General features: G+C 63.1%; 47 protein-coding genes and 1 tRNA gene (1 of these 48 only partly in view). 34 read left to right on the forward strand and 14 right to left on the reverse strand.

The window, feature by feature from the left end:
• Positions 1-357: 357 nt before the first annotated feature.
• Positions 358-1,257: an IS1595 family transposase gene (locus tag VKS22_10655; GenBank protein ID HLW71068.1), complete on the reverse strand. Its 900-nt coding sequence runs from the start codon at positions 1,255-1,257 to the stop codon at positions 358-360.
• Between the two features lie 584 nt (positions 1,258-1,841).
• Positions 1,842-2,003: a hypothetical protein gene (locus VKS22_10660; protein HLW71069.1), complete on the reverse strand. Its 162-nt coding sequence runs from the start codon at positions 2,001-2,003 to the stop codon at positions 1,842-1,844.
• Between the two features lie 107 nt (positions 2,004-2,110).
• Between VKS22_10660 and VKS22_10665 the strand changes: the two genes are divergently transcribed.
• Both VKS22_10665 and VKS22_10670 read left to right on the forward strand, forming a co-directional pair.
• The gene (locus tag VKS22_10665; GenBank protein ID HLW71070.1) at positions 2,111-2,755 is read left to right on the forward strand and encodes a site-specific integrase; all 645 of its coding nucleotides are present in this window, start codon (positions 2,111-2,113) and stop codon (positions 2,753-2,755) included.
• A complete protein-coding gene (locus tag VKS22_10670; protein HLW71071.1) occupies positions 2,737-3,279 on the forward strand; it encodes a hypothetical protein in 543 nt (180 codons plus the stop codon). The genes VKS22_10665 and VKS22_10670 overlap by 19 nt, the downstream gene beginning before the upstream one ends.
• 86 nt (positions 3,280-3,365) lie before the next feature.
• Here the strand turns inward: VKS22_10670 and VKS22_10675 are convergent.
• The 6 genes from VKS22_10675 to pstS all read right to left on the reverse strand — a co-directional run bounded on the left by VKS22_10675 (position 3,366) and on the right by pstS (position 7,873).
• Positions 3,366-3,446, reverse strand: a tRNA-Leu gene (locus tag VKS22_10675).
• Between the two features lie 106 nt (positions 3,447-3,552).
• The gene (locus VKS22_10680) at positions 3,553-3,969 is read right to left on the reverse strand and encodes a nitroreductase family deazaflavin-dependent oxidoreductase (GenBank protein ID HLW71072.1); all 417 of its coding nucleotides are present in this window, start codon (positions 3,967-3,969) and stop codon (positions 3,553-3,555) included.
• A 37-nt stretch (positions 3,970-4,006) separates the two neighbouring features.
• Positions 4,007-4,816 carry a phosphate ABC transporter ATP-binding protein PstB gene (gene pstB, locus VKS22_10685; GenBank protein HLW71073.1) on the reverse strand — a complete coding sequence of 270 codons (810 nt, stop codon included), beginning with the start codon at positions 4,814-4,816 and terminating at the stop codon, positions 4,007-4,009.
• A gap of 23 nt (positions 4,817-4,839) precedes the next feature.
• Positions 4,840-5,766 (reverse strand): phosphate ABC transporter permease PstA, encoded by a 927-nt coding sequence (gene pstA, locus VKS22_10690; protein HLW71074.1) that lies wholly within the window; start codon positions 5,764-5,766, stop codon positions 4,840-4,842.
• Positions 5,766-6,821: a phosphate ABC transporter permease subunit PstC gene (gene pstC / locus VKS22_10695; protein HLW71075.1), complete on the reverse strand. Its 1,056-nt coding sequence runs from the start codon at positions 6,819-6,821 to the stop codon at positions 5,766-5,768. The genes pstA and pstC overlap by 1 nt, the downstream gene beginning before the upstream one ends.
• Entirely contained in the window at positions 6,818-7,873 is a 1,056-nt protein-coding gene (gene pstS, locus VKS22_10700) for a phosphate ABC transporter substrate-binding protein PstS (protein ID HLW71076.1), read from the reverse strand. The genes pstC and pstS overlap by 4 nt, the downstream gene beginning before the upstream one ends.
• Positions 7,874-8,228: 355 nt before the next feature.
• Between pstS and VKS22_10705 the strand changes: the two genes are divergently transcribed.
• The 17 genes from VKS22_10705 to VKS22_10785 all read left to right on the forward strand — a co-directional run bounded on the left by VKS22_10705 (position 8,229) and on the right by VKS22_10785 (position 31,300).
• Positions 8,229-8,726, forward strand: a complete 498-nt coding sequence (locus VKS22_10705; protein HLW71077.1) for a metallophosphoesterase — start codon at positions 8,229-8,231, stop codon at positions 8,724-8,726.
• A 635-nt stretch (positions 8,727-9,361) separates the two neighbouring features.
• Positions 9,362-11,995, forward strand: coding sequence for an amino acid adenylation domain-containing protein (locus VKS22_10710; protein ID HLW71078.1), 2,634 nt, complete (start codon positions 9,362-9,364; stop codon positions 11,993-11,995).
• 324 nt (positions 11,996-12,319) lie between these two features.
• Positions 12,320-12,568, forward strand: coding sequence for a hypothetical protein (locus tag VKS22_10715; protein HLW71079.1), 249 nt, complete (start codon positions 12,320-12,322; stop codon positions 12,566-12,568).
• Between the two features lie 193 nt (positions 12,569-12,761).
• Complete coding sequence (locus VKS22_10720) at positions 12,762-13,820, forward strand: thioredoxin domain-containing protein (protein HLW71080.1); 1,059 nt, start codon at positions 12,762-12,764, stop codon at positions 13,818-13,820.
• 8 nt (positions 13,821-13,828) lie between these two features.
• Positions 13,829-15,187 carry a glutathione-disulfide reductase gene (gene gor, locus VKS22_10725; GenBank protein ID HLW71081.1) on the forward strand — a complete coding sequence of 453 codons (1,359 nt, stop codon included), beginning with the start codon at positions 13,829-13,831 and terminating at the stop codon, positions 15,185-15,187.
• A gap of 91 nt (positions 15,188-15,278) precedes the next feature.
• The gene (locus VKS22_10730) at positions 15,279-16,340 is read left to right on the forward strand and encodes an Mrp/NBP35 family ATP-binding protein (protein ID HLW71082.1); all 1,062 of its coding nucleotides are present in this window, start codon (positions 15,279-15,281) and stop codon (positions 16,338-16,340) included.
• Between the two features lie 53 nt (positions 16,341-16,393).
• Positions 16,394-17,593 (forward strand): hypothetical protein, encoded by a 1,200-nt coding sequence (locus VKS22_10735; GenBank protein ID HLW71083.1) that lies wholly within the window; start codon positions 16,394-16,396, stop codon positions 17,591-17,593.
• Positions 17,594-17,831: 238 nt separating this feature from the next.
• Positions 17,832-19,022: an IS256 family transposase gene (locus VKS22_10740; GenBank protein HLW71084.1), complete on the forward strand. Its 1,191-nt coding sequence runs from the start codon at positions 17,832-17,834 to the stop codon at positions 19,020-19,022.
• Between the two features lie 59 nt (positions 19,023-19,081).
• The gene (locus tag VKS22_10745; GenBank protein HLW71085.1) at positions 19,082-19,246 is read left to right on the forward strand and encodes a hypothetical protein; all 165 of its coding nucleotides are present in this window, start codon (positions 19,082-19,084) and stop codon (positions 19,244-19,246) included.
• Between the two features lie 5 nt (positions 19,247-19,251).
• Entirely contained in the window at positions 19,252-20,016 is a 765-nt protein-coding gene (locus tag VKS22_10750; GenBank protein ID HLW71086.1) for a glycosyltransferase family 2 protein, read from the forward strand.
• Between the two features lie 85 nt (positions 20,017-20,101).
• Entirely contained in the window at positions 20,102-21,211 is a 1,110-nt protein-coding gene (locus VKS22_10755; GenBank protein HLW71087.1) for a polysaccharide biosynthesis/export family protein, read from the forward strand.
• Complete coding sequence (locus VKS22_10760; protein HLW71088.1) at positions 21,211-23,541, forward strand: polysaccharide biosynthesis tyrosine autokinase; 2,331 nt, start codon at positions 21,211-21,213, stop codon at positions 23,539-23,541. Before VKS22_10755 ends, VKS22_10760 begins: the two co-directional genes overlap by 1 nt.
• A gap of 24 nt (positions 23,542-23,565) precedes the next feature.
• Positions 23,566-26,385, forward strand: a complete 2,820-nt coding sequence (locus VKS22_10765) for an O-antigen ligase family protein (protein HLW71089.1) — start codon at positions 23,566-23,568, stop codon at positions 26,383-26,385.
• Complete coding sequence (locus tag VKS22_10770) at positions 26,382-27,632, forward strand: glycosyltransferase (GenBank protein ID HLW71090.1); 1,251 nt, start codon at positions 26,382-26,384, stop codon at positions 27,630-27,632. The genes VKS22_10765 and VKS22_10770 overlap by 4 nt, the downstream gene beginning before the upstream one ends.
• Complete coding sequence (locus VKS22_10775; protein HLW71091.1) at positions 27,610-28,746, forward strand: glycosyltransferase; 1,137 nt, start codon at positions 27,610-27,612, stop codon at positions 28,744-28,746. Before VKS22_10770 ends, VKS22_10775 begins: the two co-directional genes overlap by 23 nt.
• Positions 28,746-30,107, forward strand: a complete 1,362-nt coding sequence (locus VKS22_10780; GenBank protein ID HLW71092.1) for an O-antigen ligase family protein — start codon at positions 28,746-28,748, stop codon at positions 30,105-30,107. The genes VKS22_10775 and VKS22_10780 overlap by 1 nt, the downstream gene beginning before the upstream one ends.
• Positions 30,107-31,300, forward strand: a complete 1,194-nt coding sequence (locus VKS22_10785; GenBank protein ID HLW71093.1) for a glycosyltransferase family 4 protein — start codon at positions 30,107-30,109, stop codon at positions 31,298-31,300. The genes VKS22_10780 and VKS22_10785 overlap by 1 nt, the downstream gene beginning before the upstream one ends.
• 6 nt (positions 31,301-31,306) lie before the next feature.
• Here the strand turns inward: VKS22_10785 and VKS22_10790 are convergent, their stop codons facing one another.
• Positions 31,307-33,466: an HAD-IIIC family phosphatase gene (locus tag VKS22_10790; GenBank protein ID HLW71094.1), complete on the reverse strand. Its 2,160-nt coding sequence runs from the start codon at positions 33,464-33,466 to the stop codon at positions 31,307-31,309.
• Positions 33,467-33,667: 201 nt separating this feature from the next.
• Here VKS22_10790 and VKS22_10795 point away from each other — a divergent pair, with 201 nt between their 5' ends.
• Genes VKS22_10795 through VKS22_10825 form a run of 7 tightly spaced genes read left to right on the forward strand, consistent with a single transcriptional unit; the run spans position 33,668 to position 41,559 of the window.
• On the forward strand, positions 33,668-34,582 hold the full coding sequence (locus VKS22_10795) for an ABC transporter permease (GenBank protein ID HLW71095.1): 915 nt from the start codon (positions 33,668-33,670) through the stop codon (positions 34,580-34,582).
• A 22-nt stretch (positions 34,583-34,604) separates the two neighbouring features.
• Complete coding sequence (locus VKS22_10800) at positions 34,605-35,876, forward strand: ABC transporter ATP-binding protein (protein HLW71096.1); 1,272 nt, start codon at positions 34,605-34,607, stop codon at positions 35,874-35,876.
• Positions 35,873-37,018 carry a glycosyltransferase family 4 protein gene (locus tag VKS22_10805; protein ID HLW71097.1) on the forward strand — a complete coding sequence of 382 codons (1,146 nt, stop codon included), beginning with the start codon at positions 35,873-35,875 and terminating at the stop codon, positions 37,016-37,018. Before VKS22_10800 ends, VKS22_10805 begins: the two co-directional genes overlap by 4 nt.
• On the forward strand, positions 37,015-38,034 hold the full coding sequence (locus VKS22_10810; GenBank protein ID HLW71098.1) for a glycosyltransferase family 2 protein: 1,020 nt from the start codon (positions 37,015-37,017) through the stop codon (positions 38,032-38,034). The genes VKS22_10805 and VKS22_10810 overlap by 4 nt, the downstream gene beginning before the upstream one ends.
• The gene (locus VKS22_10815) at positions 38,025-39,257 is read left to right on the forward strand and encodes a glycosyltransferase (protein ID HLW71099.1); all 1,233 of its coding nucleotides are present in this window, start codon (positions 38,025-38,027) and stop codon (positions 39,255-39,257) included. Before VKS22_10810 ends, VKS22_10815 begins: the two co-directional genes overlap by 10 nt.
• Positions 39,258-39,273: 16 nt before the next feature.
• On the forward strand, positions 39,274-40,431 hold the full coding sequence (locus tag VKS22_10820; GenBank protein HLW71100.1) for a glycosyltransferase family 1 protein: 1,158 nt from the start codon (positions 39,274-39,276) through the stop codon (positions 40,429-40,431).
• Between the two features lie 6 nt (positions 40,432-40,437).
• Complete coding sequence (locus VKS22_10825) at positions 40,438-41,559, forward strand: glycosyltransferase (protein HLW71101.1); 1,122 nt, start codon at positions 40,438-40,440, stop codon at positions 41,557-41,559.
• Here VKS22_10825 and VKS22_10830 read toward each other — a convergent pair.
• Positions 41,553-42,743, reverse strand: coding sequence for an SGNH/GDSL hydrolase family protein (locus VKS22_10830; protein ID HLW71102.1), 1,191 nt, complete (start codon positions 42,741-42,743; stop codon positions 41,553-41,555). The genes VKS22_10825 and VKS22_10830 overlap by 7 nt on opposite strands.
• Before the next feature lie 151 nt (positions 42,744-42,894).
• On the opposite strand from VKS22_10830, the gene VKS22_10835 reads away from it, so the two are divergent.
• The 5 genes from VKS22_10835 (at position 42,895) to VKS22_10855 (ending at position 48,322) form a co-directional block, all read left to right on the forward strand.
• A complete protein-coding gene (locus VKS22_10835; protein ID HLW71103.1) occupies positions 42,895-43,941 on the forward strand; it encodes an LLM class flavin-dependent oxidoreductase in 1,047 nt (348 codons plus the stop codon).
• A gap of 54 nt (positions 43,942-43,995) precedes the next feature.
• Positions 43,996-44,811, forward strand: a complete 816-nt coding sequence (locus VKS22_10840) for an enoyl-CoA hydratase-related protein (protein ID HLW71104.1) — start codon at positions 43,996-43,998, stop codon at positions 44,809-44,811.
• 114 nt (positions 44,812-44,925) lie between these two features.
• Positions 44,926-46,092 (forward strand): cobalamin-independent methionine synthase II family protein, encoded by a 1,167-nt coding sequence (locus VKS22_10845; protein HLW71105.1) that lies wholly within the window; start codon positions 44,926-44,928, stop codon positions 46,090-46,092.
• 153 nt (positions 46,093-46,245) lie between these two features.
• Positions 46,246-46,392 carry a hypothetical protein gene (locus tag VKS22_10850; GenBank protein ID HLW71106.1) on the forward strand — a complete coding sequence of 49 codons (147 nt, stop codon included), beginning with the start codon at positions 46,246-46,248 and terminating at the stop codon, positions 46,390-46,392.
• 301 nt (positions 46,393-46,693) lie between these two features.
• Positions 46,694-48,322, forward strand: coding sequence for a sialidase family protein (locus tag VKS22_10855; GenBank protein ID HLW71107.1), 1,629 nt, complete (start codon positions 46,694-46,696; stop codon positions 48,320-48,322).
• Positions 48,323-48,346: 24 nt separating this feature from the next.
• On the opposite strand, the gene VKS22_10860 is transcribed toward VKS22_10855, so the two are convergent.
• Together VKS22_10860 and VKS22_10865 are read right to left on the reverse strand one after the other, a co-directional pair.
• Complete coding sequence (locus tag VKS22_10860) at positions 48,347-49,714, reverse strand: pitrilysin family protein (GenBank protein ID HLW71108.1); 1,368 nt, start codon at positions 49,712-49,714, stop codon at positions 48,347-48,349.
• Positions 49,711-51,129 carry a pitrilysin family protein gene (locus VKS22_10865; protein HLW71109.1) on the reverse strand — a complete coding sequence of 473 codons (1,419 nt, stop codon included), beginning with the start codon at positions 51,127-51,129 and terminating at the stop codon, positions 49,711-49,713. The genes VKS22_10860 and VKS22_10865 overlap by 4 nt, the downstream gene beginning before the upstream one ends.
• 105 nt (positions 51,130-51,234) lie before the next feature.
• On the opposite strand from VKS22_10865, the gene VKS22_10870 reads away from it, so the two are divergent.
• Positions 51,235-53,319, forward strand: a complete 2,085-nt coding sequence (locus VKS22_10870; protein HLW71110.1) for a VWA domain-containing protein — start codon at positions 51,235-51,237, stop codon at positions 53,317-53,319.
• A 56-nt stretch (positions 53,320-53,375) separates the two neighbouring features.
• A complete protein-coding gene (locus tag VKS22_10875) occupies positions 53,376-54,242 on the forward strand; it encodes a 3-keto-5-aminohexanoate cleavage protein (GenBank protein ID HLW71111.1) in 867 nt (288 codons plus the stop codon).
• 4 nt (positions 54,243-54,246) lie between these two features.
• On the opposite strand, the gene VKS22_10880 is transcribed toward VKS22_10875, so the two are convergent.
• Positions 54,247-55,236 (reverse strand): SDR family oxidoreductase, encoded by a 990-nt coding sequence (locus VKS22_10880; protein HLW71112.1) that lies wholly within the window; start codon positions 55,234-55,236, stop codon positions 54,247-54,249.
• Between the two features lie 121 nt (positions 55,237-55,357).
• On the opposite strand from VKS22_10880, the gene VKS22_10885 reads away from it, so the two are divergent.
• Positions 55,358-56,464, forward strand: a complete 1,107-nt coding sequence (locus VKS22_10885) for an aminopeptidase (GenBank protein HLW71113.1) — start codon at positions 55,358-55,360, stop codon at positions 56,462-56,464.
• A gap of 531 nt (positions 56,465-56,995) precedes the next feature.
• On the opposite strand, the gene VKS22_10890 is transcribed toward VKS22_10885, so the two are convergent.
• On the reverse strand, positions 56,996-57,671 hold the 3' portion of the coding sequence (locus VKS22_10890) for a crotonase/enoyl-CoA hydratase family protein (protein HLW71114.1). Its footprint extends 86 nt past the window's final position; the window shows 676 of its 762 coding nt (coding positions 87-762); its start codon lies beyond the right edge, outside the window; its stop codon occupies positions 56,996-56,998.

The following is a 57,671-nucleotide window of genomic DNA, read 5'->3' on the forward strand; positions in this document are numbered from 1 at the left end:
GCTTGCGGCTAGCGCTGTAGTGATGGGCGCTGGTTTGGTTCTGAGGTTCTTTGTTGCTTCTGCTTGCAGCGCTTAGGAGCAGGGCTGTTGTGATCAGGATCGGCAGATATTGCGATTTCACTTCGCCGCTTCTGCTTTGGCCTTTTCGGCCTTACGCCGTCGCGCGAAGCGCGCTTTCTGGCTCCGGTAGTGCGGACTTGTTTTCAATTCGTAGTCCTTACAGGTGTAGCAATAGAAGAAAATGATTTTCTGCGCATGCTTCGTCTTAGACATGGCGTCTTGCCCTCGGAAATTTTAGGTTCAGTTGAACCTGCTTTCTGGCCGCGTGATGCAGAAGCATCCGCCAGTTCGGACGCTTCAGCATCCTGCTATAGCTTCGCCGAAAATGTCGGGATTCTTCCGGTTGTTGTGCCGGAACTGAAACTCATTCAGGTACAGCGGCAGATACTTCTTGCTGACGTTGTGGTAAGTGCCGATGACGCCGCGCTTGAACAACGCCCAGAAGCTTTCGATGTTGTTGGTATGGACTTCGCCGCGAACGTACTCATTCTCGGAATGCTTGACGGCTTTCGTGCGGCAATCCACCCGCCGCTTGCAGATAGTCATAGCCGCGATGTCTTCGGTCGCTACGAGGCTTACGCGGTCGCTGACGGTCTTGTGGACGAAACGGTTGAGGGTTTTGGCGTCTGTGTTCTCGATGATCTGGCAAACCACGTTACCCTTCCGGCTGATGGCTCCGATGACGCCCACCTTGCCGGAGCCGATCCCGCCAGTGACGTGCGATTTCTTGTCCCAATGGCGGTTCTTATCCTTGCCGCCGATGAAAGTCTCATCGACCTCGACGATACCCATAAGCTTTTTGAAATCTTCGTCCTTCATGCCAGCGCGGAGCCGGTGGCCGACATACCAAGCGGTATACAGAGAGGAACGCTCACCGAAAAACGTCCGGCGAAGCTGACGGGACGAAACGCCCTTTTTGCTCTGCAATATGGTGTAGAGAACCTTGAACCAGGTTACGAGCGGGACGTTAGTGTTCTCGAAAACAGTTCCGACCGTAACCGAGAACCGATAGGGCGTTCGCTTGGCCGGTCCGCACTTCATACACTGCCAATGGAAGGGCCGTGTCGGTCCGCATTCGTAAACTTTGGTATTGTCGCAGCGCGGGCAGCGCGGGCCGTCCGGCCAGCGACGCATCGTCAAATATGTCCGGCAAGCCGCTTCATCGAGGAAGGTCGCCATAAATTCTTGGAAGGTCATCATGCATAAAAAGATAGCTCACCACGGTGATGTTAGTCAAGAGCCGTAACATTTCCAAAATTGGCTCACGCCGGACTATCGGGACGCGACTGCTGTGCTCGGAAAAAGGCCTCCGCCGATGGTTGGAACGGCAGAAGGTATAAGATACAGCTTGACGGCAAGCCAGCATTACGGCTATTCTCGAATCGCATGAGAACCAAACCGCGGGGGGGACAGCCGATGTTCAAATTGACGGTACGCTTGCCTAATAGCCTGATCGAAAAGGCCAAAATTCGGGCAGTCAAAGACCGACGCACGTTGCAGGACCTTGTGAGTGACGCGCTCGAAGCCTACCTGAAAAGCCCGGCAAGCGGATAGGGAAAGCGATGAAACGGACGCGAGGCTTAGGCGGAACCTATCAGCGCGGCGACGTGTGGTGGATCCAATTCTATCTCCGCGGCAAGCGCTATCGGGAATCGACCGAAGCAACCAATCGGGCTGATGCGATCAAACTTCTCAAGAAGCGTATCGCCGAGGGGCAACAGTCCGGCCGGCCAATCGGTAATCAAGTCGAAAAGACTACGCTCGCCGACCTCACCGAAATGCTACTGAACAATTACCGCGCCAATGACCGACACAGTATCGACCGGATTGAATTCGCGATCCCTCACCTCAAGGAATTTTTCGGGGCCGAGTGCCGCGCCACGGAGCTTACCTCCGATCGGATGGCCGCGTTTCAGGCTTATCGCCAAGGGCAGAAGCGCCATGGCCGGAGCACTGCGAACGCGACGATCAATTATGAGCTGGCCATGCCGCGTCGCGCGTTTCAGCTCGCCACACGCGCCGGCAAGGTGGCGTTCGGCCCGAATTGGAGATGCTACACGTCGAGAATGCCCGGAAGGGGTTTTTCGAAGCCGATCAGTATCGCGCGATTATCGAACAGCTCCCGGAGTATCTCAAGCCGGTCGCGATGGCCGCATACATCACCGGCTGGCGGACGAAGAGCGAGCTGCTCAGCCGGCAATGGCGCCACGTCGATCTCGACGCCGGCTGGCTCCGGCTCGATCCAGGCGAAGGCAAGACCGCCGAAGGACGGATGTTCCCGCTCACGCCCGAGCTAAGCGCTTTGTTGGAAGGGCAGCGCGAGCGCGTTCGCGACCTCGAACGAGCAACCGGGCAAATCATACCGTGGATATTCGTTCACCCTGACGGCACGCCCATCAAGAACTTCCGCTATGCGTGGACGAAGGCTTGCAAGGATGCCGGAGTTCCTGGGCGGCTTGTGCATGACTTCCGCCGAACAGCGGTTCGCCACCTAGAACGCGCCGGCGTGTCGCGCTCAGCCGCGATGAAGATCACCGGCCACAAGACCGAGACGGTCTATCGCCGCTATGCGATCGTGGACGAGGGCATGATGCGCGAAGCGGCCGAGAAGCTCTCAGCGCTAAATCGAGTTGATACCGGCAAAAGGTCAATGCCGATAGTTGTGGGGAGGTCCCGATGGGACACGGAATCATAGCGCTCTTCGCGTTGATTGTCGGAGCGATACTTGGCGGTGTCGGACAGATCTATACGTCTTTTCGAGAAGGGTCGGGCCTCGCCGATGCGCTCAAAGCCGAAATCGAGTCCTTGGTTATCCTTGTTGAGATGCGGGGTTATCTAACCTCTTTGGAAGGGCTTACTACGTTGCTAGAGGCTGGTGCGCACCCCGACGTACCGTACTTGCGCGTCGAGCGTTCCTACTTCGGAATTTTCGAAGCGTCGAGATCCAAAATCGGGCTTTTAGGTGCGGCTGCTGCACCTGTCGTCGAGTCATATGCTTTCGCAAATGCCTTTTTAGAGGACATGCGAACCCTCGCGGACTTCTCGGAGAAAGGCCAGATCGGGAACGTCGCTATGAAACCAGGAGAGTTGGAGCTTCGGGTAAGGTCTGCCCGCGAAGTGCTAAAGAAAGCGCTCGATAGGGGCAAAGTAGCGGCTGAGGAATTAAAGGCCAGATCGAACCAATGGTTCTTGAGGGAACTCCTATGCCTGAGAATATGAGAACAGCCACACTTCAGCCACAATTTCGACATACGGCTTCAACGAATCGCCTCACTGAGCCTCGTAAGTCCCTGATTTTATTGGAATGCGAGAGAGGGGACTTGAACCCCTACGCCTTGCGGCACTGGATCCTAAGTCCAGCGCGTCTGCCATTCCGCCACTCTCGCACCGATTCAGCCGGACTGTGCCGATTGTACGATGCCGCAGGCGACGGGGTCATAATCGGCAAGAGCGCGAGGAAGCCGGCAGCGTCACCCACGGCGCGAGCAAGCCTCAGTCGACGCGGGTGAGGAGCACTACCGGAATCTGGCGCGCGGTCTTTTTCTGATAGTCGGCGAAAATCGGCATCTGCTGCGCCTGCTGATCATAGAGCCGCTGGCGCTCGCTTGCAGGCGCGACCGTCGCGCGGACCTTGTAGCTGTCAGCGCCGAGTTCGACCGTTGCAACCGGATTCGCGACCAGATTGTGATACCACGGCGGACTATGCGGCGCGCCCGCAAAAGAGGCGATCACCACGATGCGATCGCCATCGCGCGTGTAGCACAGGGGCCGCGTCAGCGAGCGGCCGCTCTTGGCGCCAATGGTCGTGAGGAGCAGCACCGGCATCCCGGCCATCTGACCGCCGACCTTGCCTTGATTGGCGCGGAATTCCTTGATGACGCCCTGGTTGAACTCATCGAGTTGTGACATCTCTGGCTCCTCAATGAAAGCGCGTTGAATCGAAGGCTCAGCTGAATTCACCGCGAATGTAGGCCTGAGTTTCGGGCGCCGCCGGGCTCTCGAAAATCTGCGCGGTCTCGCCGTATTCGACCATATAGCCGGTGCGCCCGCCGCCTGACGTATCGACGTAGAGAAACGCGGTCCTATCGGCGACGCGTTTGGCCTGCTGCAAATTATGCGTGACGATCGCGATCGTGTACTTTTGCTTGAGTTCCTGCATCAGCTCCTCGATCCGATGGGTCGCGATCGGATCCAGCGCCGAGCACGGCTCGTCCATCAGCAGCACCGCAGGTTCGGTTGCGATCGCGCGTGCGATGCAGAGCCGCTGCTGTTGCCCGCCCGAGAGCGCGAGCGCACTAGTATGCAGCTTGTCCTTGACCTCTTCCCACAACGCCGCGCCGCGCAGCGCGCGCTCGACCCGATCATCAAAGCTGCCGCGGTAGCGGTTGAGCCGCAGTCCGAATGCGACGTTGCGATAGATCGTCATCGCAAACGGATTCGGCTGCTGGAAGACCATCCCGATATGCCGCCGCACGGCGACCGGGTCGATCCGGCCTCCATAAATATCCTGCCCGCGAAAAAAGATATGTCCCTTGAAGCGGAAGCCGCGCACCAGATCATTCATCCGATTGAGGCAGCGCAGAGCAGTGCTTTTGCCGCATCCCGAGGGCCCGATAAAAGCCGTTATCGTTCCACGTCTGATTTGCAGCGCGACGTCGCGCAGCGCTTTGAACTTGCCGTAATGCAGCTCCGAGATATTGCAATCGATCAAGGTGCTAGTGTCCGCACCATTCGCCATTGCCGGTAAGGCAGCCATCGAGTCACCGTACTTGCTGTCGGTTATTTGTTGTAGCGCTTGGCCAGACTTTGTCCGGCCAAGTTGACCGCGAGGACCATCATTACTAGCACTAACGCCGCCGACCACGCTAGCGCGATCTGGTTGTCAAAGGGTGAACCGGAGAAGTTGTAGATGAGTACCGCCAATGATGCGATGGGTTTCATTAAATCGCTCACGCCCTTCGGCCACATATGGGGAGTCGTTCGGCTAATCCAAAACTCACTAAAAAGCGCGGTGAAGAGCAACGGCGCGGTCTCGCCTGCCGCGCGCGCGATTGCAAGCATCACGCCCGTTAATATTCCCGGCACTGCGGTCGGTAATACCACGCGCGTGACGGTTTGGGTTTGCGTCGCGCCCATCCCGATCGCGGCTTCGCGCATCCGACGGGGAACCCGCTGGATCGCATCCTCGGCCGTGAGCAATACCGTCGGGATCATCAGCAACGCCAGGGCGACGCCGCCGGCCGGCGCCGAGAAACCACCCGTCACGAGCACCACCGTGGCGAAAGCGAATACTCCGGCCAGGATCGAAGGTAGCCCGGTCAGAACCTTGGCGGCGAAACGTACCGCCTGAGTGGTCCTTGTCTCGGGTCCGAATTCCGACGTGTAGATCGCTGCGAGAATACCGATCGGAACACTGATCATAGTTGCGATCAGCACAATCACGACCGTGCCGACGATCGCGTTGCCGAAACCGCCACCGACGGTCATCGCGGCCGGAGGTAATTCGGTTATTGCGGCCCAACCCAGGCTGGCGCTACCGCGAATGATCAACAGATACAAAACCGAAAACAGTGGGAACAATGCGGCGATTGTCGCTGCGCCGGTCAGGAAGCTCATCACGACGCTGAACAACTGTCGCGGTTGGCGCAACGAGCGTTCAAGGGCATTCAGATCGACTTCCGGGGGTTTACCTGCCGCCGGCGTCATCAGCGCAGCCCCATCAATGCAGCGTTGGCGCGCTGCAGGATCAGCGTGCCGATAATATTCACGATCAGTGTGATGCCAAGCAGGACCAGCGCCGCATACATCAAGGCGCCGACTTCGGCCGTGCCGGCTTCGGGAAAATGATTCGCCAGCAGCGCCGCCAGCGTATTGGCCGGCGAAAACATCGACCAGCTAAGGACGTTCGCGTTGCCCGCGAGCATCGCCAGCGCCATGGTCTCGCCGAGCGCGCGTCCGAAGCCGAGGATGATCCCGCCGAAGATGCCGGTGGCGGCAGTCGGCAGAAAGATCGCGAGGATCGCTTCCCAGCGCGTCGCGCCGATCCCGAAGGCGGCCTCGCGAATCTTCGGCGGCACGGCCACCAGCGCGTCGCGCGAGATTGCGGAAATCGTCGGCAGCACCATGATCGCCAGCACGATCGCCGCCGGAAACAGCCCCGGACCGCTCAGATTAGTACTGAAAAAAGGAATCCAACCCAGATGGCCGTTCAGCCAATTCGCCATCGGGCGGATCATCGGGATAACTACGAAGATGCCCCATAAGCCATAAACGACGCTCGGAATTGCCGCCAGCAATTCGATCGTGATGCGGAGAAAATTTTCAACCCGATCCGGCAGGGTGGCCAAGAAACGTACTTCCTCAAGACCCATAAACTTGAGGACCTGTTCGAGCGCGACAGAAAGAAAACGCTCGCTGAGAAAAATCGCTATCGCCAGGCCAAAAACTGTTCCGCCCGCCACTCCCAGAATCGAGCTGTAAAGCGTCCCGGCGATGGCCGGCAGCACGCCAAACGTCCCGCGATTCGAGTCCCAGGTCGTGCCCGTCAGAAAGCTCCAGCCATAATCGTGGATCGCCGGCATCGCGACGCGCGCGATACTGATGACCACATACACAGTCAGGAGCACCGTAAACGCGGCGATAGCGAAGGTGAATTGCCGGAAGGCTCGGTCCCACGCCACCTCGCCTCGGGACGGGGGCCGCGAAACCTCGCGTTCCGGCGGGGTGGCCGCGGTGCTCAGCGCGGAGGAGCCATCGCTCATGAAATCTCTGGGAGCGCTTTTTTGTCGGCCTCGATCACGGTTGCCGGCAGGGGAATGTAGCCTAATTCCTCACTGAAACTCTGGCCTTGGCCGAGGCCGAATTCGACCAGCGATTTCACGACCGCCGCAGTTTTCGGGTCGCCGTACTTTTTGTAGCAAAGCATCCAGGTGTAAGTGACGATCGGGTACGAGCTCTCGCCCGCCGGATCGGGAATCCACGCGCGCCGGTTGCCCGGCAGCGTCATACTCGCAAGCGCACGCTGGCCGGCCTGTAAATCGGGTTTAATGAACTTACCGGCCTTGTTTTCGAGCAGCGCCATCGGCATGGACGTTTGCTTCGCATAACCATATTCGACGTAGCCGATTGCACCGGGAGTCTGCTTGATCAAGGCGGCCACACCGGTGTTGCCCTTACCTGCGACACCTACCGGAAAGTTTACAGACGTGCCGACGCCGGGCCCGCTTTTCCACGCCTCGCTGATAGCGCTCAGATGGGTGGTGAAGGCGAAGGTTGTGCCACTGCCGTCCGAACGGCTCACTACGGTAATTTTTGTGTCAGGCAGCTTTGCCCCGGGATTGGCCTGGGCGATCGCCGGATCGTTCCACTGAGTAATCTTACCGAGAAAAATCTCGGCGTAGGCTTCGCGCGTTAGTCTCACTTCCGATGGCGCCTCGGGGAGGTTGTAGGCCAGCACGATGCTGCCTGCCGTCATGGGCAGCAGCACGGCGCCGTTCTTGACCGCAGCCATCTGCGCATCGGTCATAGCGGCATCGCTCGCGCCGAAATCGACGAGGTTCTGTTGAAATTGCTTGATTCCGGCGCCGCTGCCCAGCGCCTGGTAATTGATCTGCACGTTCGGATGCAGCTTGTTGTATTCGGCAAACCAGCGCTCGTAGAGGGGAGCGGGAAAAGTCGCCCCGGTGCCCTGCAGAGTGACGGCGTCGTCGCTGTAGGCTACGCCGTCCATGAGATGAGCACCCACGATCGCGAGAAAAAAACCGCTGAGCACCAGCCGGATTAACTTCGTTACTATCTTCTTCTCGAATCGCATAGACCTCACCTGAAAGTTTTGCTTGATGTAGCATGACGCTGCTTAGAATCCGCCGATTTAATGCACGAACCAACCAATTGCTGTTAAGGAAATATGAAGAGCATGTGACGTATTCAAACCTTTCGCAGGCGACTCAACTCTGACCAGTACGAAATTTACTTTTGTGATCTGCGCCTATGTGTGTGATCTGCGCCTATGTGTGTGATCTGCGCCTATGGTAGCTAATAGTCAGAAGTTAACCCGCCGATAGTCAGAAATTAAAAGTAGCGCCTTACGTTCGTGCGCATGAAAGCGGAAAATCCTCTGCAGATGGTGGCAGCAGATTTTGCGGTGCGGCGGATGTGCAGGTGATGACTTGCCCGGCTCGAAGCGCGAACGCGTGATCGGCGCCGGCGACAGCTCGGAGAAACCCCGCCTTGGTGGCATCAAGTCTTACCGCTCAATCTGGATCTCAGACCTGCATCTGGGCGCGCGTCAATCGCGAGCCGCGGCGCTGCTCGATTTTCTCCGTAGTCACGAGGCGGAGAATCTGTTTTTGGTCGGCGACGTCATCGAGGACGGAAACGCTGGCGCGCAATGGTGCTGGAGCGCCAATCAGCAGGCGGTGATTGAGGAGTTGCGCGCCTGGTCGCGGCGGGGTTCACGCGTTGAGCTGCTGCCGGGTGATCACGATCGCGACCCGACTCTCGCCGCGCGCTTGCTCGGCCTACGGGTGCGAGCCTCGGAGCTGGTCCACCGCACCGGGGAAGGGCGCATCATGCTCGTGGACCCATGGTCATCAGTTCGAGCGGGCGCCGGCCGCGGTTCTGCGCCGGCCGAACCGCGCCAGCGCGCTTACGCTCCGCCTCGATGATTGGCGCGGAATCAACGACGCACGCGAACACCCGCAGCGTGCACTCGCGCGCTTTCTTTTCAGGCGTTTCCGTCGGAGTGCGCATTCTCTTGGCGCTTTCGACGAACGTGCAATCTACGACGCGGTGCGCGCGCGACGGAGGTCTACCTTCTGAGTCTGCCGAGGTTTACCCTCAGAGGCATCTTCAATCGGCCCGAAACCGCATCAGCGTGATTGAACCGCGTTTGGGTCGAGCCGCGGACTGGCTCATCCACCATTTAGTCCGTCAGCCTTCGCGCATTTAGGAGAATCGCTCGAAATCCGCGCGTGTGGGCGCGATTTGCGATTACGCATGCACCCAGAGAGCGTCTCCGGCGGCGTCACTATGAGGAATCCAGCAAAATCTATCCGCGCGTTTCTGCTACGTCCATCTCCAAGATTGCTCGATTGCAAGTCCAGCGCATACTTCACGAGCCGGCCACCGCCTGAGCGTTGATGAGCCTGTTTCTGGAGAGAACATTGAAATCGCGTTAACATTGGTAGTAAGTTGTCATCTTTACCAAGAAACGCTTGTTCCATGTTAAGAAAGCTCAAACTGGCCGTACACGCCCTCGGCTTGCGGCACCTCGTTCATCTCGACCACGACCGGTAGGTCCATGGAAATCCGGCCGAGCGGCCTGATTTACGAAGTTATCGAGCGTCAGGCTCGTCGCACACCGGAGCGGACGGCGGCGATTTTCCGCGGTCGCGAGTTGACTTACCGGCAGTTAATCGAAGAGGTCAAACAGCTATCAGCGCGACTGCTCCGACAAGGGGTGGGTGCGGAGAGCGTCGTGGCTATTTGTCTGGAGCGGTCTTCTGAGATGCTGATCGCGATGCTCGCGGTGTTGCAGGCGGGTGGCGCCTATCTGCCCTTGGATCCCGGATTTCCGGCCGAGCGGCTGGCCTTCATGATCACCGACAGCTCCACTGGGCTGGTTATTACGCGATCCGCCATGGCGTCGCGGTTTTCGCCGTCACGGCTTTCGGAGAGCCCAGTCCGGACGTTGGTGATCGACCAGCCGGGAGACGTACGTGACGAAGATGGCTCTGTGAAAACCGCCCAGCCGGGACCGGCCAATCTGGCATATCTGATGTACACCTCCGGGTCGACCGGAACGCCCAAGGGCGTAATGATCGAGCATCGCAATGTCGTCAATTTCTTCGCCGGTATGGATGAACTCCTAGGCACCGAGCCGGGCGTCTGGCTCGCCGTCACCAGCATCTCGTTCGACATTTCGGTTTTAGAGCTGCTCTGGACACTGGCGCGCGGCTACACCGTGGTGATCCAGAGCGACGAGGAAAAATTCTCCGCGACCGGCGAATACGGAATCGGCGCGCAGCTGAAGCGTTATGGCGTAACACATTTTCAATGCACACCGACGATGGCCGAATTGTTAGTGCAGCGGCCACTGGTGATGGAGGGGCTGAAAGGGCTGCGCAAACTACTGCTGGGTGGTGAAGTGCTGCCGCCCGCATTGGCGGATTACCTCTCACGTAACATCGCGGGCGATCTTCACAACATGTACGGGCCCACTGAAACCACGATCTGGTCAACCAGCGCTCGGATCCGGCCGGGCGAGGCGATTACGATCGGATGGCCAATCGTGAACACGCAGGTCCGTGTTATCGCCGAGGACGGTCGCGAATGTTCCGGTGACGAAGTTGGCGAGATTTATATTAGCGGCGCTGGAGTCGCGCGAGGCTATTGGCGGCGGCCCGAACTCACTGCGCAGCGCTTTGTCACGTCCACGTTCGGCGCGGACGCGCCGGTACGGCTGTACAAGACCGGCGATCGCGGATGCTGGCGCGCAGATGGAGCGCTGGAGTTTCGGGGACGCGCTGACGATCAGATCAAAATTCGTGGCTATCGGGTCGAGCCAGGCGAGGTTGAAGCCGTCGTGCGGGAGCATCCGGCGGTCCTGCAATCAGCTGTAGTTGCGTACGCGCAGGGCAGCGTCGCGCGACTCGCGGCCTATGTGGTGGCGAAAGCGGGCTGCGGAATCACACCGGAAGAATTGCGCGTCGCCGCCAGTCGTAAATTGCCCGAGTACATGGTTCCTGCCGCCTTTGTTTTTATCCCCAGTCTGCCCACCACGCCCAACGGTAAGATTGATCGGAATGCGTTGCCACCACCGGAGGAGCTCCAGCGCTCGGAGGCGGTCGAGGGGATCGGGGCGACGCCCGACGAAATTGAGAGCACGCTCGAGCGATGGTGTCGGGAGGAAATGCCCGGCGATGAGCCGCTCGATTCGCAAACTGACTTCTTTCAGATGGGCGGGCAGTCGCTTAGTCTGGTGCGGCTTTTCGCGCGAATCAACCAGACTTACCGGGTGCAACTAAGTGCGGCGACGATCTTCGAGGCCCCGACCATTGAAAAATTGGCGCAACGGATCCGCAATGGCGCTGCCGCTGCCACAAAATCGTCACTGATTTCGATTCGTCCCGCCGGTTCGAAACCGCCGCTTTATCTTTTTCCGGACATCAACGGCAGCGTTATCGGCTTTGATATGCTGGTTCGGAGCCTGCCGGAGGAATTGCCAGTCTATGGGGTTGAGTCCACATGGCTGCATTCCGAGGCTGCGCCGCCGCTGCGTCTCGAAGAGATAGCAGCGCGGCACGTCGAAGACATCCGTTCGATCCAGCCACATGGCCCGTTTTATCTGCTCGGCTACTCGTTCGGCGGTCTGGTGGCGTTTGAGGCAGCCCAACAATTGGTAGAAGCCGGCGAAACCGTCGGGATGCTGGGCATGCTTGACACCTGGCAAACCGAGCGCATTCGTCAACTCGATGCGGTGCATTCTCGCCGTCAGAAGCTTGCGCGCCGCGCACATAAGGCGCTGATGCACGCACGAATGCTGTGGGCCGGACCCAATCGCCTCAAGTATTTTGAGAATCATTTGTTTGGGAGGTTCCGCGAAGCGCTGGGCGCATTAATCTGGCACGCCCCTCTGCAATGGTATACCCGCCCCGGCAAGCTGCTTCCGCAGTTCTTGCGTCAACCGCGCCGTATCAATCGGTTCGTAGCACGGCGGTACGTCGCTCGGCTTTATCCAGGGCGTATTACGGTGTTTCGTGCCGCCGAAGGAATAGCGGCGGACGACGAGCGTTATGATGACTCGCTGGGATGGCGGGATATCGCAGTCATGGGAGTCGAGATGCACGAAGTTCCTGGATGCCATCGCGACATTCTACAAGAAGCGCAAGTCTGGCGGCGGGTTCGGCAATGTCTCGAAATCCACATGGAATGACCGCCGCGTCTCGAGCATTATGCGAATGAACAGCGCGAGAACTGCAAATCGAAGTGCGCGGCGCGCTCGGTCATGAAATCGAGAGCGTCCGTTTCATCTCGTCCGGCGAAAGCAAGGTTTGTACTTAGTGGATCCCGAAATTTAGACCGCTGGTGAAGGTGGGGATCCTGCCCCCTAAGAAGCCGGCCAAGACGGCTCGGCCTAGGAAGCAGAGGATGTCGCCGAATTGACGCTCGTTTCATGCCTGCCTTCCTTTTCCGGCAAACACTAGCTCATCTCTGGGTAACCTCCACCGGGTAAGGCCGCTATAACACGGATTCGATTTTGCAAAACCGCATGGGCGTGGTGATCAAATCGTTCAGCGAGATAGATAGCGCAGTGGCGATGATGCTCGATACCCTGCAAATCGACGCCTTTCGCCGAAAGATCGCTGCGATGGAGAATCGCGCGCTCTACGAAATTCCGCGATGCTCGAACAGTTGCTGCTACCCAAGCCAGGTCAAAAGCCTCGATGCTAAGATTCGGCGCGTAATCGTCGCGGCCGACGGCGCCGAGCCGGGTCAGGCTGAATAGACCGCCATCGCCACAAGTCCGAGATAGGTGATATTCTGGCGTCGCCCTTTGCGGGGGCTATTGAGAGGTTATGATGCCTTTTACTGTGAACGCAGTTCGCATACTCACCCGCGCGACTCGGCGCCGAGGCCCACGTTTCGCCGGGTGTTATGAGGCTTGGCCGGGCCGCGCGCGGATTTCGCCGAAGGGAGCGATGGGCTTGGCGCTTGTCGCGATTCTGCTGCTCGGCGGTGTCCGCGCCGGTTTCGCGGCCGATCAGAGTGACCGCGGCGCGGTCTTACAGAGTGACGACGGCGCGGTGTTGGCGACCGTCGGGAATCATCGAATTACTCGCCGGCAGGTGGATGATCAGGTACTGCGGGGCGTAAGTCCGTCGCAACTTTATGATCTGCGCAAGCAGGCGATGGACAAGTTGATCGACGACTATCTACTCGAACAGGCGGCGAAAAAGGCCGGTGTCACGCCGGATCAATATCTCGCGAAGGAAACTAATAAGGCGCCGGTGAGCGATAGCGATGCACGCAAGTTCTATGACGACCATCGCGCGGCGATTGACCAGCAGGTAAAAGGGCAATCGTTCGATCAGATCAAAGGCCGGATCATTCTAGCGCTCGAGCATCAGAACGCGCGGGAAAGCAGTGAGGCTTTGATCGCCAAGCTGCGCGCCAAGAGTGGGGTCAAGATCGCGTTGCAGGCGCCGCACGTGAACATCGCCAGCGCCGGCCATCCGTGGGCAGGAGGTAAGGATGCCCCGGTAACCGTGGTCGAATTCTCGGATTTCCAATGTCCATATTGCCGTGCGGCGGAAACTCCGATTAAACAGTTGCAGGCCAAATACGGCGACAAGATCAAGCTGGTCTATCTCGATTTTCCGCTAGGCTTTCACGAACATGCGATGGATGCGGCGCGTGCCGGGCAATGCGCCGCGGCGCAGGGTAAATTTTGGCAGTATCACGACGCACTGTTCGCCGATCAGTCGAAACTGGCGCCGGTTGATTTGAAGGCGACCGCGGCAAAAATCGGACTTAACAGCACGCAGTTCGCTGCCTGCTACGACAAAGGGACGCCCGACGCCGCGATCCGCAGCACTCAGGCGCAAGGGCAGTCGCTGGGGGTAACCGGCACGCCGACGTTCTTTATCAACGGTCGCGAGATAACCGGCGCACAACCGCTCGACAAATTCAGCGCGATCATCGATGAGGAGTTGGCCGCGGCGAAAGCGCCGGTAGCGCAGCAGGCGAGGGTGGATTAAGCGCCGCGATGACGCGCCGGTACGAGCTCGATCTTTTCGTCATCGGCGCGGGCTCCGGCGGCGTTCGCGCGAGCCGGATCGCAGCCGGGCATGGGGCCAAGGTTGCAGTCGCCGAAGAGCGTTATCTGGGCGGCACCTGTGTAAACGTCGGCTGTATCCCGAAAAAGCTGCTGGTCTATGCCTCAGAGTTTGGCGAGGTCTTCGAGGATGCAGTCGGTTTCGGCTGGGAAGCGTCGCGGCCGGCGTTCGACTGGCAGAAGCTGATCGCTAACAAAAACTCAGAGATTTCCAGGCTCAACGGCGTTTACGAAAAACTCCTGACCGGCGCGGGCGTCGAAATCATTCGCGATCGCGCAGAGATCGTTGATCCGCATACGGTGGCGATCGGCGACCGGCGCATCACCGCCGAATACATTCTGGCGGCGACCGGCAGTTGGCCGACTAAGCCCGGACTTCCGGGCGCCGAGTTGGCGATCACCTCAAACGAAGCTTTTTTTCTTGAGCGAATGCCGCGCCGGGTCGCGATCGTCGGCGGCGGCTATATCGCGGTCGAGTTCGCCGGCATTTTTCACGGCCTCGGCGCTGCGGTCAGCTTGATTCATCGCGGCAGCCAGTTACTGCGCGGTTTCGACGACGACCTGCGCGTAGCTTTGGCTGAAGAATTGCGTAAGCGCAAATTTGATTTGCATCTCGGCGTGCTCGTCGGGGTGCTCGAACGGCGCGGCAAGGGGCTGCGGGCGCGGCTCAGCAACGGTACCGTGATCGAAGCCGACCTGATGATGTTCGCCACCGGGCGGCATCCGAATTCGCGCGGCCTCGGTCTCGAAGAGGCCGGCGTCGAGCTGGACGTTGGCGGCGCAGTGATAGTCGATGAATACTCGCGCAGCTCGGTCCCTAGCATCTATGCGATCGGCGACCTGACGAATCGAAAGAATCTGACGCCGGTGGCGATCGCCGAGGGTCACGCATTGGCGGATTCGTTGTTTGGCGGGCGGCGCCGCGCGATCGATTTCGATAATGTGCCCTCCGCAGTCTTCAGCCAGCCGCCGATTGCGACTGTGGGGCTGACCGAAACCGAGGCGCGGGCGCGCTTCGGCGCGGTCGATATTTACAAATCTTCGTTCAAGCCGCTCAAGCATACGCTCAGCGGGCGCGACGAACGCACGCTGATGAAGCTGGTGGTCGAGCGGGCAGGCGGGCGAGTGCTCGGTGCGCATATGATGGGCTCCGATGCGGGTGAGATCATCCAGGGCCTCGCGATCGCGCTCAAGTGCGGCGCGACCAAGGCGCAATTCGACGCCACCATTGGAATTCATCCAACCGCAGCCGAAGAGTTCGTGACGATGCGCACCAAAGTTAGCACCTGATAAAAAGTCCGGTGCCTGATAAGATTGCGCGGTCGCTTGCCGCGCTGGCGTCTTGAACTTTCACCGCTCGCCGCGCGGCGCGGAGAGATGAATGCCGAGCCCGCAGGAAATTCAGAACGAACTCAGGAAAATCCGCTACCCGGGTTTCAGCCGCGACATCGTCTCGTTCGGGATGGTCAAGGACATCGAGGTCGCGGATGGTGGCGTGACGGTGATTCTGACTGCGGCGTCCGCGAAGCCGGAGGTAATCGCCGAGATCTCGAGCGCGGTCGAACAGACGGTCGCCGCGATGCCTGGCGTAGGCAAAATCAAGATCGAGGTCGAGCAGGCGCCACCGCCGCGCATGGTCGCGGGCGCCGCTCAGCGCCGTCCGATCGGCGGCGTCCGCCACGTCGTCGCGGTGGCCAGCGGCAAGGGCGGCGTCGGCAAATCGACGGTCGCGGTCAATCTCGCGCTGGCGATGGCGTCACTCGGTTGGCGCATCGGCCTGATGGACGCCGACGTGTACGGACCGAGTGTCGCGATGATGGTCGGGGCGGGTGAGCAGGTGCGGGTCAGCGGCGATCGGCGGATCGTGCCACTCGAACGCTTCGGTATCCGTTATGTCTCGATGGCGCTGTTCATCAATGACCAGACGCCGGTTATCTGGCGCGGCCCGATGGTCACCAAGCTCGAAAGCGAGTTTCTGTTTAATGTCGAATGGGGTGAGCTGGATTGTCTCGTTTTGGATTTACCGCCGGGCACCGGCGACGCGCAATTGACTATTACCCAGCGGGTGACGCTCGCGGGCGGCGTGATCGTCACGACGCCGCAGGCGATCGCGCTGCTCGACGTGAAACGCGGCGTCGCGATGTTTCAGGAGGTAGATGTGCCGGTTCTCGGCGTCGTCGAAAACATGAGCTATCACCTCTGCCGCAAGTGCGGCAGCCGCCATGAAATCTTCGCGCATGGCGGCGGCGCGCGCTTGGCCGAATCCCTCGGCGTGCCTTTTCTCGGTGAGCTGCCGTTGCTGCGCGAACTCAGAGAGGGCGGCGATACCGCGGCGCCGATTGTCGCCGCCCATCCGGAACATCCGGTAACCGCGACCTTCCGCGCGATCGCGGGCGCGATTCAAACGCGGCTCGATCAAGGCGACGCGCGCAGGCCCGCCTAACACCGATGATCCCGCGTTCCCCTGCGACGGGCTAAAAGGAGGATTCCACTACTATGAGCACGACGACCGATCCCACCACCAGAACGATGTTGGCGCTCTCCGCGATTAGCTACCGCGGGTACAATCTCGTGGGCGACCAGGCGCTCAAGCGGGCGCTGTTGAAGCGCCTGTTGGACCAATGCCTTACCCAGCTCCAGCCCACGATAGGCTATTGGTCGATTGTGTGGGGGCCATGCGACTTCAGCCCGACCGTGGTCGGCTTCGACGACGCGATGATGTACGTCGCGGAGAAGGTCAATGATCCCACGACACTCGCGATAGTAATTCGCGGAACCAATCCAATTTCGACCACCGATTTTTTCTACGAGGACTCACTGATCGAAGTTCAACAGCCATGGCCGGCTTCCGCCGGCGCGAAGATCTCGACGAGCACCGCGCTCGGGCTTGCCGTACTTCTCAACCTGAGTTGGGACAAAGCGGTGTTGGACAAGCCCGTCTTGTTATCCGCAACGCCCAGCTTGAGAGAAAGATTAAGGGCAGAGCCGCGGAAAATTACATTCACGGCGAGCGAAGGAGAACTCTCGCGCGCCCGCACGAGAATCGCCGACATGGTGACCGCTCATTTCAAGACTGCGGAGCTGTTGACTGCTCGTTCCGGAGCTGCGGAACTGTTGACTGCTGTCTCGGGGGCTGGCGCACAACCTCCCGACGGAATCACCCTCGAGGCTTTTCTGCGCGCGCGCCTGCGTCCGGGCTCGTCCACTAACCTCTACGTGACCGGCCACAGCAAGGGCGGCGCGCAAAGTTCGACGCTGGCGCTCCGGCTGGCGGAGATCCTGTCCGATTGCGTCGTTTACAACTATTCCTTTGCCGGTCCGACGGCCGGCAATAAGGCCTTCGCCGACTACTCAGATCGGATTCTGGCGGCGTGTTGTCATCGGGTATGGAATCAGCGCGACGTTGTTCCGCGCACCTTCGTGCCCAGCCTGATGAAAGAAATCCCCGACGTCTACGAGTTGACCGCCGTGGACCGAGTCACGGTTGCAGCCGGGATCGCTTCGTCAATCGCGGCTTTGTCGAAGGTCGTTTACATTCAAGTCGCGGGCGACGGAACCTCCTTCCCATCCGACCTCGCGCCGAACCTGGACATGACCAGCCAGATCGGCCATCAGCACGTCGACGCCTATCTCGGCTGGGCTGACTTGCTGGGCCAGATCAGCGCCAAGACCCTGTTTGCGCCGGTATTTGGCTAACGCCTCGTCGTCGAAAACATGAGCTATCAACTGTGTCGCAAGTGCGGCAGCCGTCATGAGATCTTCGCGCACGGCGGCGGCGCCCGCTTGGCCGAATCCCTCGGCGTGCCTTTTCTCGGTGAGCTGCCGGTGCTTGGTAGTGTCGCGAAGTTGGTGGAAAAAGTGAAAAGGCGTCAAGATCCGGCGAGTTGAGCCACAACTCACACCCGCTGGGCGGCGGGTGTCGGAGGATGACGCCATGGAGACGGATAGCAGGAGTTCGGGGGGCGGAGAAGGGACGCTCGCGGAGCTGATGCGGGAGCGGATTCGGGCCATGATCGAAGCCCTCGTCGGTGAAGAACTGGAGGCCGCGCTGGGAGCGGCCCGCTCACAACGCGTGGGGCCGGTTCGAACCGGCTATCGACACGGCCAGCGCGCCCGCACGTTGACGACCAGCTTGGGCGCGACGACGATCCCGCTGCCGCGGGCGCGGATCGAAGAGGCGCAGGGCCAGCGCCGCGAGTGGCACAGCCGGATGATTCCGCGCTATCAGCGCCGCACCGCGCGGGTCGACGAAGCGATTGTTGGGGTTTATCTGAGCGGCGCCAATACCCGGCGGCTGCGCGGCGCGCTTGCGCCGCGGCTGCGTGGCGCGCCGTTGTCGAAGGATGGCGTGTCGCGTCTGGTGGGGCGCTTGCGCGAAGACTTTGAGGCCTGGGCCCAGCGGGATCTCGGCGAGCTGAAGATTCGTTACCTGTTTCTGGATGGCTGGTATCCGCGGGTCCGGATCGGAAAGAAGCGCGTCCGGGTGCCGGTGCTGGTCACGCTGGGCGTGTGCGCCAACGGCCAACGCGTGGTGCTCGAGCTGCGGCTGGCCGGGGGCGCGAGTGAGCCAGCGTGGCTGGACGCGCTACGCTCGCTGGCCGCGCGCAATCTCGGCGCTCCGCGGTTGGCTGTGATTGATGGCAATCCGGGGCTGGCCGCGGCGCTTAAAGTGCAATGGCCCACGCTCGCGATCCAGCGCTGCACCAACCACAAGCTATGGACTTTGCTGGCCACGGCGCCGGCCCATCTGCGCGAGGAACTGGCCGAGGATTATCGGCGCATGATTTACGCCGAGAGCCGCGACGCGGTGGAGCATACGCGCGTCGGCTTTGCGCGCAAGTGGAAGCTGCGCTGCAAAGCGGTCAGCGCCAGCTTCGAGGAGGCGGGCGACGAGCTCTTCACCTGCACTGCGTTTCCCGCCTCGCAGTGGAAGGCGTTGCGGACCACCAACGCGCTGGAACGGATCACCGAGGAGTTTCGCCGGCGGACCAAAACCCAGGCTTCGCTGCCCAATCAGGAGGCCGTGCTGTTCTTGCTCTTCGGCCTCCTGCGCAGCGGTCAAGTGCGGCTGCGTCGTCTGGTCGGCTGGCAGGATCTGATTAGTTCACAAATGGAGGCGGCGTAAGCAACGACTCAGTCAACTGCTCGCTCGTCGACGGCTGATGCCAATTACTTTTCTACCAATTGACCGACACCACCCCGTTGCTGCGCGAACTCAGAGAGGGCGGCGATACCGCGGCGCCGATTGTCGCGGCCCATCCGGAACATCCGGTGACCGCGACCTTCCGCGCGATCGCGGGCGCGATTCAGACGCGGCTCGATCAAGGCGACGCGCGCAAGCCCGCCTAATCCCGATGGCGCCGCGTCCCACCGTCTCACTGATCGTAATTACGCGCGACGAGGAACAACTGATCGGACAGTGCCTCGGCAGTGCGAAATCGTTCTGCGACGAGTTGATCGTGGTCGATTCGTTGTCGACGGATAGAACTGTGGCAATCGCCCGTGACCTCGGTGCGCGGGTCTTCGAGCAGGAATTCACCGACTACGTCCGCCAGAAGCAGGCCGCGCTCGATCACGCGACGTCGGAATGGGTGCTGCTGCTTGACGCCGACGAGCAGGCGACGAGCGCTCTCGGCCGCGAAATCGAGACGGCGATAGCTGCGCCCGATGCCGCCGACGGCTATCGCATCCAGCGCGTCCTCTACCATCTGCGGCACTACTATACACGCCCCATCTATCGTGATTACCCGGTGCGGCTCTTCCGCCGCGAGCGCGGCTATATCGGCGGAATCGACCCGCACGACAAGGTTGTCGTGCAGGGACAGGTGAGCCGCTTGCGCGCGCCGATTCTGCACTTCAGTTATCGCGATGTCGCCGATCACGTCGCGACCATGAATCGCTTTAGCACGCGCGGGGCGGCGCAGGCCGCGCCCTCGCGGCTGGCGGCCGTCCGGATGTTCACCCATCCGCTGTGGCGGTTCTTTAACTTCTATGTCGTGCGCGGCGGATTTCTGGAGGGCGGCGCGGGGCTCTATGCGTCGATGAGCGCAGCATTTTACGTATTTCTGAAGTACGCAAAGCTTTATGAGCAGCGGCTTCAGAGCATCCGTCCACGCTAACGTAGAGTGAATTAGAGTACATTGTTTCTTCTTGACAAGACAATACCTATTTAGAGTAGGCTGTGACATCAGGCTATTTCGAGTGATGAAGAGTGGTGATTTTTCGGGCATCCTGGCGCGGATCGTCGCAGGCTGCCTGATGGTAGGCTGTGCGTCCAGCACGATGCGTACGACCCCAGGTAGTTCAACGCTGGCAGATCCTCCGGCGGCGAGCGCGGAAACGTCATCGGCGAATACCGCCGACCCGCGTCTGGCCGCACTCTGGGCTCGTCGGACGAGTGCGGCAGGCTCAGGTCACGAAGACTATCCGATCGGCCCGGGCGATGTGCTGACCGTCTCGGTGCCGGAGATTGATGAAATCAAGGATCGGAAAGTGCGGGTGTCGACGCAGGGGACGATCGAACTGCCGCTAATTGGTGTAGTTTCGGCGGGCGGTTTGAGCGAGGACGGGTTGGCGCGCGAATTGGACCTCAAGCTGCAAAAATATATGTTCAACCCGCAGGCGACGGTCTTCGTCGATGAGTATCGAAATCGGGAGGCGGCGGTCGTTGGCGCGGTCAACAAACCCGGGCTGCTTGTGCTGACGAGTCCGGCCGAAACGATTCTCGATGTGCTGACGCAAGCCGGCGGCGTCGCGCCAACCGCCGCGGACGAGCTGGTGCTGATTCCCGGCGACGAACGGAGCGCCGCCAATCCGCAGCTTCCGGGGGGCGGAGCCAACGAGCAGGACGCGGTCGGAACGCTCGCGATGGCGAACTCGGCGCACGCCGTCTCGATTGGCTTGCGCAGCGGGTCACTTAGCGGCAGCGGAAAATATCTAAGTTTGCCGGTGCGCCCGGGCGACGTCATCGTGGTGCCGGGCGGCGGTCAGGTAATGGTCGTGGGCTGGGTGCATAATCCGGGGCATTTTGAAGTCGGTTCGGGACTGACGGTGCTGGGCGCGATCGGCGAAGCCGGCGGCCCGATGTATGCCGCGGCGACCAAAGAGATCGCGCTTATCCGCAGCGAGAAGGACGGCGCCAAGAGCACCGTGGCGGTGAATCTCGACAAGATTGCTCACGGCGAGCAGCCTGATATTCCGGTCAAGGCCAACGACGTGATCGACGTGCCCTATTCCGACCTGCGGATCGGCCCCTACATCTTTTATTCGGTCGTCGAACGGATCGGGCTCATGGCCCCCGCGATACCCTACTAATGGACCGCTCTAAGCCAACCTCCCATCGCCTGCCGGCGGTGCACGAGATCGAGGCCGAAGCGTGGGAAATTCGGGACGGCGCTAACGAGCCGCTGCTCGAGGTGTGGCGCTACTGGCGCACGATACGGAGGCATCTGCGGGTAGTGATCGGAGCGACGCTCGCGGCCCTGGTGCTGACGGCGATTCACCTGATTGGCGCGAGGCCGATCTACACGGCCGAGACCACGATCATGATCGAGCCTAACGCCGAGCAGGGTTCGAGTACTCTCGAGAGTCTAATCGAGATCGAAGCCGCGGCGGCCAACTCGGATCAGTACTACAAAACGCAATGCGCGATCCTGGAGAGCCGCCAGCTCGCCGCCGACGTCGTCGGCGAGCTGGCGTTGGACCGAAATCCGATTTTTCTCGGCCAGGCTGCGGACAAAGAGAATGTCCTGGCGCAGTGGTGGAGCGGACTCTTCTCCGGGTCGCAGAGCGCCGGAGTGACGACGCGCGCGCCGACGACAATCCCGCCCGACGCGCAAGGGGAACCAGCGCTCGCGAGCGCGCCGCCGGCCGCCGTGCGCGCCTATCTCGAAATGCTCAAGGTCACGCCGGTCGCTGACACCAACCTGGTCCGAATCAGCTTTGCGACTCCCGACGCGGCGCTCTCGGCGCAACTCGCCAACGCCCACGTGCAGGCCTACGAACGCCAGCAACTGCAACGGCAGGGTACGCAAACGGAAACGGCGCAGCGCTTTCTGCGCGACAAACTGGTCGGAATCAAAGACGAGCTGCAAAAGTCTGAGGCCGCGCTCAATGACTATCGCCGCGCCAAGGGAATTATTCCGGGCCTGATCTCGCTCGACGGCAAGGACGCCGTGGTGCTGGATCGGCTCGCCGATCTCAGCAAGGACCTGACCCAGGCGCAGGTGGCGCGGATCGCGCTCGAGGCGCAGGTGCAATCAATCGACAAACACGACTATGCGTCGATTCCCGAAGTGACGCAGAACGTGACGATTCAGGATTTGCAGAAACAGCTCGATGAACTATATGGCGAGGCCGCGGCGCTCGCGAGCCAGTTCAAGCCGGACTATCCGCCGCTGGCGAAACTGCGCGCGCAGATCGCCGCAGTCGAGCTGCGGCTCAAGGCTGCGATCGGCGAGGTTGTCAACGGAATTCAGTCTCAATACCGCGAAGCCGCGGAAAAGGAAAATGAGCTCCAGGCCGAGATGGGGCGGCAGCGCGTCGAAACCCTCAACCTCAACGACGCCGCGGCCCAGTACGCGATCCTGCAGCGCGAGGTCGATACGAATCGCGAACTCTACAACGCGGTCTTGACGCGCATGAAAGACGTCGCGGTGCAGAGCGGCGCCGATCAGACCAACGTCTCGGTGATCAACTCGGCCGAGGCGCCGACCGTCGCGACCAGTCCGCGGAAGGCGCGCGACCTGATCCTGGCGCTGGTCACTGGGCTGAGCGGCGGCATGGCACTCGCTTTCATCCTCGAGTTTCTCGACAGCACGCTCAAGAATCCGGAAGAAGCCGAGAGTTACCTCAAGCTGCCGACCCTCGGGATCGTTCCCGATATCGCGCAGGTCCAGGGCAAGCCGCAAGCCTATGGCTCGAATGCGCTGCCCGCGGCGCGCGCGCCCGCGGCTTTGCCGCACACCAACGATCTGGTGCTCGCGCATGGTTCCTACTCGCAGCTTGGCGAAGCCTATCGCAACCTGCGCACGGCGCTGCTGTTGTCGCGCGCCGGCGGACCGCCGGGCACGATCCTGATCACCAGCGCGACCAGCCGCGAAGGCAAGACCGTAACGGCGGTAAACTTGTCAGTGATGCTGGCGCAGCTTGGCGGCACGATCCTGATCGACGCGGACCTGCGGCGCGCGCGCTGTCATCGGGTGCTCGGGCTCGACAATCGCGCTGGACTGACCGAGGTGCTGACCGGCGCACTCGAGGCGGCCGCGGTGATCGCGCCGACCGGAATCGAGCACTTTGATCTGCTCGGCGCCGGTTCGGCGCCGCCCAATCCGACCGAGCTGCTGGGTTCCCTCAAGATGGCTGAGCTGATTCAGGATTTACGCGGACGTTACCAGTACATCGTGATCGATTCATCGCCGGTACTGCCGGTGAGCGACGCTCTGCTGCTGGCGCATGCGGTCGACGGCGTGGTGGTAGTGGCCAACGGTGCGACGACGCCGCGCCAGCAGGTGCGTGCGGCCTGCGCGCGGCTGGGCTACGCGCGCGGCAAGATTCTGGGCTTGGTGCTGAATCGGGTGCAGTCGCAGACGGCGGACTATTACGGCTACTATCGCGAGGATTACTACTCGATCCGGGAGCGCTAGCGAGCGAGCTGCAGGACGACCGCTGTGGGACGACGCCGGCTCGATCGCGCTGTGATTGCGGGTCTGGTCTTCCTGATCGGATTCCCACCGCTTGCCTTCGGCGCAGTCCATCGTGGTCCCCTCATTGTCGTCGAGGCGGTCAGCTTTGCGCTGCTCGTGCTCTGGATGGCCAACATTTATCTCGATGGCGTCTGGCGGGTAAGCGTTTCCGCAGCGGCAGTTGCGAGACCGGATGAAGTTCGGCGGATCGCGCTGCCGGCGCTGGCGTTGACGCTGCTCCTGGCCGGCGAACTCGCACCGCTCCCGCCGCCGCTGATGAGGCTGGCCGCGCCGGCGACCTATCAGCTCTATCGAGTCAGTCTTCCCGGGTGGCCGAGTGTTTCCTTGTTGCCGATCGTGGCGCCGGACCGGGAGTTGGCAGCGGCCGGGCAAAAGGCGCCGGACGTTGCGTCATCCCTGGCGCTGGCCGGGGCGCGCGCGGCCTTTCCTCCAGGCGTCATCGGAGAGCGCTGGCGTGCGCTCGCGATCTCACCGGCCGCGGCCGCGAGCGCCCTGCTCGAATGGCTCGCGCTGGCCTCGACGTTCTTTGTGGTCGTGCTCTATCCGTTCGGCTTCGTGGGCGAGCGCAACGCCGAAGTGCGCTTCTATCGCTCGATGATTGTCAGTCTCTTGCTCACGGCTACTGCAGTCGCGTTGATCGGACTGGGCGAGCGGGCCTGGTGGAACGGAAAACTGCTGTGGTTTTATGTACCCAGTGATTGGGGCGGGGCGAGCGTTACGAATCCGCGCGCCAGCGGCCCTTTCGTCGACCCGGATCATTTCGCCAACTATCTCGCGATGGTGCTGCCGCTCGCGGTGGTCGGCGCGATCTATCCGTTCAAGATTTTCCCACGGCCCGATCGCGGCAATCTGCAACTATTCGCCGCGCTCGGCACCCTTGTGATCGCGGGGGCGATCCTGTTGAGCCTTTCGCGCGCGGGCTGGGTCGCTGCAATCGCCGGAGTCGGTATTGGGCTGGCGCTCTGCGTGCGCCACGCCTGGAGCCTGACGCCGATCGCGATCCGCAAACTAGGCCCTCGCGCCGCCGGGGTCCTGACGCTGCTGGCGGTGATTAGCCTCGTGGTCCTGCTGCTGGCGGCCGGGCCGGCGACGCGAATGGCGGCCGCCAACCGCGTCGGCAGTGTAATCGCCGCGGGCGACGACGTGCGCTACCGGCCGGCCGTCTGGCGCGACACCCTCGGCATTCTCTGCGACTTTTCGTGGTTCGGCGTTGGCTTGGCCGGATGGCCCGAGCTTTTTCCGCATTACGAACGCGCGCCGTGGATGCCGTTTTTCTTTCGTGAAGCCGAAAACGACTATCTCCAATTTGCGGCCGAGACCGGGATCGTCGGAGTCCTCGTCACGCTGTGGCTGGGAATCGCGCTTGCCGGAGTGATCCGCCGCGGTGCGGCGCGGCTCGCCGAGTCGGAGTGGCCGCTCTTCGCCGCGCTGGCCGGAGGGATCGTCGCGACGCTTATTCACGAGGGCTTCGATTTCAGTCTCCATACTCCCGCCAATGCCGTGCTGTTCACGATCCTGCTGGCGCTGAGCGTTCGGATCGCGCTGGTCGACGGCGCGCCGCGCGAAGGCGCAATCGTCCGCGTCGCCGCGCGCTCGACCCGGCTTACATACGTCGGCGCAGCTGCGGGCGCGCTCGCCGCTTGCGGACTGATTTGCGCGGTCTACCTGCAGGCCGGCGGCAGTTACCCCTACGACATCACCGCGCGCCGTGGTCTGGCGTATGCCGCCCGCAATCTGACGGCTCATCCTGCGATGGCGTCGGCTCACCTGGCGCTCGTCGCCGCGCTCGGGCGTGAGGCGGCGGCGGAGCTCCGACTGGCCGAACTGCGGATCGCCGTCTGGCTCGACCCGAATGATCCGGCGGCGCGCGATCAATATGCGCAGGGCCTCCTGCAAGCGGGGAACCGCGCAGCCGGGCTCGCGCAAATTGCCACCGCAGTCAACCGCGCGCCCATGATGCTCGAGCATTATTATCTCGCCGCGTCATTGATTCCATGGTTACTGCCGGACGAGCAGGCAGCCGTCGCGCGCGGCTTCACGCGCGCGATTGACGACGGTTATCCGGGTGCCGTTGGCGAGCTGGCGGCTTTCTATCGCGATCTCGGCCGCACGCGCGATGTCGGCGCGCTCTATGAGCAGGCCGCGCTCAGGACCGCAGACGCGGACCAGCGGATGGAGGATCTGATCAAGGCTGGAACGAACTACGGAATTGCCGGCGACGCCGCCGCAGCGATCAGAAATTTGCGGGCGGCTGCAGAAATCGATCACGCCGATGCGCGGCCCTACGCCGAACTCGCCCGATCAGTCTATGGGCCCGAAGGGAAACTTACCGAGGCGAACGCGGCGGTTGAGGAAGGGATGCGCAACGGCGCCGATCGGTTTGACCTCGACGTCGCGTTGGCGGACGCGGCCGAGCAGTCGAGCGATCCGCGCGCCGCAGAGAGCGCGCTCGAAGCCGCCCTGCGTGAGCGCTCTTCGTTTGCGCTGACGATGCGGCTTGGCGGCCTCTATCTTGCCAACGGCGATTTCGCGCCGGCAGTTCTGAGCTTCGGGCGGGCGACCGCGCTCGAACCGGATTCTGCGGCCGCGTGGTTCGCCTTGGGCGAAGCGCACGAGCGCGATTACGACTATATCGCAGCGAGCGACGCCTACGCGCGCGCCCATCGGTTGGACCCGGCCAATCGCGCCTATGCGCGGACGGCTGCTGACCTCGCGGAGCGCATCAGCCGGGAGAACGCGCCGGTAACAGGTGCGCCCGACGGAACGGCGAGTATCAGGCGATGAAGATTCTTTTGCTCAATCCCGCCGGTGCGATGGGCGGCGCTGAACGGGTGTTGCTCGATGTCGCTGCCGGCGTCCGCGCGCTCAACCCGCGCCACGAGTTCGCCTTGATCGCTGCGGCCGACGGCGCTCTGGTCGAGGAAGCTCGCAGTCGCGGAATCCCCTCATCGGTCATGCCCTTTCCGCCGGTCCTGGCGCGACTGGGCGACGCCGGCGCAGGCGGTCCCGCGGGCGTCGCCGCGGGCCGCTGGCGCACGCTCGGACGCCTTGGGCTCTCGTCGCCCGCGGCAGTGCGCTACACGCGATCGCTGGCCCGCGCGATCGCCGGCTTAGCCCCCGATGTAGTTCATGCCAACGGCTTCAAGATGCATCTTCTCGCCGCGCGCGCGACGCCGGAAGCGACGCCGCTCTTGTGGCATCTTCACGATTATCCCTCCTCGCGTCCGCTCATGCCGATTCTCTTGAAGCTGCATGCGCGGCGCGTCGCCGCGATCGTGGCGAACTCGCGCAGCGTCGCCGCCGATGCGCGCGCGGTTCTCGGCGCCAGCGTACCGATTCATACCGTGCACAACGGCGTCGATCTCGAGCGTTTTGCGCCGCATGGCGCGGTGGCGGATCTCGACGCGCTCGCGAACCTGCCGACGGACGACAGGGCGGTCGTGCGCGTTGGCCTCGTCGCGGCGACGGCGCGTTGGAAGGGGCAGGATCAGTTTTTGCGCGCGCTGGCGCTGCTCCCGCCTCAGATGACGGTGCGTGGTTATGTGATCGGCGGGCCAATCTATCAGACCGCGGGCAGTCAATTTACCCTCACTGAGTTGCGCGCTTTGGCGGTGACGCTGGGGCTCGCCGGCAAAGTCGGATTTACAGGCTATCTGCGCGAGGTGGCGCCGGCCTTGCGCGCACTCGACATCGTGGTGCACGCCAGCGTGGCGCCGGAACCCTTCGGCCTGGTGATCGCGGAGGCGTTCGCCTGTGGCCGCGCGGTGATCACCAGCGCGACCGGCGGGGCCGCCGACCTGGTCACTGCCGAGAGCGACGCGCTGGTCTATCGCGCTGCTGACGTGCAGGCGCTGGCTGCGGCAATCGCGCGATTGGCGGCGAATCCCGCCTTGCGCGCCGCGCTCGGGGGCGCGGGCCGCGTTACCGCCGAACAGAGATTCGACCGCGCGCGGATGGCGGCGCAACTCAACACGATCTATCAAGGGTTGGTGTCTGCCGAGTCTGACGATGCGCTTGCTGCACGTTCATAGCGGCAATCTCTACGGCGGTGTCGAGACGCTGCTGACGACACTCGCACGCCACCGCAAGCTTGCCCCGCTCGAGCACGAGGCTGCGCTCTGCTTCGAGAGTCGTCTCGCGCAGGAGTTGTGCGCAGTCGGCGTCGCGATCTATATGCTGGGCGCGGCTCGCGTGCGCAATCCTCTGACGCTCCGGCGCGCCCGCGAGCGCCTGCGCGAACTGCTCGCGCGCCGCCGCTTCGACGCGGTCGCGTGCCACTCGGCTTGGGCGACGGCGCTGTTTGCCGGGGTCGTCAAAGCGGCGCGCCTCCCATTGATCTTCTGGGTGCATGGCGCAGCGACCGGCCGTCATTGGCTTGATCGCTGGGCGAGCGTAACCCAACCCGATTTGCTGCTGTGTAACAGCGCCTTTACCGCCTCGACGATGACGGCGCTCTACCCGCGCGCGCCGCGCGAAGTGCTGTATTTGCCGGTTGCGCCTGCGCCTCCGCTTGACGTACTTGCAAGGAGCGCGATTCGCGAACAGTTCGGCGCGCCGGATGACGCGATCGTCATCGCACAAGCAAGCCGCCTCGAGGAGACGAAGGGCCACCTCGTTCTCATCGAGGCGCTGGCGCTGCTCGCGAACCTTGCCGGCTGGCGATGCTGGATCATCGGCGGCCCGCAGCGGCCCGGCGAGCTAAAATATTTCGCGCGGCTCAAAGCCCGCACGACCGAACTTGGAATCGCACAGCGCGTGACGTTTTGCGGCGAGCAGCCGCAGGCCGCCCGCCTCCTGGCTGCGGCCGATATCTATTGTCAGCCGCACAGCGCGGCCGAAGGCTTCGGCCTCGCCTTTGCCGAGGCCATGAGCGCGGGCTTGCCGGTGATCTCGACCGGCCTCGGCGGCGTGGCGGAGCTGATCGACGAATCGTGCGCGATTACTGTGCCGCCGAACGATTTTGCCGCAGTCGCGACCGCCCTGCGCGCGCTGATCGATGATCCGTGGCGGCGCAACCGCTTGGGCGCGAGCGGAGCGCAGCGCGCGCGGCTTTTATGTGATCCGCGGGCGCAGATGGTTCGGCTCGCCGCGATCGTCGCGGCCTTGAGCGGGGCTAGCGCTGCATCCGCCCGCGTGTCTCTCTGATGCGCCTCGAAGCCGCGCTCGCGGTCGCCGTCTGCGCAGTCGCCTTCGGCGGCTGCTTTACCGCGATGCGCCGTGCGGTCTGGGCCGGCGTCGTCGCGATGCTCGCCGTCGGCTACCTCTATGGCATCGTGCGCGCCAATATCGACAGCCCCCTCGCGCAGTTCGTCTATGACGCGGCGTTGGCGGGCTTCTTCATCGCCGCGCTCGCGCGCCCGCTCGGCGTCGGTCAAAGGCTTCGCATGCGGCCGCTGATGCCCTGGATGCTGTGCCTGATGGGCTGGCCCACGCTGCTCCTGCTCGTACCCGCGCAGCATCCGCTGATCCAGTTGGTCGGCTGGCGCGGGAACGTGCTGTTCGTACCGTTCATCCTGATCGGCGGAATGATCGAGGATGCCGACGTGCGGATGATTGCCCGTGGCGTAGCGATGATGAATCTCGCCGTGTTGGCGTTGGCGCTCGCCGAGACCGTAATCGGGGTCCCCAGCTTTTATCCGCAGAATGCGCTCGACGCGATCATCTACAACAGCACGGATGTTTTCTTCAACGGCGCGCGCCACTTCCGCATTCCGGCAAGCTTTGCGAATTCGGCGGCGTACGCGACCAACATGGTCGCTAGCATGCCGCTGCTGCTCGGCGGGCTAAACGTCGAGGCGGCGCGGAGCTGGAACCGGCGACTGCTGCTCGCGGCGATCGCCGCCTCGGCAATCGGCGTTTTCCTGGCGGCGTCCCGCGCGGAAGCGGCGATGCTGATCCTGATGGTGCTGATAATTTCGTTTTCGCCTCGGCGTGATCAGTTTCCGCGACTGGCGTGGCTCGCGCTCGTCGTCTTGATCGCGATACTGGTGGCGCTGACGCCACGCCTGCAACGATTTCTGACGCTGGGCGAGCCGGGCATGGTGGCCGCGCGGCTCCAGCGCAGCGTCAACGAAAGTTTTATCGAGCTGGTCGAGGAATATCCGCTGGGCAATGGATTGGGCGGCGGTGGCACCAGCATCCCGCATTTTTTGCAGCCTCTGGTCAAAGATCCGATCGGGCTCGAGAACGAGTACGCGCGGATCGTCGCCGAGCAGGGCCTCCCAGGGCTGGCTCTCTGGCTCGGCTTTTTCGGCTGGGTGCTGATGCGTGCGGCGCCGCATCGCCGCGATCCATGGGCTGCGGGACGCCGGCTCGCATGGCTGTTTTGCGCGATCTCATTCGCCGCCGCAGTGGTTGGGACCGGATTGCTCAATGCGATTCCACAGACTGCAACGCTGCTGATGTTTGCAGGCTGGACCGCTGCGGCGGGAACTGCCGCGTCGCCTCGGCGCCGCGTTCCACAATCGGAGAACTACATGATCGATCCCCGGGCGCGGCGGGCATGATGCGGAATGAGACGCACACGGGGACTCCGCCGTGGGTGATCGTCGCCGGCGGCTTCCATCGCGAGGGCGCGATGGACCAGCTCAACGCCGCGCTGGCGCGTTATCTGATAGGGCAGGGCACGCCGGTCCATCTGGTGGGCCATCGCTTTGACGATGAATTCATCGAGCATCCGGCCGCGCGGCTCCACCGGGTGGCCAAGCCGGCGGGCTCGTTTTTTCTCGGCCAACGGCAACTCGATCGCGCAGGACGGGCGGTCGCCGCGCGGGTGACCGCTCGTTGTCCGGCGGCGCGGGTGCTGGTCAACGGCGTGAATTGCGCATGGCCTGATCTCAACTGGATTCATTTTGTCCATCAGGCGTTGCCGCCGCGCGTTGGAGGTGGCGGGCCGCGATGGCTGCGCCTCAAGAACCGGCTCGAAACCGAGTTGCAGGCGCGGCGCGAAAGAACGCTGCTCGGCGGAGCGCGGCGGCTCTTCGTCAACTCTGAACGCACGCGAGCGGATTTGATCGAAACGCTGGGCCTCTCTAACGAGCGGATGACCACGGTCTATCCCGCGAGCGACATGGCTGTTGGGCCGCCATCGGCTGCGGATCGCGCCAGCGCGCGGGCCTGGCTGGGCTTCGCCACCGAGCCCGTCGTCGCCTTCGTCGGCACGCTCCGCCACGACCATCACAAGGGTTTCGATACGCTGTGGCGCGCATGGCGGGAGCTCTGCGCACGCCCTGACTGGAGCGCGAGTCTTGTCGTCGCAGGCGGGGGCCGGATGCTCGAGAATTGGCGTCGCAGCGTTGCCGCGGCCGGTCTCGAAGGCCGCGTCCGGATGCTCGGGCACACGGAACGCATCGACGAAGTGCTCGCCGCCGCCGACCTGCTCGTCAGTCCCACACGCTATGAAGCTTACGGGCTGAACGTCCATGAAGCGATCGCGCTTGGGGTCCCCGCGATGGTCACCGCGCGGGCGGGCGTGGCCGAGCGCTATCCGGCAGCCCTGCGCGACATGCTGCTTCCCGCGCCGGAGGATAGCGCGGACCTAAGCGCGCGTTTACTGGCCTGGAGCCTTAATCCATCCCGCGCGCGGCAGCGGTTCGAGGCCTTCGGCGCTCAGCTAAGAGCCTGCACTACGACGGCTATGGCGCGTCAGATAGTAGAGTTTTCCGCCTCGGAGACGGTTGAGAAAAAGTGCGCGAACTAAGAAAGCTCAGGCGGAGAGCGAGATCAGCTCAGCGTCGATCGCGAGCCATTGCGGGTCGGCGGCGACTCTATCGCCAGCGCAGACCCATTTGACCCCATCCCACACAAAGCCGTTGGCGGGGTAAACGTCGCGGCAAGGATCGTTGCTGTCAGTCGGAGTGAAATAGCCATGCAAGCTGCTGGCGCGGATTTCCGCGGCGAGCCGCTTGAGGTGATTGAGCATCGCGACCTCAATGCCGAAACCGAAAACCCGGCAGCTCATCACCCACGCAATGATCTCGATCGCGGGGCCACCAGTTTCGATGAGTAGCGCGGAAATCAAGCCCATCTCACCGAATTTATCCGCCGCTTCGGCGGCCAGCAGGCGATGCTGCGGGTCGTCGAGCCACGCCAAAAGTTCCCGCACAGTGGTTCTGGCGCCACTAGTATTGAACTGATTGGTGCGATTGATGAGTTCCACCACCCGCGGCAGATCGCGCTTGCTGGCGTCGCGGATTTTGAGCCGGAGCCGCAAGGTGTGCAGTAGCTTCTCGGCTTCGAGGCGGTCCGGCAGCGCGTCGAGAGATTGCTGCCGTTCGCGCCGCTCGCGATAGAGCTGCGCGCGGTCGGCGCCGCCCTGCGGCGATATCAGCGCCGCCCACCATTCGATCATCGCCCAGTCGCCTTCGGCGGCCGGGTCCATCGTTACGACTTCCGGCAGGGCCTCCTGAACCAGCGCACGTTCGTCTGCGCGATCGTCAAGAAACACGAAATCGTTCAGCCGGAGGTTCAGTTCCTGCGCGATGCGTATAAGGTTCGCGGCTTTCGGACCCCAGTTGATCTGCGCCGCGACGAAATCCGTCTCGGCGAGTAAGGCCCCATCCCACTTGATCTTGCGCGGAACGTTTTTGGAGCAAATCGCGAGCATCACGCCCCTCTCACGCAGCTTCTTCAAAACCGCCTGGCGCCGATGATCATGTTCGACCGGACCCTCGCCAATAGTGCCCTTCCACAGCGTGTTATCGAGATCCGCGACCAGAATCTTCTTGGTCGTCAGCTGGACCCGGCTCAGGATCAGACTCTGATAGGTCTCGGCGAGGTCACGGCTGAACACCGTGGGATGCACCACGCCGGAATCGTGAAAGGTCTCACCTAAAGGTAGATCGCCATGCCGGGCGAGCGCCACCCGCTCGTCGAGAATTGCGATCGCCGTGGCCGCGTCGCGACCGCGCCGCTCCACCAGCCGGCCGATCAGGTCGCTGGCGCGGCGCGCCGTCACTTGACGGGCGCGGCGTGTGACGAGATTTTTAATCTGGGATTGCCATGAGCAATCATGCCGCCGGAAATTCGCCGAGGTGTGGATGACGATCGCGCAATCGAAAAGTTCCCTGAGCAGCATCAGGGTGGCGCGGGTGCGGCGATGAGCCTCGGCGGCGAGCCGATGCAAATTGCGCCGCCGCAGCGCCAATCCCCCGTAGTGCGTGGCCGCGAACCCGACATCGAATTCATAGGTATACGGGCTGTAACAGACGAGGTCGAATTGCTCATCGCGCAAGCCGCGAATCGCCGTGCGCAGTTCGCTGGGATTCTTGCTGGTCAGGAACGTCGGGCGCAAAAGGACGCCCGCGGCGGCGAGCGGCGCAGCTAAAAACGTCGCCAGATCAAGAAACAGGCAATCGCCGACAAACAGCACCCGGCATTGATTCGAGGGTGTGCGATCTGCGGCGGCCAGCGCAACGCTGAAGAATTCTTCGAGCCGCGCGCGGCCCGCTTGATCCAGCCGCGCCGCCGCTACACCCATAATCGCTTCGCGATCGGCCGCGATTAGCCCACGGCGCCGTTCGATCATCTGGGCGGGATCGTCCCCCGGCCAATGCGCCTGCTTGAAACGCTCACCGAGATAGAGATCGCGCCAGACCCGGTCACCCGAGCGGATGTAGTTAATTAGAAAATCGGCGACCCCCAGCGTGTGGCGCACGGCGAATTCCTCCGCGCCGAGCGCGGCGCACTCGGCCGCGAATTTCTCCCATTGGCACAGCGGCGCGGCGAGCGCCGCCGCGATCAGGCTGCGCTCAGTAACCAGAGGCGCGACGGAATTTGCCTGACGTGCCGTCCAGGCTCGATCGCGAAAATCCTGCAAACCGTATTTCCTGTACCTGCCGCTCTCAACACCGTCCCACTCCAGCATATGCGGTGCAAGGCGCCTCCCTTCTGTTACTCTCACGCGCGCACCCGTGGGGGAGCGGAATGAGCAGGCCAGACAAACGTGCGCGAAGAATCCCGGACTTCACCCCGCAGACCCCGCACAGCATGAACCAGCATAACTTGCGCAGAGGTTCCCTAAATCGCGGATGCTCATATACTGATAGTCTCACTACGGAGCGGACGGATGCGCGACCTTGAGCGAATAGCAGATCAGCCCGAGTTCACTGCCGCGCCCGAATTGCAGGAGTTACCGCGAACGGACGGGCCGACCCGCGGAACGCCCGCACCCACAATCACGATTACCAGCCTGCGCAGATGGCGCGGTTTCGGGCTGGCCGAGCTGTGGGACCATCGCGACCTCGGATTTTTCTTGGCCTGGCGCGACGTCAAGGTGCGCTATCAGCAGACGGTGCTGGGAATCGCCTGGGCGGTCCTGCAACCGTTCCTCACGATGGTGGTCTTTACGCTCCTGTTTGGCCGGCTGGCGCGCGTGCCCTCGGAGGGCGAGCCGTACGCGATTTTCTCCTATGCCGCGCTCCTGCCGTGGAATTTTTTCACGGGAGCTGTGGGCAACGCGGGTAACAGCCTGGTCGGCAGCGCCAATCTGATAACCAAGGTCTATTTTCCGCGACTGGTGATTCCGGTGGCGGCGGTCGGCGCGGCACTCGTGGATTTTGCGATCGCCGCGGTGATTTTGTTCCTGATGACGCCGTGGTACGGCGTTCCCTTTACGCCGAGCCTCCTGATGTTTCCGGTGCTGACACTGCTGACTGCGATAGTCGCCGCCGGCGTCGGCATGTGGCTCGCGGCGCTCAACGTGAAATACCGCGACGTCCGCTATGCATTGCCGTTTGCACTGCAGCTCTGGATGTTCGTCACGCCGGTTATCTATCCGTTGAGTCTGGTACCGGCGCGATGGCGGTGGCTGCTGGGACTGAATCCGCTCAGCGCCATAATCGAGGGGTACCGCGATGCGATTTTCGGGCGGCCTCTGGATTGGTCCGCGCTGGCGCTCGCAGCGCTGACAGCGGCTGTGATCCTGATATATGCGGCCTATGCATTCCGGCGCATGGAAAGCGAATTCGCGGATTTCATCTGAGGCGGCGGGAGTCTGCGTCGAAATGCATCCGATGATCCGCGCCGAGCATTTGGGCAAGCGCTATCAAATCGGCGTGCGCGAATCGAATCGCACGCTGCGCGAGAGCGTTATGCACGCGATGAATGCGCCGCTACGACGGTTACGCGCGGGCTTCGTGCGTGAACGCGCAGCCCCGCAGTACGTGCAGGCGCTCGACGGCGTGAGCTTCGAGGTTGATGCGGGCGAAGTGCTGGGGATCATCGGACGCAACGGCGCGGGGAAATCGACCCTGCTGAAAATCCTTGCGCGCATCACCGCCCCGACGCGCGGTCGCGCAGAGCTCTACGGCCGCGTCGGCAGCCTGCTCGAAGTCGGCACGGGATTTCATCCGGAACTGACCGGACGCGACAACGTCTTTCTGAGCGGCGCGATTCTCGGCATGCGCCGCGCCGAGATCGCACGCAAGTTCGACGCGATCGTCGCCTTCGCCGAGGTCGAGCGCTTCATCGACACCCCCGTCAAGCGCTACTCCAGCGGGATGCATGTGCGGCTCGCGTTCGCCGTCGCGGCCCATCTGGAGCCGGAGATTCTGCTGGTGGACGAAGTCCTCGCGGTGGGCGACGCCGCCTTCCAGAAGCGCTGTCTGGGCAAGATCAACGAAGTTGCGCGCGCCGGCCGCACGGTCCTGTTCGTCAGCCACAACCTGGCCTCGATCGAGTCGCTCTGTCGCTCATGCATGATTATCGGCGATGGGCGCGTCGAGGCGATTGGCGCGCCGGCCGCGATGATCGCGCGATATATGAGCGCCGAGCTCTTACGCGAACGCCGGATGCGCGACCTCGGCGCCCATCCGGGGCGCACGCGCGGCTCGGTCCCGCTGATGACCGAGGTGCGGCTGCGCTCGCAGCCCGATGGCCTCGAAGGCGCCGCGAAGATGGGCGGTGCGCTAACGGTGCAGGCGCACTTTGCCGTCCCGCATCCGATCCGGCCGATCCTCGGAGTCACGATCAAAACCGCGAACGGCGCGCCGATTCTGGGCGTCAGTAATCGTTGGACGCGCGCCGGCTGCGACGGGCCTGCGCTGACGCACGGCACGATTCGCTGCACCTTCGAGCACCTCCCTTTGATGCCGGGTACCTACATGCTCGATCTCTATTTCGGCGATTTCGCCGAGATGACGCGCGACCTCGACGTGATCATTGACGCGATCGCGCTCGAAGTCTTTCCGGCGGATATCTACGGTACCGGAATGATTCCACGTTCAGTGGATGGTCCGGTGTTTTGCGACGCGAACTGGACCGTCGATTCCGCATGATATGGCAGATTCTTACCGGTGAGTACCCGCCCGATCGCGGCGGCGTCAGCGACTACACCAGATGCGTCGCGCGCGGTTTGGCCGCCGCCGGCGACGAGGTCCATGTCTGGGCGCCACCCTCGACCGGGTTGCCGTCCGAAGACGCGGGGGTTGTGCTGCATCGTCTTCCCGATCGCTTTGGCCCGCTCACCCTCCCGCGGCTCGGCGCGATGATAGCGCGAGCCGGTGGCGGGCGTCTGCTGGTCCAGTATGAGCCGCAGGCCTTCGGTTGGCGCGGGATGAACGTGGCACTCTGCGCATGGCTGGCGGCGCGGCGCGGTCGTGGCGAACCGACGGTGATGTGCCACGAAGTCATGTTCCCGATCTCACGTGAGCAGCCGTGGTCGCAAAATTTGCGCGGCGTGGTTAATCGCATCATGGCTGCGATCGTCGTAAGGTCGGCGGCGCGCATTTTCGTCTCGACGCCATATTGGGCGGAAGTGCTGCGCCGGCAGGTCGGTGTGGTGCGCGACGCCGTATGGTTGCCGCTGCCAAGCACGATTCCGGCCCTTCACGATGAAGCCGCGGTGCTCGGATTGCGGCGTAGCCTGATACCGGCTGGTGGCTCACTGCTCGGCCACTTCAGCACCTATCCTGGGACGACTCGACGTCTGCTCGCGGAGGTGCTGCCGCGAATTCTGGATGCGAGGAAAAACCTCGAAGTCGTGCTGATGGGCGCGGGCAGCCGCGAGTTCCGCGCGACGCTGGGGAAGCTTCCGCGCGAATTGCCAGGACGGATTCATGCGACCGGATATCTGCCCGCGGCCGATGCGTCGGCGCATCTCTCGGGCTGCGATCTGATGTTGCAACCGTACGCTGATGGAGCTTGCGCTCGGCGGACTACACTGGTTGCGGCGCTTGCGCACGGGCGACCGATCGTCAGCAACCGCGGTTCGGCGACGGAGAGTTTGTGGCAGCAGACCGCCGCGCTCGCGCTGGTTGATGATGAAGCCGCGGCCCTCGCGGATCGCCTCCTCGAGCTTCTGGACGACCCTGCGGCGCAAGCGCGTTACGGCGCAAGCGCCGCCGCGCTCTATCGGACGCGCTTTGCGCTGGAGCATACGATCGGACCACTGCGAGCGGAGCTATGGGGCTCGCTATGAAGCCCGCGACGCCGCGCGTCAGCGTGCTGATCGCGACGCACAACAGGCCCGATTATCTGCGTGGCGCGATCGCGAGCGTTCTCTTGGGCGCTTACGCGGAGTTCGAGGTAATCGTCTCGGATGACGCCGGCCCGCCGCACAACCGCGCGGTAGTGGAGTCCTTCGCCGATCCGCGGGTGCATTACCGGCGCAACCCGGAGCGCCTCGGGATCGCCGGCAACCATCTGGCGGCAGCCCGCGACGCGCGCGGCGACTATGTTGCCGTGCTCAACGACGACGACGTCTGGGAGCCGGAACTCCTCGCGACCCTGGCGCCGCTTCTCGACGCGAATGTGAATCTGGCCGTCGCCTTCGCCGACCATCACATCATCGATGCTGACGGCGCGCTCGACGCGGCTGCGACGGCGTCTAGCAGCCGGCGCTGGAAGCGCGATCGCCTCGCGGATCGAGAATATGGCAACCGCGACTTTCAGCGGATTGCGCTGGTCGATCAGAGCATCGCGATCGTCGCGGCGCTCTTTCGGCGGAGCGCGATTGATTGGTCGGACTTTCCCCTTGAAACCGGCCCGGCCTACGACCTGTGGCTGACTTATCTCGCCTGCCGCGGCGGCGGCGCGGCCTGGTACGCATCGCGGCGGCTGGCGCGCTTCCGGGTTCATCGCGAGAGCGCGAGCGTGCTCGAGAGCGCAAGCGCCGCGTGCGCGGCGATCTTCATCTATTCGCGTTTGAGTGCGGATCCCGCGCTGGCGCATTGGCGACGGCTGTTCGCTGCGCGGCTGAAATATGCTCACCTCCGCTACGCGCTCGCCTTGTCCGAGCGGGGCGGAACCAAGTCGCCGCGCGAGCATTTATGGCTGGCGCTCTGCTCGAAGCATGGCCCGCGCGCAGCGCTGGCGATGGCCTTGAGCTTCGTGCCCGATCATGTGCGCGCAAATCTTTTGCGCCGGACGCGCGCGATCTTGCGCGGCGCGATACGTTCGTCGCGCAAAAGTGCCGCGGTTGCGCGATGGCGGTAAGTTTCGCACCCGGTCGCGCGGCGGCGCGCGCGGCGCAGCGCGTATTTTTTTTGGTCGAGGGCTTCACGGACATTCGCTTCGTCGCCGGGCTCAGCGAGATCTGCGAGCTCACCATGGTCGTGCCGGCTGTCGAGTACCGCGCAAGCGGCCTCGCCCAGCGCCTCGCGGAACTCAGTCTGAAGCTTGAGCTGATCGAGATCGGCGGCAGGCGGCTCGCTTTTCAAATCGGCTCGCTGGCGTGGCTGATGCGCCATGCCGCGCGTTTCGACGTAATTCTTGCGCAGGAGGCCTTGCGCGGCGCGCTGAATGCAAATCTGGCCGGTAGGCTGCGACGCGTGCCGGTCGTGACCTACATCGGGATAGCGCCGGTCGAGTACTTTCGTTGCCGACGGGAGCGGCAGCAAATCGGCCGCATCAGAGCGCTCGCCGGCGAAGCGGTCATCCGCACGTTGCTCGCGCTCAATGGACGCCTCGCCGCACGCACGCTCGCGATGGGTCCGTATGTGCGCGGAGTTGCCGAACGCTACAGTTCGCGAGTCGGGATCGGTCGCTATTATGGGGTGGATACGGCGCGGTTTCGGCCCGCCGACGCCGGCGAGCGGACGGCGCTGCGCGCGCGTCTCGGGCTTCCGCACGATCGTTTCATGGTGTTGTTCGCAAGCCGAATCAGCCACGAGAAGGATCCTGAGACGGTGATCCGGGCGGTCGCGAGCGTGCGGGCGCGCGGTTTAAACGCCGTGCTGATCAACCTCGGCGGCGGCTGGCAGGAATTTCTCGCGCTCGCTCGCCGCCTGTGCGGGCCTGAGGTCGATGAATGGGCTATCGGGCGACCGGCGGTGAATCCGCTGACCGAAGTGTTCGACTATTTCCGCTGTACCGACGTCGTTGCGCAGGCGTCGCTCGCGGAGGGCGCGGCCTTCGCGACGCTCGAGGCGCTGGCTTGCGCCACGCCCGTGGTCGCAACCGCCGTCGGTGGGATGGCGATCCAGCTCGACGGTCTGGCGCAGATTGTCCCGCGCGGCGACGCCAACGCGATGGCGGAGGCGATTTTGTGGGTCGCGGCAAATTGCGAAGCGGCGCGCGCGCAGGCCAAGCTGGGTCGCGACTACGTCAACGCCGAGTGGAATCGCGATAAGGCATTCGCCGATCTGCGTCAGGTAATCGAAGAGGTCGCGACCAGCGCGAGTCGCTGGCTTCACAGCCGTCAACGCTCGCACGCTTGAGTTGTGATCGTGGAAGATGATCCCGCTGCGGGTGGCGCTAATCGCCGACTTCATCGAAGAGCGCTGGGCGAGCATGGACCGCGTCGCCGAGGCGTTGGCGGAGCGGCTCGCGAGGAACCACGGCGGCGAACTGACGCCAGTGCTGATCCGGCCGCTCCTGCAGCGGCGTCTGACGCTTCGCGCGATAAGCTCGCGTGGGCTCGAAAATGCTGATCGCCTAATCAATCGTTTCTATGATTATCCCGCTTATCTGCAACGACGACGGACGGAGTTCGACGTCTTTCACATCATCGATCACAGCTACGCTCATCTGGTGGACTGTCTGCCGGCGGCGCGGACCGTCGTGACTTGCCACGATCTCGAAACCTTCCGCTGTCTGCTCGAGCCCGAGCGCGAGTGGCGCCCGATCATTTTTCGTGCGATGACGCGCCGAATCCTGCGCGGGCTCACGCACGCGGCGGCGGTCTCCTGCGTGAGCGCATCTACGCGCGCCGAGCTGATTCGCTTTGGAATCGCGAACGAGCGACGCTCAGTCGTAATCGCCAACGGCGTCGACGAGATCTTCAGTCCGGTGGCGAATCCGCACGCCGACGCCGAGGCGGCTCGGCTGCTCGGGCTGGCGCATGACGGGCGCCCCGAGCTTTTGCACGTTGGCGCACCCGTCAGGCGCAAGCGAATCGACATCCTGCTTGGCGTTTTCGCGCGGTTGCGCCAACGCTGGCCCTCCGCGTGGCTGGTGCGGGTCGGAGGTGATCTGCCCCGCGAGGCGGCCGCGTTGGCCTCGCAGCTCGGGGTGGCGGATGCGATCGCGACGGTGCCGCACGTCAGCAGCGCGGTGCTCGCTGCTATCTATCGGCGGGCGGCGCTTCTCCTGATCACCTCGGAGGCGGAAGGCTTTGGGCTGCCGATGGTCGAAGCGCTGGCCTGCAGAACGCCGGTGCTCGCGAGCGATCTCAGCTCGTTGCGCGAAATCGGCGGCGACGCGGCGGATTACGCTCCGGTCGGTGACGTCGAGCAATTGTTCAGAGTGGCGGACCAATTACTGCGCGCGCGCGAAGGCGATCCTGCAAGCTGGATCCGCCGGCGCGAAGCGGCGATCTCTCGGGCGCAGCAATTCTCTTGGGACGCCGCCGCGGCGCGCACCGCGGCGCTCTATCACACGGTCGCCGGCTAAAGTCCGGTGTGGATTCTTCATCTCGGTAAATTCTATCCGCCGCATCACGGCGGCATCGAAACCCATCTGGCGACGCTGTGTCGCGGTCTGGCGCAAGCCGCCACTGTCGAGGCGATCGTCGCCAATGACGGCCGGCGCAGCGTGACCGAGGATCTCGACGGCGTGCGGGTGCGCCGGCTGGGAACGATCGGCACGCCAGCCTCGACGCCAATCTGTCCAAGCATGATCGGCGCGATCCGCAGCACGCCGGCGGATTTGATTCATTTGCACGTTCCGAATCCATATCCTGCTCTGGCGCTTCTGTTGAGCGGTTGCGCAGCTCCGCTAGTGATTGGCTGGCACAGCGACGTCGTCCGGCAAAAACAACTGGCGCGGCTCTTCGCGCCAATTGAGCGCGCGATCGTGCGACGAGCCGCAGCGTTGATCGCGAGCTCGCCGAATTATCTCGACAGCTCGCCGATCCTGGCGCGGAATCGCGCCCGCGTCCACGTGATTCCCTACGGGATCGAGCCGACGGAGTTTCAGCCGCGCGACCCGGCGCGAATCGCGCAGCTCCGTGAACGCTATGGGCCGCGAATCGTGCTGGGCGTCGGCCGACTGGTTTACTACAAAGGCTTCGAAAATCTGATTCACGCGATGGCTGGAGTCGCGGGCCATCTTCTGATTGTCGGCGAGGGACCGCTGCGCCCTCGGCTGGAACGCACTGCGCGCGCGGCCGGAGTCGATGTGCGCGTCAGCTTTCTCGGGGACTTGAGCCGCGACGAATTGATCGACACCTATCAGGCCTGCGACGTCTTCGTGCTGCCCGCGGTGGCGCGCAGCGAAGCCTTCGGCATCGTGCAACTGGAGGCAATGGCCTGCGGGAAGCCGGTCGTCAATACGCGGCTCGCGTCGGGAGTGCCCTTCGTATCGATCGACGAGGAGACCGGCATCACCGTCGAGCCGGCTCAGCCCGCGGCGTTGGCTGCGGCGCTCAATTTATTGCTCGATGATCGCGAACTGTGCGAACGTTATGGCGCAGCCGGATTGCGCCGCGTGCGCGAGCACTTCAGCGCCGCCGCGATGGTCGAGCGGACGCTCTCGCTCTATCGGGAAATTCTGGCGGGGCGGTCACCCGCTGATCAGTGATTGCCGGCGGCCCCGTAGCTCAGGTTGTTGCGGCCGCCGCCGAGCATCGCGCAAAGCTTGCGCGCGATTAGAATCCCAGCCTGCTCATGGCCGATCGCGTTCCAATGGCCGAAGCCCTTGGGCGTGTTCGCGAAGCCGTGAAGGAAGACGTGATGCTGGTCGGCATAGGCCTGGAGCGGCTGCGCCAGCGTCAAGACGTCGAAACCTTCACGTTGGCCCAGTGCCGCGATGCGCCGATCGGGATAGAAAAGATCGTCAACGCCCAGATGCTTTTGAAAGTGCGAGCGCACCTGCGGATCGGGCCAGACCTGGATGCCGGTGTCTTCGGTGACCGCGAGAAACCTGGCGCCGTGTCGAACGGTTTCGTCGCGGGTTAGTGCGATTAGCTTCTCGGTGACGTCCCAGGCGTCACTCCAGGCCCGATCGGTGGGCGGTTTGTAGATGCTGTAATTAATCGCGCGCTCGACCGGATGCTCGGGAGTCGGCGCGCCGCCGCCATGCGTGAAGAGCTCAAAAGAGTTTCTGAATAAATCAAGCAGTCGCAAATCGCGGTAGTCAAAGCGCGCCTCGCACCACAGCCGAAAGCTCGGCGACGTAATGAAGGGGCCGGTGAGCCGCAGGATATCGCCGTCGCGAACGTAAAAGGGCCGGCAGCGATCGCCTTCAAGCACGACCGAATTGTTGCGGATGTCGTTGCCGAGAAAGATCGCTAGCACGACGACATCCGGCTGATAAGCCCACACCTTGTCGCGCAAAGTAATCAATTCCTGCGCGGTGCCGTAACCGTCGACAGCGAAATTCAGCGCCTCAACCTTGCGGCCTTTTATGGCCGGACATTCGGCGAGCATCCGGCCGACAACCGCGGTGAAGGTCTGGTCCTCTTCAACCTGCATCGCCTCGACGTAGGAATCGCCGAGCACCGCGACGCGCAGGACGCCGGGCGGCTTGACGCGGGGATAGTCCGGGCCGCGGAAGCCGTCCTGATTGATCCTGAGCCACGAGCCGCCCTCGCGCGTATAACGTCCCTGCGCGCCGGGATTGAGGCCCCATCCGCGATCGGCGTCATAACAGTAGAAGTAGGGAAACCGCCGATTCGCGATGCGGATTCCAACGTCCAGCACGACGAGCGCGAGCCCGACCCCGAAGATAACCAACGCGACTGCGGAGAGTAATTTTTTTAGCATCGGCAAACCGTCGCAGTCTGTGCAATAGAGCCCACCCTGTCAACCGCGCGGCGTTTGGCTTCGCGCATTTGCATTTCCGAGACGAGTCTGGCGAAGTTACCGCGGATTCTGTTGCCCGGCGCCCTGACGCCTATCCGGAGGACTTAAGGTAATGGTTCAATTTGGTTACATGCCCGATACTCACGGCGGTCCTTACGATCAGCCCGAGCCGACACCGGAGCGCAGCGCCGATTTCGCTGCGCAGCTCCTCGACGAGGCGGCGCAGGCCGAGCGTTTCGGCTTCGACGCGGTCTTCGTGCCGGAGCGGCACGCGCGCACCGAGTGCATGTTCCCGAGTCCCCTCCCGCTGATGGCGGCGATCGCGGCGCGCACCAGCCGCGTCAAGATCGGGACCGATATCATGATGCCGCCGCTCTACAATCCGGTGCATCTGGCGCAGGCTACGGCCTTGATCGATGTGCTGTCGCGCGGCCGCCTGATCCTTGGCGTCGGCGTCGGCTACCATCCGGATTATTTTGCCCACCTGGGCATTCCCTTCAAACAGCGTGAAGGGCGATTTGAAGAAACACTTGAGATTTTGCAGAAGGCCTGGACGACCACGGGGCCCTTTGCTCATCACGGGAAATACTTCAACTTCGACGCTATCCACGTGACGCCGAAGCCCTTCCAGCGGCCGCGTCCGCCGATCTGGATCGGGGCCTTCGCGCCGAAGTCGGTGGCACGCGCGGGCCGCCTCGCTGACGGCTGGTCGATGGCGCCGTTTCTCGATCCGGTCGAGAGCATCAAGGCGCAGGTTTCGATCTATCGGGAGGCGTGCGCCAAAGCGGGCAAGAAGCCCTACATCTCGATCTTTCGCGACGGCTGGCTGGCGTCGTCGAAGGAAGAGGCGGAGCGTGTCTTCGGCCGACTCTGGCTGGAGGAATGGAAGTTCTATACGAAGTGGGGAATGCTCGAGAGCGGCGAGGGCGCGGGCACACCGGAGTACTATTCGATGGACAAGCTGCGTGCCTATGGCTATCCGATCATGGGCAACGTGGCGGATTGGCTTGAGTCGCTGGATCGCTGGGATCGGCTAGTCGGCGGAATCGATTCGTTCGTGTTGCGCGTGCGCGTCCCGCTCGGCCCGGCGAAGGCTCAGGTGATGGAGTGCATCCAGCGGCTGGGCGAAGAGGTCCTGCCGAAATTCCGTAGCCGATGAGATTCCGCAGGCAGTGAGTCGTTCGTGTCGCACAACTAAAAAAGGAAAGCAGCCATGGCGAATTACGAAACGGTAGTTTACGAAACGGTCGAGGACAAAATCAGTCGCCTGACGCTCAATCGCCCGGAGAAGCTCAACGCGATGTCGCAAAAGCTGCTCGGCGAGCTCGACGGCGTGATGAGCGAATTCGAGAGCGACGAGAGCGCGAGCGTGCTGATCATTCGCGGGGCCGGACGGGCCTTTTGCGCGGGTTACGACCTCCAGCCGACGCAGCGCTCGGGCTCGGGCTTCACCGTGCATAACGATCGCACCGGACTGCAGAAGATGGTCGATCGCTGGCAGCGCCTATGGGCGTTGCCCAAGCCGGTGATCGCTCAGGTTCACGGCTACTGCCTGGCGGGTGCGACCGAGCTCGCAGGGCATTGCGATATCGTCTTCGCCAGCGACGACGCCCAGTTCGGCCATCCAGCCGGTCGCTCACTGGGGATCCTGCCGACGCTCTCGATGTGGCCGATCCTTATGGGTCCGCGCAAGGCCAAAGAGTATTTCTTTACCGGCGATCTGATGGGCGCGCAGGAGGCGCTCGACTGGCATCTGGTGAATCGCGTAATCCCGCGCGACCGGCTGGAGGCCGAGACGCTCGACTATGCGCGGCGGGTCGCGTCGGTGCCGCTCGAACTTCTGGCCCTGCACAAAGCTGCGGTGAATCGTTATCTCGACGTGCAGGGTTTCCGCGCGTTGGAACAGTCGTCCGCGGACCTTGATTGCATTGCACATCAGACGGAAGCAGCGAAGAACTTTATGCGTGCGAGCCGTGAGAAGGGTCTAAAAGAGGCGTTTGGGGAGCGCGATCGCCCATTCAAGAAGTAGGGCGCTCTTCTGTCTTAATTAATTACGTCAGGAGCGGCGGAGTCCTCGAGGCATGGCCGATGTAGAGACTCCCAAGTGCGCGCTCCGGCTGAAAGCGCGCTGCGCGGAGGCGTTATGCGGCACTCGGAAGATCGCATCCTAACCACCCACGCGGGTAGTCTACCCCGCCCAAGCGATCTGGGTCAGATGTTCGCGCGGGCGAGCCGTCACGAGCCGGTTGATCAGTCGGCCCTCGCGGCCGCGGTCGAGGCTGCCACTCGCGACGTTATCCGCCGTCAGCACGAATGCGGGATTGACATCGGCAACAACGGCGAACAGCCGCGCGAAAGCTTTTTCACCTACGTGCAGCATCGCATGAGCGGCTTCGGCGGCCGCAGCGAGCGCCCGCGCTTCAAGGACGTCTGGGAGTATCCGACCTTCACGGCGCGGATGGCGGCGATGAGCGCCGGGATGAGCGTTGACCTGCTGCACGCGCCTCAGGCCCTTGGCGCGGTAGCCTATCGCGATCGCGCGCCGCTCGAGCGGGAAATCGCTGATTACCTGCGGCTGGCGCGAGCGCAGCAGTCGGCCTTCGTTGAATCTTTTATGACCGCGCCGTCGCCCGGGATTATCGCGTCGGCGATGCTGAATCAGCATTATGCGACGCTCGGAGATTATGTGATGGCGCTGGCGGACGCGCTGCGCGTCGAGTATGAAGCGATCGTCGCCAGCGGGCTGGTGCTGCTGCAAATCGACGCGCCGGACCTGGCGATGGAGCGCCACGTCAGCTACGGCGAGCGGCCGTTGCGCGAGTTCCAGGAGTTCGTCGAGCTCGTCGTGGCCGGAATCAACCGCGCGCTCGAAAACATCCCGCGCGACCGCGTGCGCCTGCATGTCTGTTGGGGCAACTACGAGGGGCCGCACCATCACGACGTTGAGCTCCCGGACATCCTGCCGATTCTGTTGCAGGCTAAGGTTGACGCGATGCTGCTGTCGATGGCGAATCCGCGCCACGAGCACGACTACCACTGTTTCGAGCGGACGAAACTACCGGCCGGCATGATGCTGCTGGCGGGCGTGATCGATTCGACCACCAACTATGTCGAGCATCCCGAGGTCGTGGCGGAGCGGCTCGAGCGCGCCGCGCGGGCGGTCGGCGACCCACAGCGCATCATCGCCGCGACGGATTGCGGCTTCGAGACCACGGTCGGGCTGAGCAGCGTCGCCGAAGAGTTGGTCTGGGTGAAGCTGGCGGCGCTGCGCGACGGCGCGGCGCTCGCGTCGCGGCGGTTGTTCGGCTGATTAAGCCGGTTCAGTCCTTGCGCAGGAGGTTACCGAGCGGGAGTGCCGCACAGGCACGGGGCTTGCTCCCTCATCTCGCATTCATCGAGCGAGACCAGTGTCATGTTTCAAAATACGTACAGAGCTCCCGGCGTCCGCGACTCGGAACTTGATATGCGACGGCTCGGTGGAGCGCTTTACGCGAGTAAGCTCCGCCGCCTGTTGACGACGCTGCTGAGCCATTACGCCGGCACACCGATGGGCACGCCGCGGCGCTCGATCGACCGCGAACAGCAGGAATACTCCCCCACCTACTATTAGTTACTCGCGTCGCGAATCCGGCGCCATTTTTCGGACAGATCGGCGGAAACGCGTCGTCGGCCGTGATTGGCGAGGCCTGCGGCGCGGTCGTTGCGTTGTCGATTAGAACATGTCCCAAAAGGAGAATTCGGGTTTTCGCGGCTGACGCCGAGTGCTCCCGTAGGCTGGCATCGCTCTTGGAATGAGGCAGTACCGAAGGTCATTACCAAGGCGGTCAGCGGCGATGCGAGTGCATAATTGCTTACGATGGGCGTCACGGGTCATCTCTCTATTGTTCGCGAGCGCGGCGTGTGCAGCCGCCGTGGTTGCGCCGGCATTCGCGCAAACCGCAACCGATACTCTCGACCGGCTCGATCGGCTGGCCGCGCGCGCCCACGCGTTTGAGGCGATGCCCGGCTTTGATCGCACACGGCTCTCGAGTGTCGGGCGAAATTTGGCCGCCTTCGCCGATCGCTGGGAGGCGATGCGCAGCGCAAGCGCGCCTGCTCCGGTCTCGGGTGGCGCCGGCGCCATCACGGCCAGTGCGCGAGCCTCCAGCAAACCCGCCTCGCAGCCCAGCCTGACGCAGAGCCGCTATGCCGGGTTCACGCAGAGTCAAACCTCGACGGCATGGTGCGGAGATAACGTGCTCACCGCCTTCAACGATACCGGCAGTCAAATCCGCACGATTGCCGGTACCGCGGGAATCAGCGTGGTCGGGCTTTCGGCGTCTTCTGACCGCGGCGCGCGCTTCACTTATATGGGTACGCCGCCTCCCACCGCGAGCTTCTATCAATCGTTACTGGGCGCGCCTACGGTCGCTTGCGCCGACAGCTCGACGTTCTTTTATTCCGCGATCTGGTCGGACACGCAGGCCAACATAAGCGGCGTGGCGTTGGGGAAATCCAGCGACGGCGGCGCTACTTTCGGCGTACCGGCGCTCGCCGTGAGCAAGAATGGCTGGACGAACCTGATCGATCACGATTGGCTCGCGATCGATCCCAATAACCATTCCGCGATGTATCTGACGTACGCCGACCTCGACTTTTCGGGAACCTTCTGCGGAACAGATCCCAGCTCGAGGTCGAGTATCCCGCGCTACGCGATCGAGCTGGTGACGTCACAGGATGGCGGCGCTACCTGGAGCACGCCGACGGTGATCGAGCAGGTCTGCGCCGGCGCGGCCAGTCCGTGGGCGGCGGTCATCGGTCCGCAAGTTGCGGTCGGCCCGCAGGGGCAGGTCTATGTTGCCTACGAGGCCGCAGGCGAGAACGGCGCGGCGGCAACCGCGCGCCAGATCCGGCTCGCGGCCTCGAACAATGGCGGCGTGTCGTTTGGTGTGCCGACGATAGTGGCGGCCGTAACCCCGGTGGGCGACGGCGCCGATCTGCAGGGCTTTGTGCGCGCGAACGAGTTCCCCAGTCTCGCGATCGGCAAAGGGCCGAAAAATCCCGGGGTGGTTTATCTGGCCTGGAGCAACGGCGCCGTGAGCATCGCCGACACTTTGACGACGACGGCTTCGTATGCGTTCGCAGATATCGAGTTCAGCTCGTCAGCGGATGGGGGTAACACCTGGTCCGCGCCGGTCCGCGTCAACAACAATCCCAAGAGCGGCTCCGGGCCGCTAAACGATCAATTCGAACCTGCGCTCGGCGCTGACCAGAAGGGTGATCTCGCGATCTGCTTTTATGATCGCCGGCGCGATCCCAACAATTTCCTGATCGATCGCGAGTGCGCAAAGTCCACCGACGGCGGCGCGTCGTGGAGTAACAAGAGAATCACCAAGCAGAGCTTCGGCGCGGTCGTCGGACAGGATCGTTTCGTCGCGCCCGATTACATGGGCGACTATGACACCGTCGCGACCGACTCAACCGGCAGTGAAGCCGGATTTGTCGATTCCTACGCGAGCAACGCCGCCGGCAATCCCAACGTTATGTGCCACAAAGAGTAGCCCGGCTCCGGCGCACGGCCCGACTCAATGGCTCGCGGAGGCCAAGTGTGGAGCGAAGCTCTCCACCGCGATCTTCGCCTCGCCCTGATTGGCGACAGCGATGACGTCGAGCGCGTCGGGATGGAGATATTTGCGCGCGACCTGCTGGACGTCCGCGCTTGTCACCGACGCGATCAGCTTGGGATAGCGTTCCGCGTAATCGAGGCCGAGCCCATTCAATTCGACCTGGAGCATGAAGCCGGTAATCTCGCTCTGACGGTCGATCTTGAGGGGGAAGCTGCCGATCAGGTAGCGCTTCGCCGAACTGATTTCAGCGTCGCCGACCGGACTGTTCTGAATCTCGCGCACCTGCTCGAGCACCAATTTCAGCGCCTCGTTCGCGCTCCGATCCTTGGTCTGGAGATCGATCAGGAAAGCGCCCGGGAATTTCGAGGCCTGGAAGCCGCTCGCGACCCCGTAGGCGAGGCCGCCTTGGCTGCGTACTACTTTCATCAGGCGGGACGCGAAGCCGCCGCCACCCAGGATATAATTCATCACCTGCAGCTTGTAGTAGTCCGGGTTCGAGCGTGCGATACCGCCGGAGCCGACGATCAGATTGGCCTGCGCCACCGTGCGATCTATCACCTTGAGATGAATGCCGTCGGCGACGACGGGCGCGGGCGGCGGCGCCTGCTCCGCGACCTTCCCAGCGATGCCGCCGAGTTCCTTTTCGAGCTGGTCTTTGATCGCGGCGGCGTCAACGTCGCCAGTGATAGCGATCACCGCGCTGCCCGCTTTGTAATATGCGTGATAGAAGCCGCGCACGTCGTCGGGCGTGAGCTTCGCGACAGTATCGTCGAAGCCGGTGGTCGGATGGCCATAAGGTTCATCGCCGAAGATTTCTTTGAGGAACGCGACCTGCGCAACGTAGCCCGGCTGTTCCTGCGCGGCCTTGATCGCCGCCACCTGATCCGCCTGCTTGCGCGCAATATCGGCGTCGCGCAGCCCCGGATTTTCCAGGCTCTGCGCCAGCAGATGCAGCGTCGTATCTTTGTATTTCGAAAGCGTCGTCATGCTGGCGACGGCGTAGTCGTGATCGGCGCCGATGCTGATTGAACTGCCCATGAAGTCGATCTTTTGATCGAAGGCGGTCGCGCTGAGGTCTTTCGTGCCCTGTTCGAGCGCCGCCGCGGTTAGTGCGGCCAAGCCGGCCTTCCCGTTGGGATCGCGGCGCGCACCGGCGTCAAACGCGATCGCGATCGAGACCATCGGTAGCTGGTGCTGCTCCGAGACCAGCAGCACCGCGCCGTTGCTCAGCACACTGCGCTTGATTTCGAGCGCCGACGACGGCAGCGCATGAAAGACGACGATTAGCGCCGCAACTGCCGTGGCAATTCGTGTACGACGGCTCATCGCTGCTCCCCATCGATCCCAATCTGGTTATGGACCGGGCCGCCGATCCCGCCGCCCGCCTCGTGCGGCAGCACACCGGTCGGGACGAGCACGCCGAGCGTGCGGTTGGTATCGACCAGATACTGTTTGGCGACGCGCTGAACGTCCGTGGCGGTGACTTTGTCGATTTGCGCGAGGTATTGATCCACCATCTTGTAACTTCCGAGCATCTGGTAGAGACCGAGTTGCGAGGCCTGCTCGAAAACGGAATCCTGGGCGAAGACGAAGCCCGCCTCTTCGAGGTTCTTGGCTTTCTGCAGTTCATCTGCCGAGACCGGCTGATCGCGTATCAGCGCGAGCTGGCGATCAAGCTCCGCGATCACATCGTCGCTCTTGATGCCGGGCCGCATCTGCGCGGACACCCAGAGCAGGTTGGGATCGAACGAGGTCATCTCGTATTCGACGTCGGCGCTTTCGACCATCTGCTTGTCCATCACGAGGTCCTTGTAGAGCCGCGAGCTCTTGCCGTCGCCGAGGATTTCGCCGGCAATTTCCAGGGCATAAGCGTCCGTCGCATTCTGGTAGTTGGGCGCGTGCCAGGCGGCGGCGATGGCCGGCAGATTGGCCGCGTGTCGCAGCACGACGCGGCGCTCGCCGTCCTGCGGCGGCTCGAGCTCGTCGATCGGCGGCGGCTTGACGCCATTATGGATAGCGCCGAAGGCATCAGTGATCTGCTTCATCACCTGATTACCGTCGAAGTCGCCGACCGCCACCACGATCGCGTTTTGCGGCGAATAATAGATCGAGTGGTAGGCGAGCGCGTCCTGTAGTGTCAGGCCCTGGATGTCGTGCATCCAGCCAATCACCGGCCAGTGATAGGGATGCTCGACAAAGGCGGCCGCCTGCGTCATCTCGGCGAGCGCGTCCTCGGGGTTGTCCTCGGTGCGCAGTCGGCGTTCTTCCATCACGACCGATTTTTCCGAATCAAACCCCTGCGGCGCAAAATTCGCCATGCGGTCGGCTTCGAGCTTGATCGGAACGTCGAGATGGTCGCGGTTGATAACCTCGAAATAGTCGGTGAAATCCTCGGTCGTGAAGGCGTTATCGTCGCCGCCATTCTCCTGGATAATGTTCGAGAACTCCTCGGGGCCGTACTTTTTGGTGCCGCGGAACATCAGATGCTCGCACAGATGGGAGATGCCGGTCTTGCCGGTGACCTCGTTGCGCGAGCCGACGCGGTAGAAAACGTTGAGCGTCGCGACCGGGGCCTTGTGGTTTTCCAGCACGAGCACCTGGAGTCCGTTCGGCAGCTTCGCATATTTGACGGCGTCGGCGACGCCCGCCCGCGCGCTCGCGGCGAGCGCCAACCAAAGGATCGCGACGGACATTGTTGACGCCGGAAAGAATCGGCACCCGAAAAGAATTTTTATTTTCATTGCGATTGAATCAGTTAAGTCTGGGCCGGCGCGGACAGTCAAGCAGGAAAATCGCGAGCCGGCGCAAATTGCGCCGAGACGCCGCGATTTGCCAGTATGACTGCAATGGCCATTGAATCGACCGACAGTCACGAGCTTTTTCGCGTCAAAGGGATGCTGACGAAGTTCATGCGGATGCTCTTCCCGCTGGAGTTCCGCATCGACTCGCTGCCCAATACCGGTCCCGTCCTGCCGTTCCATTATCCGCTGATGCCGGGCGAGATGATCTATCTGCCGGACATGATTACCGGAATCGGCGACGACAAGATGGCGCGCGATTATTATGTGTTGACGGCAAGCCATCTTGCGGCGCGGCATGAGTTCGGCACCTTCACGTTCCGCCTCGCCGATATCCCCGGCTTCGAGGAGCGCGGCGAGACCGGCGTCGAGGCGCTCGACGGCTATGTCTCCTCATTCGACGATCCGGGGCTGGCGGGCGCGCTGATGCGTCTGTGCGAGTCGGCGCGGATCGATGTCGAATTGGCGCGGCGTTACCGCGGCCTCGCGCCGCGCATCACGCGGATGAATGCCGCGCTGGCCGAGCATCTGCGCCCCTTCGCGCTCAGCACGATGCTGGTGCGGGCGTCGCTCGGACTCGGCGTGATAACCGCGGATCCCTCGAACAGCTTTATCCGTCGCGCTGGGGAATTTTTCTCGCCTCTGCGCGAAGAGGGTGCGACCGTGACTCAAAGTGCGCTCGCCACCGGCGCAATGTACGGCTGGCTGCAAGCGATGTTCGCGGCGGCGATGGCGGCGGGCGACACCGACTCGCTCGGCGAGGGCGCCACGAACATGCGTGACGATCTCCTCGGCACCTTGCGCGGCGCGGAGAGCGGCGACGAGGCGATGGGCGGCGACGACGTCGGCGATGCCGGCGGTGAGACCGACCAGCAGAACATGCTCGACGCCTCGGGCCGCACGTCGAAGGGCAAGGGCAGCCGCCCGCTTTCCCCCGAAGAAATCCGCAAACTGATCGAGGCGGGCGTCAAGCTCAAACCGGCCGAGGCCGGCGGCGGCGCCGAGGGTGAAGGCATGTACCTCACCCAGCTCAAGAACAAGGAGGCGCAGGAGCTCGATCTGATGCGCGAGCAGCTCGGCGAGATCGGCAACATCCCGGGCGCCGGCCGCCTGATGCTCGGCCGCAATCGCAGTCAGGATTCCTACTACGCCTACGACGAATGGGACTATGTCGCCGCGGATTACCGCCGCAACTGGTGCCATCTGCGCGAGATTGCGGTCGACGGCGACGGCGGTGATTTCTTCGAGCGCACGCTGATCCAGTATGCCGAGATGCTGCCCCAGGTGCGGCGCAACTTCCAGCGCATCCGGCCCGCATCCTACCGGATGGTGCGCGGCCTCGAGGACGGCGACGAACTCGATTTCGACCGCATGATCGAATCGCGCGTGATGCGCCGGATGGGCGAAATTCCCGACGGCCGCGTCTACAAGGCGCGCAAGAAAGAGGCGCGCGACGTCGCGACGCTTTTCCTGCTCGACATGTCAGCCTCGACCGACGAGCCCATCCATCGCGATCCGCCCCGCGCTGCCGCCGACGGCGCCGGCGCCGACGACGACTGGAGCAAAGCCTGGCAGCATCGCCCCGATCAGCCGCAGCGGCCGCGCCGCATCATCGACGTCAACAAGGAGGCGCTGGTGATTATGGCGCAGGCGCTCGAAGAGATTGGCGACGCCTACGCGATCATGGGCTTCTCGGGCCACGGCCGCGACAACGTCGAGTTTTACGTCATCAAGGAATTCGATCATGAGCTCTCGGACGAGGTTAAGGCCCGCGTCGGCGCGGTCGAGCCCAAGCGCTCGACTCGCATGGGCGCTGCGATTCGCCACGTCCGTGAGAAATTCAAGGACGTCGCCTCGCGCGCCAAGCATGTCATCCTGCTGAGCGACGGCTTCCCGCAGGATTTCGATTACGGCCACGATCGCCGCTCGAACGCCTACGGCATCCAGGACACGATGGTAGCGCTGAAGGAACTCGAGATGGCGGGCGTGCTGCCGTTTTGCATCACGGTCGATCGCACCGGCCACGATTACCTGCGGCAGATGTGCGCGCCCTCGCGCTATCTCGTGATCGAGGACATCACCTCGCTCCCGCGCCAACTGCCCAAGGTCTACGAGCAAGTCGTCCGCTGGTAAGGCCGGCGGACTCGTGGGAACGTACTTAGGATTCGGACCGAAGCGGAGGAACGCTCATGGCCAAGGTGATCATCGAAGCGGCTATTAACGGCAATGCGGCGAAAAAGCTGAATCCGCACATCGGCTATTCGCCCGAAGAGATCGGCAACGACGCCATCGCGACCTGCAAGGCGGGCGCGGCGATAATCCACTTCCATGTGCGCGACCCCGAGACCGGCAAGTGGGTCCATGACGTTCCCTACTATGCCGAGGTCTATCGGCGCTCGCGTGCGGCCTGTAAGGCGATGCTCTGGCCGACCTTTCCGATGGGCGACGACGCGGCCAAGCGCTTCAGCCATTTCGTCGAACTCGCCAAGGATCCCGCGACCAAGCCCGATTTCGGCGCCGGCGACATGGGCTCGGTGAATCTCGTCGGCTACGATCCCGCGACAAAAAAGCTTCACGGCGATGATACCGTCTATCAAAACTCCTACCCGACGATTCGCTATTTCCTCACGATGTCGCGCGAGCTGGGCCTCCGCCCGACGCTCCAGATTTTCGATCCGAGTTTCCTGCGCGCCGCGCTCGTGTTTCTCGATCAGGGCATCCTGACGGAGCCGCTGATGCTCAAGTTTTATCTCGGCGGACCGGAACTGCCCTTCGGCTTGCCGCCGTCTCTGAAGAGTCTTGAGGCCTATCTCGATATGCTCAAGGGCGTGCGCGCCAACTGGTTCGCGGCGACGCTCGGCGGTGACAATCTGCCGATGGTCCCGCTCATCGTGAGCCTGGGCGGCCACGTTCGGGTTGGGCTCGAGGATTACCAGTACACGCACGAAGGACAGCTCAGCAATCCGCAAATCGTCGAGCGCGCCGCGACGGTGATCCGCGCGATGGGCCACGAGGTCGCGACCCCCGACGAGGCCCGCAGTATTCTCGAAGCGTGAACGATTAGCTCTTTGCCGGGGCTTTGCCGGCGAAGCGCAGTGGCGCGCTGTGACTCCACGCGATCGCGGCTTCACGCACCTCGAGTTCGATCTGCTTCCACCTGACGCTGATGGCGTCGGCGTCGCCCTCGACCATTAGTGCGAACAGCCCCTGTCGCAACTCCTCCGGACTGCGCGCCAGCAATTGCATAAAGGCGCGCGCAGCCTCGTCCGGCTCGAGCATCCGCGGCTGCCAGCGGCCGAATACCTTCGGATTTTCGGCGTATTCGCCGGTCATCCCGGTGCGCACGAAGGGCAGCAGGATGCACGACGCGGTGACCATCGCCGCGTCGCGGCCGAGATTGACCTGCAACAGCTTCGGCAGCGCGAGGACGCCCCAATTGCTGATCACGTAGCCCGGCACCCCGGCGCCGGGATCGATCGCCTGACGCGACGAGACGTAAACCACCTGCAGCGGCTCCCGATAGTGCACCGCCTCGCCCGCCCACAGATGCGTCAGCGCGAGGAAGCCGTCGATCTTGGTGTTGAGCACCATCCGCGACTCGCCGAGGTTGTCGATAAAGTGGCGGCGGGTGCGCGCCCGCCGCACCGCCAGCGGCTCACCCTCGATCGTGCGCGGCGCGCGGCCCAGCGTATAGCCGGTTTCGCTCAGACCCGAATTGCAGATCAACAGGTTCGGTGGCAGCCCGCCCATCTGTTCGATTACATAGGTGCGCGAGGCCCAAAGGTCGCCGAGATTCGTCACGTCCGCCTGCACCGGAAAAGCGTTGACTCCGGCTTTGCGTAGCGCTTCAACCAGATCGAAGCCGTCAGCATAGCTCTGATGGAAATGCACGGCGACGCTGGCCGCGCCGTTGAGCCCGGCCGCGAGCGCAAACGCCTGCCCCAAACCGCCATCCTTGCCCGCACCGGTGATCAGCACGCGCTTACCCTTGACGCCGCCGCCTAGCTCGTCGCCGAAGCGAAACTTCTCAGTCTCTGCGGTGAAACTCATGGTTCCTCCTGGCGATCGATCTAGGCGTGGATGGCTCCGCCCGCGCTTCACCATCATATAGCCGACGAAGACGAAACAACCGCGATTTTTCTCTGAGCGAACCCGCTAGACTCATCGCTCGATGCCGATCCTTCTCCCGTTCCATCATTCGCGATCGCGAGGCCGTGGCCGTCGTGCATGGTTCGCGCCGCTTTTCCTCTTAAGCGCGATCCTCAGCGGATGCGACATCGGCTACTTGGCGCGCGCCGCGTGCGAGGAGAGCCGCCTGCTCTGGCATCGGCAGCAGATCACGACGGTGCTCGCCAAGCCCGATCTCACGGCGGACGTTCGCGCGAAACTCGAGACGGTGCTGGCCGTGCGCAAGTTCGACGAGGATCAGCTCGGGCTGCGGGTCGGCGGCGCGTATGCGACCGTGACGAACGTCGATCAGCGCGCCGTCGTCTGGGTCGTGATGGCGGCGCCGCGCGATTCGCTGACGCCCTACACCTGGTGGTTTCCGATCGTCGGCAACGTGCCCTACCGCGGCTATTTCGACAAGTCGGCCGCCGAAGCCGAGGCCGCCGCGCTGGAGGCGCGCGGCTACGATACCTACGTCCGCTCGGCCATCGCCTTTTCGAGCCTCGGCTTCTTCAACGATCCGCTGCTCTCGAGTCTCCTCGCGCTCGATCGCGTCGAGTTGGCGGGGGTCATCACGCACGAGCTGTTCCATCGCACCTACTTCCTTGCCAGCGACATCATGTTCGACGAGACCGCGGCGACATGGGTCGGCAGCCGTGGCGCGCTGGAATTTTTTTCGCACACCGAGGGCGCTGAGTCGCCCGATGCGATCGCTGCGCGCGGTGTTTACGAGAGCGATCTCAAGTTCGGCGCGTTTCTGCAAAATGAAGAGGCGCGCCTGCTGCGGCTCTACGACAGCGGCCTTCCGCGCGAAGAGATTCTGGCCCGCCGGGGCGAGCTGTTTTCTCAGATCAACGCCGATTACGCGAAGCTGAAACCGTCACTGTCGGGACTCGAACGTTTCGACCTCGATACGATCAAGCTCAACAACGCGGTCTTACTGAACTACCTGATCTACTTTCATCAGCTCGAGACCTTCGCGGCGTTGGAGCGGCTGCATCACGGCGACGTGCGCGCGACCATCGCGGCGATCATCGCGCTGGCCAAGTCCGAACCGAGCGACCCGTTCTACGCGATCTGGCAAGCGACGCTGAACGCTCCTCCGTCCTAACGAAGTGAGTTGGAGCGCAGGATCTCCGCAAACTGTTCTGTGGATAACCAAGGCGGGTGACGCCGTGGTATCTCGCCTGGGTCAATCGTGACACGCTCAGGATCGACCGAACAAATCGGAGGATCTGATGAAGGTAATATCTTTACTGGGAGGGGCTGCGCTCGCCCTGACGGGCTGGGCTGCTCTGGCTTCCGCCACTGCGCTGAAGGGACCTTCCCTCAACGACAATCAAGTTGTCCAAAATGAGCAACTCGCGCAAAACGACCGAGTCGCCGAAAATGACCGCGGAGACCGAAAAGACCGGTACGACCAGTGGTATCAGGGCCAGCGTGGGCGCTGGAACCAGGAGTCTAACGGTTGGCAATGGCGGGCCGCGCAGGGCGACCAGTGGTATCAAGGACGGCGCGGACATTGGTATCGGGAGCATAATGGTTGGCAGTGGAGGGGCTCAGACGCCGGCAGGTGATGGTCGACGTACAGTGCCTTTGATACCAACCGGGCGGCGCCGCGGCTGACGGCGCCTAGTTGGTATCAAAACTTGCCGTGGCGGCCGGCGCCTTGCGCGAAGCGCGTCGCCCCCGCGACGGTCTCGCCCGAGCGAATCGTCGCCAGCCCAACCTGCGCCTCATGGTTGATCGCCGCGTCGAGCGGAAGCCCCCATTGCTCGTAGGCTGAGCGCCGATCGGATTTCATCGCGTTCGGCGGAAAGGCCGCGATCACCCGCGCCAGCTCAAGCGCATAAGTCAGCGCCGTCCCGTTCTCGACCAGCCGGTTCGCCAGTCCGATGCGCGCCGCCTCCTCGCCCGCGACGCCGCGGCCAGTGAGGATCATATCGAGCGCATGGCTCATCCCGATCAGCCGCGGCAGCCGAATCGTGCCGCCGTCGATCAGCGGCACCCCGAAGCGCCGGCAGAACACGCCGAACACCGCCTCGCGCGCCGCCACCCGCAAGTCGCACCAGAGCGCCAGTTCGAGCCCGCCGGCCACGGCGTAGCCTTCAACCGCCGCGACGACCGGCTTGCTCAGCAGCATCCGCGTGCACCCCATCGGCCCATCGCCGTCGAACGCAAACCGATTACCGCGTCCGCCGGAGACTGCCTTCAAGTCCGCGCCCGCGCAAAAATTACCACCGGCGCCGGTCAGTATCGCGACGTCGAGCCCGCCGTCGGCGTCGAATTTGCGGAAGGCCGCCGCGAGCGCCTCTGCG

The organism is Candidatus Binataceae bacterium (assembly GCA_035308025.1).
Lineage (GTDB): Bacteria > Desulfobacterota > Binatia > Binatales > Binataceae > JAJPHI01.

What these genes read in the sequence shown, in the direction of transcription:
- VKS22_10655 (HLW71068.1), bottom strand. Translation starts at nt 1,257, where the DNA reads ATGACCTTCCAAGAATTTATGGCGACCTTCCTCGATGAAGCGGCTTGC.
- VKS22_10660 (HLW71069.1), bottom strand. Translation starts at nt 2,003, where the DNA reads ATGGCGCTTCTGCCCTTGGCGATAAGCCTGAAACGCGGCCATCCGATC.
- VKS22_10665 (HLW71070.1), top strand. Translation starts at nt 2,111, where the DNA reads ATGCTACACGTCGAGAATGCCCGGAAGGGGTTTTTCGAAGCCGATCAG.
- VKS22_10670 (HLW71071.1), top strand. Translation starts at nt 2,737, where the DNA reads ATGGGACACGGAATCATAGCGCTCTTCGCGTTGATTGTCGGAGCGATA.
- VKS22_10680 (HLW71072.1), bottom strand. Translation starts at nt 3,969, where the DNA reads ATGTCACAACTCGATGAGTTCAACCAGGGCGTCATCAAGGAATTCCGC.
- pstB (HLW71073.1), bottom strand. Translation starts at nt 4,816, where the DNA reads ATGGCTGCCTTACCGGCAATGGCGAATGGTGCGGACACTAGCACCTTG.
- pstA (HLW71074.1), bottom strand. Translation starts at nt 5,766, where the DNA reads ATGACGCCGGCGGCAGGTAAACCCCCGGAAGTCGATCTGAATGCCCTT.
- pstC (HLW71075.1), bottom strand. Translation starts at nt 6,821, where the DNA reads ATGAGCGATGGCTCCTCCGCGCTGAGCACCGCGGCCACCCCGCCGGAA.
- pstS (HLW71076.1), bottom strand. Translation starts at nt 7,873, where the DNA reads ATGCGATTCGAGAAGAAGATAGTAACGAAGTTAATCCGGCTGGTGCTC.
- VKS22_10710 (HLW71078.1), top strand. Translation starts at nt 9,362, where the DNA reads ATGGAAATCCGGCCGAGCGGCCTGATTTACGAAGTTATCGAGCGTCAG.
- VKS22_10720 (HLW71080.1), top strand. Translation starts at nt 12,762, where the DNA reads ATGGGCTTGGCGCTTGTCGCGATTCTGCTGCTCGGCGGTGTCCGCGCC.
- gor (HLW71081.1), top strand. Translation starts at nt 13,829, where the DNA reads ATGACGCGCCGGTACGAGCTCGATCTTTTCGTCATCGGCGCGGGCTCC.
- VKS22_10730 (HLW71082.1), top strand. Translation starts at nt 15,279, where the DNA reads ATGCCGAGCCCGCAGGAAATTCAGAACGAACTCAGGAAAATCCGCTAC.
- VKS22_10735 (HLW71083.1), top strand. Translation starts at nt 16,394, where the DNA reads ATGAGCACGACGACCGATCCCACCACCAGAACGATGTTGGCGCTCTCC.
- VKS22_10740 (HLW71084.1), top strand. Translation starts at nt 17,832, where the DNA reads ATGGAGACGGATAGCAGGAGTTCGGGGGGCGGAGAAGGGACGCTCGCG.
- VKS22_10750 (HLW71086.1), top strand. Translation starts at nt 19,252, where the DNA reads ATGGCGCCGCGTCCCACCGTCTCACTGATCGTAATTACGCGCGACGAG.
- VKS22_10755 (HLW71087.1), top strand. Translation starts at nt 20,102, where the DNA reads ATGAAGAGTGGTGATTTTTCGGGCATCCTGGCGCGGATCGTCGCAGGC.
- VKS22_10760 (HLW71088.1), top strand. Translation starts at nt 21,211, where the DNA reads ATGGACCGCTCTAAGCCAACCTCCCATCGCCTGCCGGCGGTGCACGAG.
- VKS22_10770 (HLW71090.1), top strand. Translation starts at nt 26,382, where the DNA reads ATGAAGATTCTTTTGCTCAATCCCGCCGGTGCGATGGGCGGCGCTGAA.
- VKS22_10775 (HLW71091.1), top strand. Translation starts at nt 27,610, where the DNA reads ATGCGCTTGCTGCACGTTCATAGCGGCAATCTCTACGGCGGTGTCGAG.
- VKS22_10780 (HLW71092.1), top strand. Translation starts at nt 28,746, where the DNA reads ATGCGCCTCGAAGCCGCGCTCGCGGTCGCCGTCTGCGCAGTCGCCTTC.
- VKS22_10785 (HLW71093.1), top strand. Translation starts at nt 30,107, where the DNA reads ATGCGGAATGAGACGCACACGGGGACTCCGCCGTGGGTGATCGTCGCC.
- VKS22_10790 (HLW71094.1), bottom strand. Translation starts at nt 33,466, where the DNA reads ATGCTGGAGTGGGACGGTGTTGAGAGCGGCAGGTACAGGAAATACGGT.
- VKS22_10795 (HLW71095.1), top strand. Translation starts at nt 33,668, where the DNA reads ATGCGCGACCTTGAGCGAATAGCAGATCAGCCCGAGTTCACTGCCGCG.
- VKS22_10800 (HLW71096.1), top strand. Translation starts at nt 34,605, where the DNA reads ATGCATCCGATGATCCGCGCCGAGCATTTGGGCAAGCGCTATCAAATC.
- VKS22_10805 (HLW71097.1), top strand. Translation starts at nt 35,873, where the DNA reads ATGATATGGCAGATTCTTACCGGTGAGTACCCGCCCGATCGCGGCGGC.
- VKS22_10810 (HLW71098.1), top strand. Translation starts at nt 37,015, where the DNA reads ATGAAGCCCGCGACGCCGCGCGTCAGCGTGCTGATCGCGACGCACAAC.
- VKS22_10815 (HLW71099.1), top strand. Translation starts at nt 38,025, where the DNA reads ATGGCGGTAAGTTTCGCACCCGGTCGCGCGGCGGCGCGCGCGGCGCAG.
- VKS22_10820 (HLW71100.1), top strand. Translation starts at nt 39,274, where the DNA reads ATGATCCCGCTGCGGGTGGCGCTAATCGCCGACTTCATCGAAGAGCGC.
- VKS22_10830 (HLW71102.1), bottom strand. Translation starts at nt 42,743, where the DNA reads ATGCTAAAAAAATTACTCTCCGCAGTCGCGTTGGTTATCTTCGGGGTC.
- VKS22_10835 (HLW71103.1), top strand. Translation starts at nt 42,895, where the DNA reads ATGGTTCAATTTGGTTACATGCCCGATACTCACGGCGGTCCTTACGAT.
- VKS22_10840 (HLW71104.1), top strand. Translation starts at nt 43,996, where the DNA reads ATGGCGAATTACGAAACGGTAGTTTACGAAACGGTCGAGGACAAAATC.
- VKS22_10845 (HLW71105.1), top strand. Translation starts at nt 44,926, where the DNA reads ATGCGGCACTCGGAAGATCGCATCCTAACCACCCACGCGGGTAGTCTA.
- VKS22_10850 (HLW71106.1), top strand. Translation starts at nt 46,246, where the DNA reads ATGCGACGGCTCGGTGGAGCGCTTTACGCGAGTAAGCTCCGCCGCCTG.
- VKS22_10860 (HLW71108.1), bottom strand. Translation starts at nt 49,714, where the DNA reads ATGAGCCGTCGTACACGAATTGCCACGGCAGTTGCGGCGCTAATCGTC.
- VKS22_10865 (HLW71109.1), bottom strand. Translation starts at nt 51,129, where the DNA reads ATGAAAATAAAAATTCTTTTCGGGTGCCGATTCTTTCCGGCGTCAACA.
- VKS22_10870 (HLW71110.1), top strand. Translation starts at nt 51,235, where the DNA reads ATGGCCATTGAATCGACCGACAGTCACGAGCTTTTTCGCGTCAAAGGG.
- VKS22_10875 (HLW71111.1), top strand. Translation starts at nt 53,376, where the DNA reads ATGGCCAAGGTGATCATCGAAGCGGCTATTAACGGCAATGCGGCGAAA.
- VKS22_10880 (HLW71112.1), bottom strand. Translation starts at nt 55,236, where the DNA reads ATGAGTTTCACCGCAGAGACTGAGAAGTTTCGCTTCGGCGACGAGCTA.
- VKS22_10885 (HLW71113.1), top strand. Translation starts at nt 55,358, where the DNA reads ATGCCGATCCTTCTCCCGTTCCATCATTCGCGATCGCGAGGCCGTGGC.